Raw genomic sequence first — 49,851 nt, 5'->3', positions numbered from 1 at the left:
CGGGCTGTTCGAGGTGGCGGACCGGGGCACGCTCTTCCTGGACGAGATCGGCGACCTGGCGCCGGAGCTGCAGCCCAAGCTGCTGCGCGTGCTGGAAACCCGCACCTTCCGCCGCCTGGGCGGCACCCGCGAGATGACGGTGGACGTGCGCCTGCTCGCCGCCACCAACAAGGACCTGACCGCCGAGGTGCGCACCGGCAAGTTCCGCGAAGACCTGTTCTACCGCCTGTCCGTCTTCCCCCTCACCATCCCCCCGCTGCGCGACCGCAGCCGCGAAGACGTGCTGGAGCTGATGCACCGCTTTCTCCGCGAGCTGGGCGGCCGGCATCCCTCCTCTCCCGGGCAGCTGGCGCCCCGCGCCGCGACGGCGCTGGCCGAGTACGCCTGGCCGGGCAACGTCCGCGAGCTGCGCAACGTGCTGGAGCGCGCCCTGGTGCTGGCGTCGGGCGCCGAGCGCATCGACCTGGAGCACCTTCCCGAGCCGCTCCGTGCCCGGGGCGCCCCGCGCGCCAACCGCGAAGACGCCGAGATCCTGTCGCTGGCGCAGGTGGAGCAGCGGCACATCGAGCGCGCGCTGTACCTGCTGAACGGCAACCGCACCGCCGCCGCGGAAAAGCTGGGGATCTCGCGAAGCACCCTTCACGCGAAGATCGCGCAGTACGGGCTGGAGTCGGCGGGCCGGTAATCCAGCCAGGAAACGTCGCTCCAGTGCGGCTGTCCCCCTGCTGGTGAAGCCCCGCGCCCCTTGCGGGGCTTTTCGCTTTTGCCGCCGCGGCTTCCGCCGCTCCCGACCCGGATTGCTCGTCCCCGTCCAATCCCTCAGCCACCCAGCACGCGGAAGAGCGCCGCCACGGCCGCGGGGTGAAAGCGGTCTTCGGCGCCGTCGCGCAGCAGGGGCTCCCAGTAGCCGCGCGACATCGCCGGGCGGTAGGCGCGCGGGTGGTTCATGGCGTCCCACACGTCCACCACCCGCAGGATGCCGATCAGCAGGTACTCCGGCGCGTCGGGGGGCACGTGCGTGGCCAGGTCGGCGTGGTCGGTGCCCAGGTGCTCGATGACCGCGGCCAGGGGCTGCAGCGACGGCACCCCGCGCACGATCTCGGCGCCCACCTTGAAGTGCCCGCGAATGCGCTCCAGCTCGCCCGCGTCCAGCGGCTCGGTCTTGTGAAGCAGCTCCACCGGCACCGAGATCTTGCCCAGCTCGTGAAGCTGCGCGGCCGTGGAAAGCAGGTGGGTGCGCTCGTCGTTCAGGTTCAGCACCAGCGCCACCTTGCGGCACATGTCGCCCACGCGCTCGCAGTGGCCGTGCATGTACACGTCGCGCGCGCCGATCGTCCGGGCCAGCGCCTGCACCATCTCGCCGCGGGCGTCTTCCACCTCGCGCTTCAGCCGGTCCATCGACCGCCACATCTCTGCCCGCAGCGCGCGGAAGTCCTGCTCCACCCGGCGCAGGGCGTCTTCCAGCTGCGTGCTCACCCGGGCCGTGTCGAAGGGGCGGGGAAGCACGGCGAAGCGGTCGTTGACGGCCCGCCCCGGCCCGCTGAACGGCGCCCCCGGCTCGGTGACCACCAGGTGGCATCCCGCCCCGTTCAGCTCGCGGAAGCGGCGCACGTAGGCGATGTGGTCGTACGAACGCTCGCAGCCCAGGTCGCTGATCATCACGTCGGGCACCAGCCCGTCTTCCAGCGCATGCAGCGCTTCCTGGCCGTCGGGCACCACGCTGGCCAGGTGCTGGCCGGCGCGGATGATGGGCTCGAGCTCGGCGATCACGTCGCGGCGGTCGCTGACGATGAGAATGCGTCCGGTGAACATCATGGCGGGTTCCTGGGCGAGACGTGGAGGGCGGTTCGATGAAGGCGGGTGATCGATCGGGCTACAGCAGGGCGCCGGCGTACGCGGCCACCATGCAGGTGGTGAGCGCCGTGGCGGCCTGCATGGCCAGGCGCAGCGAGCGGGCGAAGCGGGCGCGGGCCTCGAGGCGTTCGTAGCGGGTCATGGAAGGTCTCCTGTCGTGGGGTTCGGTCCGCGGGTCCCTCGTTGGACCCTCGCGGCGGCTGGCCCAGGACAAGGCGAATGGCGTTCCGCGATGCCGGTTCGCTCTATGTTGTTTGTCGGGATGGAGTTACGGTTTTCTCAGGAGGACCGCGGAGAGGGTGGGAAACGTGCGGATTTCGGACGGGGCCGGGGAGGCGGGTGGCGAAAGTACCGCGTCGTTGCTGGGGATTCGGGGGATGTGTGCGGATTTCGAACGGTTGGCGCCGTGTTCCGGATGCGGACCGGGGAGGTCCGTGCGGGGGGCCGGGGCCCCCCGTGGGTCAGTGCGCGCCGATCAGCGCCTGGACGGCGCCGGCGAGCTGCTCGAAGGTGAAGGGCTTTTGCAGGAACGCGGTGCCGTGGCCGGCGATGCCATAGCGCACCACCTCGTTCTCGGGATGTCCGGAGATGCACAGGATGGGAACGCCGGGCCGCAGGTCGCGCAGGTGGTGCGACGCCTGGTTCCCCGTCATCCCGGGCATCAGCACGTCCACGACCATCAGGTCGATGGCCCCCTCGTGGCTCGCGGCCACGTCCAGGGCTTCGGGCCCCGTCGCGGCCTCCAGCACGTGGTAGCCGGAGCGCTCCAGCATGCGGCGCGAGATGCGCCGGACGCCGTCGTCGTCGTCCACCACCAGGATGGTGGCGCGCGGCTCGCGGGCGGATTCGGTGGGTTCCGTCACGTCGTTCCAGGGCAAGGCGGCCTGCAGGTGTCCGCTCCCCTCGCGCGCGATGCGGAGGTCGAGCGGCCGGGACAGGCCTGAATCTATCCCCCACCCGTGGGTGAGCGCCACTTTCGCGTCTTTTGCTGGGGGGGACGAAGTCGGCGTGGATGCGGGGATTGGGGGTGCGCCGCTGGACCCCCGCGATGCGATGATCGCGGGGCGGCGGGGTCCGCGGCCGGGCGGGTGCCCGGCCCGGGGCTTCACCAGCCCAGCGCGGCCGAGACCTGGCTGGCCAGCTCCATGGGGTCGAACGGCTTCGACAGCACGCCGGCCACGTCGAGCTCCGAGAAGCCGCGGCGGTCGCAGGAGCGCACCTTGGCGGTCAGCAGCAGCACGGGAATGCCGGCGGTGGAGGGGTCGGTCCGCAGCGCCCTGACGGTGTTGGGCCCGTCCATCCCCGGCATCATCACGTCCAGCAGGATGGCGTCCGGCCGCCACTGGCGCGCCATCGCCACGCCCTCCAGCCCGTCCTGCGCGGTGTGCACCTCCCACCCCGCCGTCATCTCGAGCGTGACCTGCGCGACCTCGCGGATGTCGTCCTCGTCGTCGACCAGCAGAATCGTGCGGTTCATCGTGTTCCTTTCCCGGCGCACGGCTGCGCGCCTTCCCAGGGTGGCGGCCCGTGTGGGGCCGCGAGTCTCACCGTCCGTGATCCGTCCGCCCGGACCGCTGCCCGAAATCCGGACGAATCCGTGTAACTCCCGTCCCCGCAACCGCCTGCATTGCGCCCCCCGCGCCGTCTCGTCCGGAATCCGAACGATTTCCTTCGTTGGCCGGGGCTGGCCGTCCGCAGGTCAAGTCGTGTCGTTGCAACAGGTTGTGGGAAACGGGGTGGAGTGTGAGCCCTCGGGTGTTAGGCAGCGTCCGCGCCATGCCGCAGGGCGCGAAGGCGGGTCTCGGTGGCCTCACGCCGAGGCCAAGAGGGACGCCGCCACCGGGAAGTTGCGGTCGTCGACTGCAGCCCAGCCCGTGCACCGCGCAGGACAGGATCAGCTACGGAAATCGTGTGTCGTTTTCGGACTTTTTGGTACAGAAGTCGCGAGTCGCGCGAGACTCCAGCGGGCCTTTTGAGACGAGAAACTCATGATTGCAATCTATTGTGCGGTTCGGGACCTGGAGCGGCGCCTGGAGCGGTCGGTACCCGAGGAGCGCGAACCGTTCACCGTCCGGGCGTGGGACGAGTTCGAATCCACCGCGCCGCGTGCCGACTGCTCGGTGGTTCTCATCACCTGGTTGCCGGGAGCCTCGGAGACAGAGAGCCTGGCGACCTTCAAGCGCCATCATCCACAACACCCGGTGGTGCTGGTGACGCGCGGCGACATGACCAATGCGCGTGCGCTGGCCGGAATGACGGTAGAGGACGTGGTGTGGCTGCAGGACGTGGAGCGCGACCTGCCGGCAGCGGTGGGCCGCACCTGCGTCCTGAGCCAGTCGCGAACGCTGGCCGACGCGCTGTCACAGGGGCGGCACCTTCCCCCGCGGCTGCGCCAGGCGCTGCTGCTGGCCATCAGCGCGCCACGGCCGGTTCGCACGGTCTCGGGGCTGGCCGCGGCGGTGGGGTGCGACCGGCGCACGCTGTGGCATCACTGGAACGCCGCCTGCCCCGGGCCGCTTCGGGTGCAGGATTTTCTGCACTGGGTGCTCTTGATGCGCGCCCTGGGCGGCAAGACCCGCGACCGGTCGTGGGCCAGCGTGGCGGAAGAGGTGGGCATGCATCCCGACAGCCTCGGGCGGCTGGCGCGCCAGCTTACCGGGTTGGGGCTGCGCGACCTCGACACCGGGCGGCAGGCCACGGTGGCCGACCTGTTCCGCACGCGGGTGCTTGGGCAGGTGCTTGCGGGCGAGCCCGACAAACTCATGTTTATTGGACAAAATGCGGTAGAGCGGGAGCGGGGGAACGGTAAGATTGGTGGGCGTTCACAACGGGTGCACGCACGGCAATCGGTAACCACGAAACCCGCAGGAAAATCCGATGACCTCGCTTCGTAAGCGCGCAGTCCACGGCGCTGTGCTCGCTTCGACCGTCCTGGGCTTCACCGCCTGCTCCGACGCCGGCGCACCGCTGGCCACCGAGACCACCCCGGCCGCCACGTCGACTGCGCCGACCACCCCCGCCAACGAGCGCCTTGCGCGCCTCGTGGCGCTGGCCGCCCGCGACGCCTCCGTGCGCGGCCTTCTGCACCGCTCCTTCGCCGCTTCGAACGAGCGCGAGGGCAAGCTGCTGCTGGACGCGTACCTTCGCGCCGAGGGTGCGCCGCTGCTCCGGGCCATGAGCCGCGCCACCGGCATGGGCCAGGACGAGATCCTGGCGCTGCTGGACGAGACCGGCCCTATGGAGATGTACCTGCCCGTCGAGGCGCACCGCGCCGCGTGGCGGGGCGGTGACGACCTGGTCGTGGCCACGCTCATGCTCGACCACACCGTGCCCGCCGGTTTCGATCTGGCCGGCCGCCCGGTGCAGCTTTCGAAGGACGCGGCGCCCTCGGTGCCGGCCATCTCCATCGTCCCCGCCGAGGGCTTCGACGAGGCCGGCGCTCCGAACCACACGCGCACCGGCCAGCCCCGCTCGTACGCCGGCGTGAGGTTCCACCACACCACCGTGGGCACGCCCTGGACGGGCCTGTGGGTGAACGAGGTGCACACCTCGAGCGACTTCGAGGGCTGGGCCTTGGGCAACGCCGAGTTCGAGCTGTACCTGCAGGACGCCAACACCCGCGAGATCCTGGTGTGCGCCGAAGCCGGCAGCATCGAGCCGTACCGCTGGGACCTGAACGGCGACAATTACTCCAGCCCGTTCCTGATCGCCGCCGAGGGCGAGGTGCCCGAGGGCGTGGTCCGCACCGTGGCGCTGTACGAGGACGACGACGGCCGTTGCGTGATCCGCGACGAAAAGGACTACTGGAAGCTCGCCGCCGACGGCCTGACCTCCACCTATAGCGCATACAAGGCCATCAAGGACCGCCAGTTCCAGAACGGCGAGTGGGTGATGCACCTGTCGAACGCCTACATGTCGTTCAAGTCCATCGCCAGCGGCAACGACGAGTTCGTCGGCGTCTCGGCCGGGGTGGACGATGTGGGCTCCACGGCCAGGACCATGTGGCTGAAGGACTCCAACGGCAACAACCAGGGCTCGCTGGTCCTGCAGTACAAGACCGACGTCGCCCACTGAAGCGGACAGTTCGCATTCGGTCTGGATGACACTGCGGGCCGCTCTCATGGGACGGCCCGCACCCTTGTATCTTGTTCCAAGGCAGACGGTTGCGTGTGTCTCCGCGGTTTTTTGCGGCGTAGCGGGTGCGTGATCGGGCTGCCGGAACGTGAGTGACCGGCGAGGGTATGCCGTGCCGGAACCCAGGAAGGAGATCCCTGATGAGAAACACCATGTCTGGACGGGCCGCGGCGTCGCTGCTGGCCCTGGCACTGCTGGCCGGCTGTGGCGACGCCCCGTTCGTCCCCACGGAAACCATCGAGGCCGGGAGCATGACTTTCGAATATTCGGGCGCCGTAGCGGGCAGCTTCGCGGCGGACGGCGCGCCGGAGGTCGATCAGAAGGCGCGTCCGCGGCCCGGCACCTGGGCGGTGGCCGGCGAATCGCACTTCTCCGCCGAGAAGGTGATCATCACCGGGTACAGCAGCAACGCGCAGGGACAGCCCGTGCTGATGGCCTTCTCGGTGCCGCGCGTCACCGGGCCTGCGACCATCGACATCGATACCAATTGCGTGACCCCGGAATGCTCGAGCCTGCTCCTGCTGGTAGGTTCCGACCCGCGCGACCCGCACGGGACCTCGGCGCTGACCTGCGACATGCAGCGCGGCACCCTGCAGGTTACGTCGGCGGGTGCCGACCGCATGGCGGGCACCTTCTCGGGCGAGGGCTTCTGCGTCGCGAACGTGCGCACCGATCCGTTCATTCGGTTCACCGTCCGCGACGGCACCTTCGACGTGGATGTGGTCGAGGGGCTGCGGATCGGCGTCAACGTCGAATAGCCGGTGACGGATGGGTTACGGCGCCATCGGCGTGAGGGGGAGGCCGGGCGGCGATCGGTTGACCGAAACGGCGGGTCCGCTTACCTTTTTAGCCGTTCGCCCTCGTAGCTCATCCGGATAGAGCGCAGGATTCCTAATCCTGAGGTAGTGGGTTCGAGTCCCGCCGGGGGCATGTGAAAAGAGGGTCGCACCGCAGCCGCGGTGCGACCCTCTTGTTTGTGCGTGACCCCAATAGAGCTCAGCCGCGCCACTCCCGTGCGCCGCCTTCTCCCACGCCCGGCTGTCTCGCGGGCGAAGCCGCGACCGGCTGATCCCGGTGCTGTCCAGATCCAAGTGCGCCACAATCTTCCCGAACGCCCCATTGAGTCCCTTGCCCGGGGATGTGTTCTGGGACGACATAATCCCGGACGATTTCCATTTAACCGTGCCGGACCAGCCACTCACGGACCTGCATCACTGCACCATTCCGAGTCGAAGTGCACCAGAATGGTGCACTACTTGCGTTGTTGTGGACATTGTGGTAAACCGTGCCAGTCAGAGCTACCGCCCGCAGGTTCAATGGCTTAAGAGAGAATGGCGCACAATGGACTGACGTTTGCCGCATTGCTTTGCCGCGCGACCCGCGTTGATGAAGGTTCCGCCAGTCGATTTTCAAACGTTTACCTTGGAGATGAAGATGAAGAATTTCGCACGGCTCCTCAGCGGAGCACTGTTCGGACTCGCGCTGCTCGTGTTCGGATTCGGGGCGACGCCCGCCGCCGCGAGCTCCGCCGGAGGCGGATTCTGCGACGAGACCGAGAACTACGTCTGCTGCTGCTCCACCAATCCGGATGGCTCGATCATCGGCTGCTCCTGCATGCCCAAGCCGTAGACCCGAGCGGCACTCGCGATGGGGAGAGGGTCGCGCCTCGGCTCCCCGGCGGGTTGCCGGCCGAAGTTTCAGACAGGTCCCGCAGTTCAGGTAAAACTTCCCTTCAGCGCGGAGAACGTCCCTGTGAACCGAATCGGCAGATTTGCAAGCGGTGCCTGCGTGGGCGTGGCACTCTTCTCGGTCGGAGCCGCCGTCGCACCGGCCGCTGCAAGCAGCACCAGCGGCGGGTTCTGTGACGAGACGGCGACCTACGTGTGTTGCTGCACGACCTTCCCCGATGGCTCGATCCAGTCGTGCCAGTGCCAGCCCAAGCAGGTGGTGGGCAACTGAGTGAAGGATGATCGTGCCCGGGCGAGTTGCGAGCCTGGCCCTCGGCCGGCTCGTGGCTGCCCGCCCGGGCGCCGATCCGCGGATCGCCACCCGACGCCGCAGCGCGGATTCCGTTCCCTTTATCGTGGAGGACGTTCCTTGAAGAAGCTCATCCCTCGGTTTCCGATCGACCCGTACTTCCTGGCGGGCATCGTGGCCATCCTTGCCGCGGGCCTGTTCTACCGGGCTCAGCTCGGGGCCACGACTCCACGCGCGCCAGCCCTGGCGTCGCTGCCCGCCGGCTTCACCCAGGCGCTCGACACGCTGGGCGCCGGGCGTTCGGAAGGACGGCCGGGCGCTCCGGTTCATGTCGTGGAACTCTTCGACTATCAATGTCCGGCCTGCGCGGCTGCACACGAAAAGACGGCGGCCGCCATCTCCCGGCTCGTCGAGGCGGGAAGCATCCGCTACACCTCGTACGACCTGCCTCTGCCCAACCACGCGAATGCAATCCCCGCATCGGTGGTCGCCAACTGCGTGGCCGACGAGGCACCCGCGAAGCTCGCGGCTGTCCGGCGCCGGCTGTTCGCGTCGCAGGCAGCCTGGGAGCAGGCCTATCCAGCGGAGCCTGCCCTCCTCGGGGTCATCGGCGCCACCGGGGTAGACACGGCCGCGGTGCGGGGCTGCGTGGCCCGGACGGGGCCGCATCGCGCCGCCCTGTACCGGAAAACCTGGGCAGCCTCGCGTGCCGCCGGGGTGACGTTTACGCCGGCATGGTCGGTCAACGGCAAAGTGGTTCCCTGGCCGGCTCTCGAAGAGGCCATCCAGGCCACACTCCAGTCCAGCAGGTGAGAGCACTCCTCGTCACCCGGCATCCAGACCGCTGGGGCGAATGCCAACTCCATCCATCATCAGCCTATGCACCGCATCAATCGTCTGGTCTATGGTGCCCTGGTCCTCGCGGCTGCGTGCGGCCGGGCTTCGGCGGAGGGCACCGGGAACACCGGTCCTGAGTGGACCCTCTCGGCGGAGCCCACCTTCTCGGTCGGGGTGGCCGACGGGGACCCGAACTACCAGCTCTTCAACGTTGCCGGCGCGACGCGCATGCCGGACGGGCGTGTTCTCGTCCTGAACAGCGGGAACAGCTCGGTCGCCGCGTACGACCAGGGAGGCCGGTTTCTCTTCTCGGCCGGGCGGAAGGGCCAGGGCCCGGGCGAGTTCGAAGCACCCACCTGGCTCGGGCGGACGCAGGGGGACACCGTCGCCGTGTGGGACGAGCGGCTGAAGCGTCTCTCCTTCTTCACCGCGGCGGGAGCGTTCAGCCGGTCCGTGCAGGCCGCGAACGCGGACGGGATGTTCCCGAAAGCCGTCGGGCTGTTCCGCAACCAGACGCTGGCGCTGGATCCCGGGCCGAACATCATGGCGATGATGCAGGGTGAGCGTGGCATCCGCCGCGATTCGGTCACGCTGCACCGGGTTCGCCCCGACGGATCACGGGGGGGCTCCCTCGCCAGGTACGCGGGAAACGAAGTGCACGTGGCTGACCGGGCCACCGGGTTCGCCTGGAACGATCCCCCGTTCGCGCGCCAGTCGTTCGCGGTGGTCGCGGGCGATCGGTTGTACGTGGGCGACAGCGGATCGGGAGAGATCACGCTCTACTCGCGCGAAGGGGCCCGCGAGACCGTCGTCCGCAGTCCGCACGTCGCGTGGCGCGTGCGGCCGGAGGATGTCGAGAAGTACAAGGCGGACCAGCTGGCGATCATCGAGGAGCCGGAACGGAAGCGCGAGATGGAGACCACGCTCGAGGAATCTCCGGTGCCCGAGTTCGCGCCTGCGTTCGGCGCGCTCCTCGTGGACCCGGACCAGAACATCTGGGTCCAGGCGTATCCCCGGCCGTCGGAGGAACGTGTGCGGTGGGCGGTGGTCGGCCACGACGGGGTCACCCGTGCTTCGGTGCAGATCCCGCGGGCCGTGCGGGTCCTGGAGATCGGTCGAGACTACGTGCTCGGCCTCCGGCGCGACGATCTCGGAGTCGAGAAGATCGAGATGTACGCGCTTCACCGGGAGAGCGGGAGGCAATGATGCCGCATCGCAGCGGATGGGTCCTGCTCGCGGCAGCTGCAGCTGCCCTGGCTGCCTCTACCCCCGGCAGCGCTCAACTGGAGCCTCGCCGCCTGCGTGTGTTGGGCGGGGGGGCCGATGCGTCGCTCTACCGCGTTCAGGCGGCCACGTTCAGTGGAAGCGATCTCCTGGTCCTGAGTGGCGCGGCCCCGGCCGTTCATCTCTTCGAGGGGAACCGGCAACGCTCCTGGGGCCGGCGCGGACGGGGCCCCGCCGAGCTGACCCGCCCCCAGAACATCGTCTGGTCCGGAACCCGGGTCCTGGTGCGTGATTCCGAGTTGCGGAAGATCGCGTCCTACGACCGGGCGGGAAACTTCCTGGGTACGCGCCCGCTTTCGGGGGGGATGGTGGTGCGCCTGGAGATGGCCGGCCGCGACACCCTGGTCGAGTTCTTCGGCCAGCAGACACAGACGGTCGTCCGGCTGCGCGGAGCCCGGCAGGACACGCTTTTCCGCTACGGGCATTCCGGGGAGGTCATCCGGCTATCCGCTCCTGGCGCGCCGTCGCTTACCATGCCGCCGCCCTTTGCTCCGCGCGCCGCGTGGGCACCGTTGCCGGACGGCCGCATCGCATTCTGGGATGGCCAGGAGAACGCGGTGAGGCTCCTGGACGGCAACGGACGTGTCGTGGCCCGGTTGCCGCTTCCCGCGGACCGGCATCCCGTGACGGGGCCGGACCGGGAGGCGTGGTTCGCGACGGCGATTCCGTCGGAGATCCGGGGGCAGAACGTTTTCGCGCCGCTTCGGCGCGAAGCCCGCAGCCAGGTGCGGTTTCCGGCGCGGTTCCCACCGGTTCTCTCGCTCCGCGGCGACCCGTCCGGCGCCGTGTGGGTGCAACAGACCCCCTCTGCCACCGGTCAGCGCTGGGTGATTCTCAAGCAGGGCCAGCCTCCCGTCCACGTCCGGCTGCCTTCGCGCCAGACGCTCCTGGCGATTGGCGGAAGCGAGCTCGCGACGCTCGCCAAGGATGCGGACGAGGTAGAGTCGATCCACGTGTACGCGCACCCACAGCGGACTGGCGCGCGCCGCTAGGAAGTCCTGGCCCTTTCAGTCGCTCACCTCCGGACCCGCCTTGCCGGTGATCCGAAACGCGGGATCGATTACGCGCCGCAGTCGCGCTGTGCCGTGCAGCTACCATGCTGATCGACAAGGACCAGGAGCACTGCCATGGATCGCAAGAGCGCCGACGAGTTGCAGGAGCACATGCTCGGCACGTATTTCGGTCTTCGTGTCGGGCTCGTGGTGATCGGAGTCGCACTGCCCCTGGTCGTGCTGTTCGCGGGGGGCGTCCTGCACCACGTGTGGCTCGAGCCGTCGATCAGCGACTACTACCACGCCGGACCCCGGGCGCTTCCCTTCTTCACCACGAGGGACTTCTTCGTCGGTGGTCTCTTTGCCGCTGCCGCCTGTCTGTACCTGTACAAGGGCTACAGCAGCAAGGAGAACATCGCGCTCAACCTGGCGGCGGTCTTCGCGTGCTTCGTTGCCCTTCTTCCCACTGCGTCCGGAGACCACGACGAGGGCCTGATCTCCGCGTTGCACGGGACGTCGGCGGTGCTCTTCTTCCTGTGCATCGCGTACGTGAGCCTCTTCCACTCGCGCGACACGCTGCGTCTCCTGACGCCCGCGAGGCGTGCGCATTTCGCGCAGCAGTACCTCTGGACCGGCCTGGCGCTGGTCGTATCCCCCCTCATGGCTGTCCTGATTTCCGTCACCCTCGAGGGCCGGTTCCGCGCGATCATCTTCTGGTTGGAGTCGTGCGGGGTGTGGGCGTTCGCGTATTACTGGTTCGTAAAAACACGGGAGATGCGCGAATCGAGAGCGGAGAGGCGCGCGCTGGACGCGGAGCTCCGCCGGGAGGTCGTACCACTCACGCCGCCGGCCGAGGCCGCCGCGACGGGTCCGGGCGGGATGTCCGGGGCGATGCTCCGAAAGCTCTCCCCTGGATCCGGCAACGTGGAAAGGATTGTTCCGGCTGGCTCGACCCCCGCGGCAGCGGAACCCTCGTCCATCGGTCACGCACCCGGGCCGCCTCGATGAAGTGAAGCCGGCAGACGCTGCTTGGCTGCGCGGTGTGCAGCCGGTGGGTTCGGGGACGCCGAGGAGGAGGACGAGCCCACGAACCGGGTTTCGCAGTTCCTTTAGCTCGGGCCTCTACGGCGTGAGCGGACTCCGATGGTATCCTGAGGTAGTGGGTTCAAGTCCCACCGGGGGCATGTCAAAAAGAGGCAATAGGCCTGGGCTGCTGCCCGGGCCTATCGTGTTGTGGCGGCAGAGATGTCCGCTCGGCGGCATTTGTCGTTTCTGCCGCCCGCCGCTGCCGGTGGTCGTAAGCTTGCATGACCGTTTACGTTGCGGGCACCCACCACTGGCACTGGACGGACACGCTGTCGGACCTGCTGGACCTTTCCGAGCTCTTCGGCGACTTTCGCGACGAGGGCCGCGCCCAGCTGGCGCGGCTCGATGCCGTGCTGGCCGGGCTGGACGCCGGACAGGCGCCCGACGAGGCCCAGCGCGCCGAACTGCTGCGCGCGCTGCACACCATCAAGGGAAACGCCGCCATGCTGGGGCTGCGGCCCCTGCAGGAGCTGGTGCACGGCGTGGAAGACGCGTTCAAGCGCGCTCCCGTGCCGGCGGTGCAGGGCGTGCTGCCGCTGGAGACGCTGCACCGCGCCGCCGCTGCCCTTCGTCGCGCGCTGGAGGACGCAGGCGGGCCGGAGCAGGAGCAGGCGTTCGCGCCCCTGGCCCCCCTTCGCGCGGAGCTCGCGGACGCGCTCGCCGCCCCCGCGCCGTCCGCGGAAGTCGCGGATGACGAGTCGGCCGCTGGGGCCGCGGAGACCCTGAACGACGCGTCGGCCGCGGTGCCGTCCGCACCCGCCGCGCGCGATGCGGAAACGGAAGCCTCGGCATCCACGGAAGCCGCGCCGGTTCCGCCGTCCATCCCGCCGCGCGTTCCCATCCCGGACGAAAGCGCCGTGCCGCCGGCCGCGGCGCCCGCACTCGCCGCGCGGACACCGTCGCCGGGGGACGCGCCGGTGCCGGAGCGGCGGAGCGAGGCGGGGGCGCGGGAAGAATCGCTGCGCATTCCGTTCGCCCGGCTGGACCCGCTGCTGGGCCAGGTAGACGACCTGGTGCGCGCCGTGGAGGGGCTGCGCGCGTGGATGGCGGAGAACGCGCAGGCGCTGCAGGCGGCGGGGCTGCGCCGCGGGGCCGCCGAGCGGCTGGAGGAGCTGGAGGCGTCGGCTTCGGCGGTGCGCCGCGGCGCCACGTCGCTGCGGCTGGTGGCGGTGGAGCGCGTGTTCTCGCGCTTTCCCCCGCTGGCCGCCGAGCTTGCCCGCGAGCGCGGCAAGCGCGTGCGCGTGGAGCTGCACGGCGAGGGGACGGAGCTGGACAAGGCCACCTCCGACGCCCTGCTGGACCCGCTCCTGCACCTGGTGCGCAACGCCGTCGACCACGGGGTGGAGCCGCCGGACGAGCGCCGCGCGGCCGGCAAGCCGGAAACGGCCACCGTCCGCCTCTCCGCCGCGCAGGAGGGCGACCGTGTGCGCATCGAGGTAGAAGACGACGGGCGCGGGCTGGACCGCGCCGCCATCGAGAGCCGCGCCCGCCAGCTGGGGCTGGTGGCCGAGGGCGAGGCGCTGGACGAGGACGAGATCGACGACCTGCTCTTTCGCCCCGGCTTCAGCACGCGGACGGAGGCGGACGAGGTTTCGGGGCGCGGCGTGGGGCTGGACGTGGTGCGCGAGGCCGTGTCGCGGCTGCGCGGCCAGGTGCGGGTGGAGGACGGCGACGAGGGGGGCACCCGCTTCGTCCTGCTCGTGCCGCTGACGGTGGCGCTGGTGCCCGTCCTCTTCTTTCAGGCCGCGGGCGAAACCTTCGCCATCCCGGCGCTGGACGTGGAAGAAACCCTTCGCGCCGGCGCGCCCGGCCGCACGGGCCCGGCCGAGACCGTGGCCGTGCGCGACGAGGCCGTGCCGCTGGTGCGCCTGGACCGGGTGTTCGGCTGGGAGCCGGCGCCGGACCCGCGCTTCGTGCTGGTGCTGCGGCGCGGGGCGCGGGCGGCGGCGCTGGGCGCCGACCGGCTGCTGGCGCAGGACGCCGCCGCCGTGCGCGCGCTCCCGTCGGCGCTGGGCGGGCCGCGCGGCGTGTCGGGGGCGGTGGTGGACGCGCGCGGACGGGTGGTTCTGCTGCTGGATCCGGGGGAGATGCTGGAGATGAACGTGGACCTGTACCGGGGAGGCGCGGGTGGGGGATGAACGGCGACGCCGGCTGCTGGTGGTGGAAGACAGCCCCATGATGGTGCGCATGTACCGCATGGTCCTGGGCCCGCACTACGAGCTGGCCTTTGCCGCCGACGGGGCCGAGGGGCTGGACGCCGCCGCGCGCGACCCGGAGGTGCACGGCATGGTGGTGGACATCAACATGCCGGGGATGGACGGCCTGGAGTTCGTCCGCCGGCTGCGGGGGGAGCTGGGGATGACGGCCGTTCCCGTTCTCGTCTGCTCCACCGAGGCGTCCGAGGCGGACCAGGCGGCCGCGCGGCAGGCGGGGGCGAACGGGTTCCTTCCCAAGCCCTGGCAGCCCGCCCAGCTGCTGGCCGCGCTCGCCGCGCGGCTGGACGGGGCGGCGTGAGCACGCTTTCGGTGAGCGTGGGCGGCGCCGAGTTCGGCATTCCCGCCGAGCGGGTGCGCGAGGTGCTGCGCCCCCCGCCGGTCACCCGGGTGCCGTTCGCGCTGGACGGCGTGCTCGGAATCGCCCAGGTGCGCGGGACGGTGCTGGCCGTCGTGGACCTCGGCGAGCGGCTGGGACTTGCGCCGGTGGGGGGGGCTGGGCGCCTGGTGGTGGTGTGGGGGGGCGGACGCGAGGCGGTGGGGCTGCTGGTGGACCGCGTGGTGGGGCTGCTGGAGGAGGACGGGGACGAAGAGGACGCCCCCGACGAGGCAGCGGCGGCGCTGCCGCCCGGATGGCTGGCCGGCATCGCCGTGCCGCGCTCCGGGCGCCGCGTGGCGCTGCTGCACCTGGAACGTGTCCTGGGCGAAGAGGCAAGATGAGCGTGTCGGAATGGTTCGGCGACATGCGGGTGCGCAACAAGATCCTGCTGGGCTTCGTGCCCGTGCTGGCGCTGATGGGGATCATCGCCTTCACCGTGGCCGTGCAGGGGCGGCGGCTCACCCGGCTGGATGCCGAGTCGCGGCGGGTAGAGGACGTGCAGCGCGCGGCGGTGCAGCTGGAGGTGGCGCTGGCGGACCGCACCCTGGCGTATCGCGACTTCCTGCTCAGCGGGCAGGACACGGCGCTCACCATGTACGCCGAGGCCGACCGGCGCGTGGAGCGTTTCCACGCCGACGCCAAAGGGCTGGTGAGCGACCCCGTGCAGGAGGCCCGCCTGGACAGCGTCGTCGCCCTTGCCGGTGACTGGGTGAGCACCGTCGCCACGCCGGGGATCGCGCTGCGCCGGGCCACCCTGCAGGCCGGCGGGCCGCCGCTGGACTCCGTCGTCCGTTTCGTCCAGTCCGGTGTGGGGCGGCGGGGGGCCAACCGCGCCCGCGACGTGCTGTCCCGTTTCCACGAGCAGGAAACCAGGCTGTCCACGGCGCGCCGCAACGACGTGCGCGCCGCCACCGGCCGCGCGCGCGACACCGCCGTCTGGCTCACCGTGCTGGCGCTCGCCGTCGCCGTGGGTACCGCGTGGTTCCTGGCCACCCGCATCAGCAAGCCGCTGCAGGACGCCGTCCGCTTTGCCGCCGGCGTGGCGGAGGGCGACCTGACGGGGCAGGCGAAGGCGGGGAGCCGCGACGAGCTGGGGCAGCTCACCGACACCCTGAACCGCATGTCGCGCGACCTGCGGGGCGCCGTGGGGGGGGTGAACACCGCCGCCGTGCAGACCGCCGCCGCGGCCGAGCAGATCTCGGCCACCTCGCAGCGCATGGCCGCCACGGTCGACGAACAGGTGGCCGCGACGGAGGAGACGTCCACGTCCATGGAGGAGATCGCCGCCCAGATCACCCGCGTGGCCTCCAGCGCGGAATCCCTCGCGGCCTCGGTGGAGCAGACCAGCAGCTCCATCGCCCAGATGGGGCAGTCCATCGAGCACACCGCCGGCAGCGCCGACACGCTGGGGACGGCGGTGGAGGAAACGTCCGCCACCATCGAGGAGATGGCGGCCAGCATCCAGCAGGTGGGCCGCCACGTGGACGAAACGCGCCGCATTGCCCTGGACGCCAAGTCCGCGGCCAGCACCGGCGGCGACACGGTGGACCAGACGGTGGCGGGGATGCGCCGCATCCACGACGAGGTCAACCGGCTCACGGAGCGCATGCGCGTGCTGACCGCGCAGGGCGAGTCGGTGGGGCAGATCTCCGAAACCATCGAGGACATCGCCGACCAGACCAACCTCCTGGCCCTGAACGCGGCCATCGAGGCCGCGCGCGCGGGCGAGCACGGGCGCGGCTTCGCGGTGGTGGCGCAGGAGATCCGCCGGCTCGCCGAGCGCTCGGTGGAGTCGGCGCGCGAGATCGGCCACACCATCAAGGCGGTGCGGGGCGGCGTGGATTCGGCGATGGAAAGCAGCGGCGCGCTGGGCGAGCGGACGGAGCAGGGAATCACCCTGGCCGAGGCGGCGGCCACCGCGCTGGAGCGCATCGTGGCCGCGGCGGCGCGGACGGCGGAGCTGATGCAGGAGGTGTCGCTGGCCACGGAGCAGCAGGTGCTGGCCGCCCGGCAGGCGCAGCAGGCCACGCAGCACATCCAGCACGTTTCCGAAGAGGTGCGCATCGCCACCCGCGAGCAGGCGCTGGCCAGCCGGCAGATCGTGCAAACCACGGAGAGCATGAACCAGCAGACCCAGGAGGTCTTCGCGGCCACGGCCGAGCAGAAGCGGGGTGGGGAAATGATTCTGCGCGCCACGGAAAACATCGCGCAGGGCGCCCGCGCCGCGCAGGCTTCCGTGCGCGAGGCGCGCAGCGCGGCCGACGACGTGGCCGCGCAGGCCGCGCGCCTCACCGAGCTGGTGAGCCGCTTCCGTGTCTGACCCGGCACTGGCGGAGGAGCTGGCCGGGCTGCTGGAAGCCGGGCGGGGCGGCGAAGCGGCGGCGCGCGCCCTGGCCGGCGCGGCGGACGAGCGCACGTGGGTGCGCGACCGCGCCCTGGCCGCGCTCCCCCGGCTGCCTCACGCGCGCCTCCTGCTTCCCGCGCTGGAGGCGGCCCTGCGCGACGGGGGCGACGCCGGCCGCCGCAACGCCGCGCGCTCCATCCTGGCCGCGCTCGCCGCGCCGGGCGCGCTGGCCGGGGCGCAGCGCGCGCTGGACCGCCTGGTGCGCCACGACGCGGACCCCGACGTGCGCCTGCTGGCCGCGTCGGCGCTGGGCGAATCCGCCAACCCCGCCGCGCGTGCCGGGCTGGAGGCAGCCCTGGGCGACGTGGACGCCAACGTGGCCGCCGCCGCCGCGGACGCGCTGGGCTCCCTGCGCGATCCCCGCTCGGTGGAGGCGCTGGCCGCCGTGGCGGGGGGCGGCGATCCCTGGCGCGCGCTGGCGGCCGTCTTCGCGCTCGGCCGCATCGGCGCGGCGCGGGCGCTGCCGGCGCTCGCGGCCGCCACCGCCGACCCCCTGCTCGCCGGCGCGGCGGTGGAAGCCATCGGCGAGCTGGGGGAGCCGGCGGGGCTGGACGCACTGCGCGGTCCGGCCTTCTCGGACGACGCGGAGCTGCGCCGTGCGGCGCTGGCCGCGGCGGCGGGGCTCCTTCCCGGCGCGACGCCGCCGCCGCCGGAGTGGCTGCGCGAAGCGGCGCGGGCGGACGCGGACGCCCTCGCCGCGCGCTTCGCCGGCGGGGCGCCGGCGGACGACCGGGCGGCGGTCCTGCTGGGCGCGGCGGGAACGGAGGCGGCGGCGGCGCTGCTGGCCGACGCGCTGGGAGACCCGGAGCGCGGGCCGGCCGCCGCGGGCGCGCTGGGGCTGCTTCCCTCCGATGTCGCCCTGGCCGTTCTCCTTCCCCGCATCGAGGCCGCGGACGCGGGGGCGCGCGAGGAGCTGCTCGCCGCGCTTCCCCCGCTGCCGGACCGCGCCGCCGCCGCACGCGTCGCCGCGCTGCTGGACGACGCGGACCCCGAGGTGCGCGCCACCGTGGCCGAGGCGCTGGGGCGCGCGGCGCCGGCGGCGGAGGTGCGCGCGCTGCTGGCGGAGGCGCTGGCGGAGCCCGCCCGGCGCGCCGGGGCCGCGCTTGCGCTGGGCCGCCTTTCCGGCGGCGACTGCCAGCTGCTGGTGCCCCTGCTGGAAGACCCGTCCGCCGAAACGCGGCGCGCGGCGGCGGAGGGCATCGCCCGCTGCCCGGGAGACGCCGTGGCCGCCGCCGTGGCCGCCGCGCTGGCGCGGGAAACGGACCCGGCCGCCATCCGCGCGCTCGCCGCCGCGCTTGCCGTCACCGCCGGGGCCGGGGCGGTGGCGCCCCTCGCCCTCCTGGCGCGCGGGCCGGACGCGGGCGCGCGCTTCGCCGCGGTGCGGGCGCTGGGGCGCACGGGCGCGGCGGAGGCGCTGGAGGTGCTGCTGCAGGTGCTGGGGAACGCGGACGACCCGGGGCTGGAGGCGGCGGCCCTGCACGCGCTGGGCGAGCTGGGCGACCCGCGCGCGGCCGAGGCCGTGGCGGCGCGGATCGACGGGGACCACCGCGACCTGCGCCGGGTGGCCGCCATCGCGCTGCGCAAGATCGCGCCGGCGGGGGCCGAGGAGCGGCTGGTGCGCGCCCTGGCCGACGCGGACTGGCGCCTGCGCCTGTCGGCCGCCCGCACGCTGGAGCGGGTGCATGCGCCCGGCGCGGAGCGCGCGCTGCGCGCCGCCGCCGAGCACGACGCCGACCCGCTCGTCCGCCGGGCCGCCGCGCGCGCCCTCGCCGCGTCCCACACGGCCGCCGGCTGATGGCGGTTCCGTTCAACGACGAGGAGTTCCGCCTGTGGGCGGAGTGGCTGGCCGAGGAGCTGGGCCACCGCTGGGGCCCCGAGCGGCGCGAGATCCTGCGCACCCGGCTGGAGCCGCGGCGCGCGGCGCTGGGGCTGGAGTCGTTCGACGCCCTCCTCTTCCACCTTCGCTTCCACCCCGAGCGCGAAGCGGAGCGGGTGCGGCTGGTGCCGCACCTGACCAACAACGAGAGCTACTTCTGCCGCGAGCAGGGGTCGCTCGACGTGATCGGCGGCGAAGTGCTGCCGGAGCTGGCGGCGCGGCTGGGCCTCGGCGGACAGGCGCGGCTGCTGAGCGCGGCCTGCTCCACGGGCGAAGAGGCGTACACGCTTTCCATCCTGGCCCGGGAGCGCGGGCTGTTCGCCGCGCCCGGCGCGCTGCGGGTGACGGGGGTGGACGTGGATCCCCGGGCCCTGGAGCGGGCGGAGGCGGGCGTCTACAGCGGCCACGCCTTTCGCGCCACGGATGACTCCTGGCGCGCCCGCTGGTTCGAGCCGCGCGGCGAGGACGTATGGACGGTCAAGCCCGCGGTGCGCGCGTCCGTGCGCTTCGCATCCGCAAACCTGGTCCAGGACGGCTGGTGGACGGCGCTCGGCCCCCAGCACCTGGTCCTTTGCCGCAACGTGATGATCTACTTCGACGAGGGCGCCGTGCTGCGCGCGGCGCGGGGGCTGTGGGAGGCGCTGGCCCCCGGCGGGTACCTGTTCCTGGGGCACGCCGAGAGCCTGCGCCACGTTCCCCTCCCCTTCGAGCTGCACCGCCGCCCGGGCGCGCTCTTCTACCGGCGCCCCCTGGAGGCCGCGTGACGGAAGAGCCCGCGCGCGTGCTGCTGGTGGACGACAGCGCCTTCGTGCGCCGGGCCACGGAGCGCATGCTGGGCCCGCTCCCCGGCGTGACCGTGGTGGGCGTTGCGCGCGACGGCGAGGAGGCGCTGGCCCAGGTGCGCGCGCTGCGCCCCGACCTGGTGATCATGGACGTGGAGATGCCGGGGATGGACGGGATGGCCGCGCTGGAAAGCATCATGCGCGAGTGCCCCACCCCCGTTCTCCTCCTTTCCTCCCACACCCAGGCGGGGGCGGAGATCACCCTGCGCGCGCTGGAGGCGGGGGCGGTGGACTTCATGGACAAGGGCGCCGGCACGGGGATGGACATCCACGCCCTGGCGCCGCTGCTGCGCGAAAAGGTGGCCGCCGCGCTGCGCGCCCGCACCGCGCCGCGGGCCGCGCCCCCGCATCCCCCGCGCCCGTCGCCGTCGTCGTCAAAGGCGGGCGCCACGGCGGCCGCCGCGCGGCAGGGGCGCTACGAAGTGGTGGCCATCGGCTCGTCCACCGGCGGGCCGCGGGCGCTGGCGGAGCTGGTTCCCGCGCTCCCCGCCGGCTTCGCGGCGGCCGTGGTCATCGCCCAGCACATGCCGCCCGGCTTTACCGAAACGCTGGCGGAGCGGCTGCACCGGCGCAGCCCGCTGTACGTGGCGGAGGCCCGCGACGGCGACCCGGTGGTGCCGGGGACGGTGCTGATTGCGCCGGGGGGGCGGCAGATGGCGGTGAAGCGCGCGGCGGACGGCACCCTCTCCATCCGCCTGTGGGACGATCCATCGAGCCTGCACAAGCCCTGCGTCGACACGCTCTTCGATTCCGTGGCGCGGGCGGTGGGGGGCGCGGCCGTGGGGGTGGTGCTCACGGGGATGGGGAACGACGGGGCCGAGGGGCTGGCCCGCATCCGCGCCGCCGGAGGCCGCGGCCTGGTGGAGAGCGCGCGGACGGCGGTGATCGACGGGATGCCGTCCGCGGCCCGTGGATCGGCGGAGCGCGACGTGGACCTGGAAGAGATGGCCGGCGTGCTCGCCTCCATCGTGGGAGTGGGGTGATGGCGCGCGTTCTCGTGGTGGACGACCAGAAGGTTTCGCGGGCCACCGTGGCCGCCATCCTCAACGCCGCCGGGCACACGGTGGAGAGCGCCTCGTCGGGCCCCGAGGGGATCGAGCGCGCCCAGGCCGAGTGCCCCGACGTCATCGTCCTCGACGTGCAGATGCCGGGGATGGACGGCTTCGAGGTGGTGGAGCGCCTCAAGCAGGACGCATCCACCGCCCCCATCCCCATCCTGCTGCTCACGGCGCAGGCCCCCACCGAGGAGCTGCTGGTGCGCGGGCTGGACCTGGGCGCCTACGACTTCCTGAACAAGGGGTGCAGCCGCGCCGAGCTGCTGGCGCGCGTGGGGGTGATGGCGCGCATCAAGCGCGGCTACGACGAGCTGGCGTCGGTGGCGCGGGTGTCGGGGCTGGCGCTGGAGGCGGTGGACCTGCAGGCGCTGGCCGACGGCGTGGCCGGGCAGGTGGCGCGCACCTTTCGCGCGGAGGTGGTGCTGCTCGCCATGCCCGGCGCCGCGTCCGTGCCCGAGGTGCGCGCCGGCTTCGGCATCGGCCCCGACGAGCCGCGCTGGTTCGTGATGGTGGACCTGGTGCTGGAGCGGCTGTCGTGCGTTCCCGGCGCGCCCGCCGCGCGGTTCATGGCCGAAGACGACGGGGAGTGGCCGTACGCCCTGGGCGCGGGGGCCGGGGTGTGCGTGGCGCGCTCGTCCGGCGGCCCGGCGATGCTCGCCGCCTTTCGCGCGGACGCGGTGCCCTTCGGCGACGAGGACCTGGCCCTGCTGGGGCTGCTGGGGCGGCAGGCCACGCTGGCGCTGGACAACGCCGTGCTGCACGCGCAGACGCGGCAGCAGGCGCGCGCGCTCGAGGAGCAGGCGTCGGTGCTGGAGCAGGCCATGACGGAGCGCTCGCGCTTCTTTGCCAGCATGAGCCACGAGCTGCGCACGCCGCTCAACGCCATCCTGGGCTACGGCGAGTTGCTGCAGGAGGGGGTGTACGGCGACCTGACGCCCACCCAGGGCGGCACGCTGGAGCGGGTGGTGCGCAGCGCCCGCCACCTGCTGGAGCTGGTGAACGACGTGCTCGACATCTCCAAGATGGAGGCCGGCAAGCTGGAGATGTTCCCCGAGCCGACGGAGCTGGCGCTGCTGCTGCGCGACGTGGCCGGCACGGTGGAGCTGCAGGCGCGCCAAAAGAAGCTGGAGCTGGAGATCCGCCCGGGCGAGCCCGTGCACGTGGTCACCGACCCCGGCCGGGTGCGCCAGATCGTGCTGAACCTGCTTTCCAACGCGGTCAAGTTCACGGACGCGGGCTCCGTGCGGGTGACAGTCTCGTCGGCCGGCCGCTGGGCCGAGGTGCGGGTGGAGGATACGGGGCCCGGCATCAGCCCCGAGGACCACGAGCGCGTGTTCCAGGAGTTCGAGCAGACGGGCGGGAGCGCCGGCCGCGGCGGCACGGGGCTGGGGCTTCCCATCTCGCGCCGGCTGGCCGGGCTGCTGGGCGGCAGCCTGAGCCTGGAGAGCACCCCCGGCCAGGGCTCGGCCTTTACCCTGCGCCTTCCCCTGGCCGCGACTCCTCCCCCGCCGCGCCCCGGCGGCACGCGCGCGCCGTAGCCGGCGACCGGGGGTGCCGCGGTGGCGGTGGTGTCCCCCGGCCAGAATGGCTCCCCGCATGCCCCCGTTCGTTCCCCTTCCGAAACCGCCGGTCGCACTCCCGCCTGACCGATCCCGGCGAGCGGCCCCAGCAGCCCCTCACGCCCGTGGATCTGACGACGAGCGGTGAGGGATTCAGATCCTTTTCCGACGTCACGATGGATCGTTTCGGCGGTTCTCGCCGCGCATTCCGAGCGCATCCATCACCCCATCGAGCGGCGTTCCCGGGTGGGAACAAAGATGTCATGCAGATGCCGACGGAATGCGCGAAACGGGCGCTGCCGTTGCGCTTTGGGAACCGAGACGGGGGTTGTTGAGGGGGGCGGCCGCCCCGACATTTCGTGCACGCGATCTTCGCCGAATTGCCCCTCTTTCGGACACCCCCGCGCCCCCGCAGGAATGCCCATGCAGGCCACGCTTCCCGTCACGGAAACGCTGTTCGCGCGCGCACCCGTTCCGCTGTGGGTGGTGGACGCCGGGACGGGCGAGGTGCTCGACGTGAACGACGCGGCGTGCCGCGCGTTCGGCTACACGCGCTGCCAGTTCCTGGACCTGGGGCCGGGGGAGATCGGGCCGCTGCCGCCGCCAAACGGCCATGGGGCCGCGCGGCGGCTGCGGCGGGGCGACGGCTCCGAGATCCACGCCGAGCTCGCGGCGGAGTGGGTGGAGGTGGAGGGCCGGCCAGCGTGGCTGGTGAGCGCGCACGACGTTACCACGCGCGTCGATGCCGAGCGCGAGCGGCTGCAGGCGGAGCGCGCCCGGTTCGACGCGCTCTTTCGCGATGCGCCGGCCATGGTCGCCGCGGTCGAGGGGCCGGACCACGTGTTCACCGTGGCGAACGAGCCCTACCAGCGGCTGGTGGGGCGCAGCGACCTGCTCGGCAAGCCCGTGCGCGAGGCGCTGCCGGACCTGGAGGGGCAGGGTTTCTTCGAGCTGCTGGACCGGGTGTACCAGACCGGCGAGCCGTTCGTGGCCACCGCCGTGCCCATTCGCATGCAGCACCGCCGCGGCGTGCCGGTGGAGGAGCGGTTCGTGAGCTTCGTCTACCAGCCGGTCCGCGGCGCCCGGGGCCAGGTGACCGGCATCTTCGCCCACGTGGTGGATGTCACCGAAGAAGTGCGCATGGAGGCGGCCCTGCGCCGCAGCGAGGCGCGCTTCGAGCGGATCGCCTCGAAGGTGCCGGGGATGGTGTACCAGTTCGCGCTGCACCCCGACGGGTCCACGTCGTGGCCGTACGTAAGCGAGGGTGCCAGCAGCCTGTGCGAGGTGGACCGCGCCTACGTGGAGCAGAACCCGTCGTTCATGCTGGAGCTGGTGCTCCCCGAGGACCGGCCGGCGCTGCACGCCGCCATCGCGGCGTCGGCGGCCACGCTGCAGGATTTTCGCTGGGACGGCCGCATCCGCACGCCCAGCGGCGACGTACGGACGGTGTACGCCACCTCCCGCCCCGAGCGCCACCCCGACGGCACCGTCGTGTGGGACGGCCTGATGCTCGACGCCACGGACCGCGTGCGGGCCGCCGAAGAGCTGCGGCAGTCGGAGGAGCGCTTCCGCATCGCGGCGCGGGCCACCAACGACGTCGTGTGGGACTGGGACCTGGTGCTGGGGCGCCTGGTGTGGAACGAGGCGCTGGAAACCGTCCTCGGCCACCGTAAGTCGGGTGCCCAGGGGGCGGCCGACTGGTGGATCCAGCAGCTGCACCCCGACGACCAGGAACGCGTGGTCGCCGGCCTGTACGAGGTGGTGGACGGGAACGGGGCGTCGTGGCACGACGAGTACCGCATCCGCCGGGGCGACGGAGGGTGGGCCACGGTGCTGGATCGCGGCTACGTGCTGCGCGACCCCGACGGCACCGCCGTGCGGATGATCGGGGCCATGGAAGACATCACCCGGCGCAAGCAGCTGGAGGCGCAGCTGGTGGACGCCAAGCGGCTGGAGTCCGTCGGGCGGCTGGCGGGGGGCGTGGCGCACGACTTCAACAACCTGCTCACGGCCATCACCGGCTACACCGAGATGCTCCTGTCGGACGTGGAGCCGGGGGGCGAGATGCACGCGGACCTGATGGAGATCCGCAACGCCGCCGCGCGCGCCACGGGGCTCACCCGCCAGCTCCTGGCCTTCAGCCGCCGGCAGGTGCTGCAGCCCCGCGTGCTCAACCTGAACGCCACCATCCGCGACCTGGAGCGCATGTTCCGCCGGCTGCTGCGCGAGGACGTGCGGCTGCAGGTGGAGCTGGACCCGGCGGCGGGGCAGGTGCGGGCCGATCCCGCGCAGGTGGAGCAGGTGCTGCTGAACCTGGCGGTGAACGCGCGCGACGCCATGCCTGCCGGCGGCACCCTGCGCATCGCCACCCGCGCGGCCGTGGTGGGCGCGGGCGACGGCCTGTGCGCCCCGCCCGTGAACCTGAAGCCGGGCCGTTACGTGGTCATCTCGGCGTCGGACACGGGCGAGGGCATCGCCCCCGAGGTGCTGCCGCAGATCTTCGAGCCGTTCTTCACCACCAAGCCGGCGGGGCTGGGCACCGGGCTGGGGCTGGCGACGGTGTACGGCATCATCAAGCAGAGCGGTGGCACCGTGTGGGCCGAGAGCGAGCCCGGCCGCGGCGCCACCTTCCACGTGTACCTTCCCGCGACGGACGAGCTTCCCGGCGCCGTGACCGCGCTGCCGGCGCGGACGCCCACGGCGGGTACTGGAACCGTGCTGCTGGTGGATGACGACGCCGCCGTGCGCACCTTCGTCCGCACCGTGCTCTCGGGCGCGGGGTACCGGGTGATGGACGCGGCGGATGGCGCCCAGGCCCTGCACGTGGCGGCCGAGTGCGACGGGGCGCTGGACCTGCTGCTGACGGACGTGGTGATGCCGCGGATGGGGGGGCGCGACCTGGCCGACGAGGTGGCGCGCCGCTGGCCCGGCCTGCCGACGCTGTTCATGTCGGGCTACACGGACGACGCGCTGGCGGACCACGGGGTGCTGGATCCGACGGTGATGCTGCTGGAAAAGCCCTTCTCGCGCGAGGCCCTGCTGGAGCACGTCCGCGAGGCGCTCACCCGCGGCGCCGTGGTTTCCGCCGGCTGAAAGCGGTTGTCCACAAAAATTGGCACCCCCGTCGTTCTCGGCCCTCGGCTGCCGCGCCTGCCTTCGCTTTGGCGCCGATCCCGGCACGGGCGACTGAAGTCGCTGCAACAACGACCCGAAGTCCGCCTGCGCGGACTGGCTTGCTTTGGTGTGTGGGCAGTCAGTGTGGCACGTCCCAGCTTCGCACGCAGGTTCGGCGTACGGGACGGACCGGTGCACGAAGGCAGGTGTGTGGCGGATCCCTCCGTCGCTGCTGTCTTCGGCGTGGGGGAAGGTTCACCGGGACCGCTCTGTCGGGATGACAGCGGTGCGCGTCGGCAGCTGGCGTGCGTGCAGGTGAAGCCCCGGGCGGGACGCGACAGCGGCCCGAGCCGGGGCTTTCCGCTGGTCCAGCCGCGGGTTCACCCGCCCTTGGGGTTCCCCCCCCGCATCGCTCCGCGCCTTCGTGTCTATGCCGGCCGTTACGGCGTGGCGGCGGGCACTTCCAGGATGCGCCTGCCGCCCGGGTCCGTCGCCGCGGGCGCGCGGCGCTTCAGGAAGCCGGCGTTCGCGGCGGGGTTCAGGCTGAAGACGTGAAGCCCCGTCTGGCTGAACCCGTTGTCGTGCTTGACGGTGGCGGCCACCACCAGCCGCTGCTCTCCCGGCCCGTTCACCACCAGCTCCACCTCCACCGACACCTCCTGGCCCGCGGCCGCCGCGCCCGTCCACGCCACCGGGCTCGCCAGCGCGATGCCGTTTTCCCCGCTCACGTCCAGCGTCAGCGAGGGTGCCGACACGCTGGGAAGCCCCACGATCCGCACGCGCCGCCGCCCCGGTCCGGGGTCCGGCAGCGGCACCAGCTCCACGGTCACGGGCGCGGTCACCTTGTCCGTCCCGCTCAGGCGGAGCACGCCCGACTGGGCGGATGCGGGGAGGGCGGCGAGCATGCAGGCGGTGAAAAGGACGAGCTTCATCATGGGATGGATTCCGGGAACCGGTTGGGCGTGCGCGCTCAGTACCGCGCGACGAGCGAAAAGGTGCCCTGGTGGGCGCTGCCGGCCGGCAGCGGCGAGCCGCCCCTGCTCCAGCTCCTCACCTCCACCCGGTAGTAGCCGGGCTGCAGCTGCTGCTGGATGCGTTCGCTGTCGCCCACGCCGTTCACCGCGTTCGATTCGGCGACCGACTCGCCCGTCTCGTCGAACAGGTACAGGTCCAGGTCGGCGTGGTCCTCGTCGCGCGCTTCCAGGATCTTCAGCGTGATCGTCACCTGCCGCGCCGCCGTCAGGGTGAACCCGTAGTGCGCCGACGAACGGTACAGGTTGCTGCGCCGCGTGCTGCGGCTGTCCACGGTTCCCGTCACCGAGGTTCCCGCCGCCAGCGGCTCGGGGAACGGTTCGCGCGGGCGGGGCTCCTGGCCCACGGCGTAGCGGATGCCGCGCGTCTGCAGCGTGGCCGCCAGCAGCCGCCCCAGCCGGGTCTGCGCGCCCAGCACGTCGGCGTAGCGCAGCAGGTAGGCGTCCGGCACCTTGGCCAGCCCGGTGAACGCCGCCCACAGGGGAGCGAACCCCAGCGCAACCGAGTCGCCCTCCTCGCCCGCCGCGTCGTACCAGTCCCACAGCGCCGAGCCCACGGAGTGCTCGCTCCAGATGCCGGGCGCGTCGTCCTTGGGCGCATCCACCTCCAGGTCCATGTTCAGCAGCACCGCCTGCTTGCCGTGGATCACCCCCGTGTCGATGTAGTTGGAGGCGCCCGTGGCCGCCGCGCCGAAGAAGTTGCCCCACCCCTCCGACCAGGCCAGCCGCGGGTCCAGGCGCTCGCCGAAGCCGTGGCCGCCGCCGGGGCTGGGGTCGCTGGAAAAGGCCGACATCAGGAAGTGGCCGTACTCGTGGGCGATCACGTGGTCGTCGTACTCGTCGCTGTCTTCGCCGCGCTTTCCGTTGACGAAGACCGCGTTCTGCGAGCGGCGGAAGAAGGTGCCTCCCACGTACGCCGTGTCCCAGCGGATCTCCACCTTCGGAAGCACCACGCCGGGCTGGGCAGAATGAACCAGCGCGTTCGCCCGCGCGATCGTGGTGGCGATGTTGAAGGCGCCCGCGATGCGGCTGGCGTCCGTCGCCAGCAGGTCGGTGGTGACCGCGCGCCCGGGGGTGGCGGTCGCGGTCGCCGCCACCATGGCGAACTCCATCCGGTCGTCCACGCGCACTACGCTGGCGTTCTCCGTTTGCGCCAGCGCCCGCACGAACACCGCCTGCCGGCCCCGGAGCGTCACGGGGATCGTGTAGGCACCCTTCGCGTCCGTGAACCCGCTCCCCATCACCCGCCGCGAGGGCGAGGCCACCACCTCCACCCGCACCCCCGCCGCCGGCGTGCGCACCGGCGCCTCCAGCCGCAGCCCCGTCGGGCCCGCCGGCACCTTCTCGTACACTACCTTGCCGCGGAACGTGGTGGACTGCGCGGCGGCCGGGCTCGCGGCGGCGATCGACGCGGCGGCGCAGAGGAGAAGCGCGGCGCTGCGGCGGAGGCGGAAAAGGCGTCCGGCGGGGAAGGGGGTCACGGGGCCATCGGCGCGGAGGATGGGGGACCGGCGCGGGAGAGAATCGGCCGGTCCGCACAATCTGCTGCCGTTCCCGGCCATGTCAACCTTCATCATCCACGCCCCCCGAACGCGGACGAATCCGATGCGCCGGCACCGCTCGTATCCTCTCAGAAAGCCTGTTGTCGGGAACCCGGATGCGAGGGGGGGCCGGTGGCCGTACTGGAGCACAAGGTGGAATGCGTGGCGGCGTGGACGTACATCCCCGAGGAAGGCGTGATCGCCTGCCGCGGGTGCAGCCAGGTGTATGAGTCCACCCCGGAGCGGCGCTTCGCCGCGGACTTCGAAGCCATCCTCACCCGCCACATGCGGGGGATGGCGGACGAGGGATTGTCCCTGATCTCGCGCGAGGCGCGGACCCGCCCGCGGTGGGCCGTGAGCGAGTGAACGAAGCGGACCCTGGGGCATCCCTTGCGCATTACCCGCCCCAAATCGCGGAAGTGACTGCCGGGCTTGCATTTGACCCCGCCGCGCCGATCCGTTAGACTGGAATTCCCGTCCAACTGACCGGCCCGCGCGAGGAAGTGCATCGTGCTCGTCTCATCGCAAAAACGCCGCTCCCCGGAGCGGCTTACTTCGTTCTCGGTGCCTCCGTACGCGGGGCCGCCGACGAACCCGCCCGCTCCTTCGACGGCCGGACGCCATGGCCGTTAGCCCCTGGACCACGCTGGCGCGCACGCTGCTCGCCGGCGGACCGTCGCGCGCCCGCGCCCACCTGGGCGGACTGGGCTTTCGCGACCGCATGGAGATGCTCCCCCGGCTGGCGCTGGCCGCCCTGGCCACCGTGCTGGCCGTGGGCGCTTTCGCCGTGCTGCTGAACCTGCTGCAGGGCGAGCGCATCGGGTCGCGGTACGTGCCCGCGGTGCAGCTGGGCCGCAACCTGGGCGAAAGCGTCGAGGCGGTGCAGCGCGGGCTGCAGGACGCCGTGGCCCTGCGCGACACCGCCAAGCTTTCCGACACCGACACCCTGCGGACGCGCTACCTTCGCGACGTGGACGCGCTGCGCGGGACCGGGGCGGTCGACGGGGCGGAGACGGAGGCGCTCCGGGACAGCTTCGAGGCGTGGTACACCCTCGCCCGGGGGACCACGGCGCGCTTCATCGGCGGCGAAAGCAGCCCGGAGATGATCCGCGACCTGCAGGGGATGACCCGCGGCCGCGCCGCCCTGCGCGCCCGCCTATCCACCCTGCGGAGCGAGCGCGAGGCCGACATCGGGCGCGTGTTCGCGGCCTCGCGGCGGGTGGGCATCGTGGCCCTGGTCCTCGTCCTGGCCGTGGCGGCGCTCGCCACCTGGCTGCTCTGGCAGATCTCGCGCGGCGTGCTGGATTCCGTCGCCACCCAGGTGGCCGAGGCGGTGCGCGTGGCGGAGCGGGTGAGCGCGGGCGACGTGGAGGAGGAGGCGGAAACCGCGGTGGCGGCGGATGACGAGCTGGGGCGCCTGCTGGCCGCCATGCGCGGGATGACGGCGTACCTGCGCGAGATGGCGCACGCGGCGGACCGCATCGCCGCCGGCGACCTGGACGTGCCCGTGCACCCCCGGTCGGAGCGCGACACCTTCGGCCACGCGTTCGTGGGGATGACGGCGTACCTGCGCGACATGGCCGCCGTGGCGGGCGAGATCGCCGAGGGCAACCTGACGCGCCGCGTGCAGCCGCGGTCGGCGGACGACCGGTTCGGCGGCGCCTTCGCCGACATGCAGCAGCGGCTGGGCACGGTGATCGACGAGATCCGCGGCGCCACGCAGACCATGTCGGCCAGCGCCGCCCAGGTGGCCGCCAGCGCGCAGGAGCTGTCGGCATCCGCCACCGAGCAGGCGCAGGCCGTCCGCGAAACGGCGCAGGCGCTGGACGAGGTGAATGCCTCCGCCGGGCAGAGCGCGCAGCGCACCCGCGACATGCGCGGCGTGGTCCTGCGCGGCGCGGGCGACGCGCAGCTGGGCGCCACCGCCGCGGCCGAGACGATGGATGCCATGAAGCGCATCACCGATCGCATCTCCGTGATCCACTACCTGGCCGAGCAGACCAACCTGCTGGCGCTGAACGCGGCCATCGAGGCGGCGCGGGCCGGCGAGCACGGCCGCGGGTTCGCCGTGGTGGCCGACGAGGTGCGCCGGCTGGCCGAGCGCAGCCAGGAGGCGGCGCAGGAGATCGGCGCCATCGCGGGGAGCAGCCGGGAGATCGCGGAGCGCTCCGCCTCGGTGATGGCGCAGCTGGAGCCCATGATCCGCGAGGCCGCCGGGCTGATGGAAGAGGTGGCCGGCGCCTCGGTTCACCAGACGGAGCAGATTTCCCTGGTCCACTCGCGCACCGGCGACGTCGAGGGGATCACGCAGAGCAACGTGGCCGCGTCCGAAGAGCTCGCGGCCACGGCCGAAAAGATGGCGGCGGAGGCCGACCAGCTGGAATCGCGCGTCGCCTACTTCAAACTCCCGGGTGCCCGTGACCGCTGAGCGACTTCGTCCCTTCCTGCTGGCGCTCGCCACGCTGTCGCTCGCCGGCTGCGGCGGGGGAGAGACGGCGGGGACCGCCGCGGGGGACTCCGTGTCCGTGGGGCTGGTGCTGAGCAGCGGCGGCCGGGGCGACCGCGGCTTCAACGACGCCGCGCTCACCGGCCTGGCCGCCGCCGCCAGCGAGCTGGGCGCCGACACCGCCGTTACCGAGGCGGTGGGCGGCGAAGGGAAGCCCGACGACCTTCGCAAGTACGCGGAGGCGAAGCGCGACCTGGTGGTGGGCGTGAGCTTCATGGCCAGCGCGCCCGCGTTCGAGTTGGCGAAGGAGTACCCGTCGGTGCACTTCGCCGTGCTCGACTACTCGCCCGTGGCCGACGCGCAGGGGCGCGCCCAGCCGCCCCCCGCCAACCTGGCCGGCATCACCTACCGCTCCGAGGAGGGCGCCTTTTTGGCCGGCGCCCTCGCCGGGCTGATGACCCGCTCGGGCCGCGTGGGCTTCGTGGGTGGGATGGACGCGCCGGTGATCCGCCAGTTCGAGGCGGGCTACACGGCCGGCGTGCTGCGCGTGTGCCCCGACTGCCGTGTGGACGTGGCATTCGCCGGCACCACGCCCGCCGCCTTCAACGATCCCGCGCGCGGGCACGCGCTGGCCGCCGGGCAGTACGCCGCGGGCGCGGACGTAATCTTTCACGCTTCCGGTGGCACGGGCGCGGGCGTCTTTCGGGCCGCCCGCGAGTCGGGCAGGTGGGTGATCGGCGTGGACGTCGACCAGTGGGACCAGGCGCCCGGCCGCGTGCTCACCTCCATCACCAAGAACCTCGGCGTTTCCGTCCGCGGATTGGTGGGGCAGGAGGCCCGGGGCGCATTTCAGGGCGGGGTGGTGTCGCAGGGGCTGGCGGAAGACGCGGTGGGATGGATCTACGACGAGCGCAACCGCCCGCTGATCCCCCCGGCCGTCTACGCGCGGGTCGAGACGCTGCGCCAGGCGGTGATCGCCGGGCTCATCCAGGTGCCGCGCGTTCCCGAAAGCGCCAGCAAGGGCCCGTAGGACGAGAGGCGGACGAGGGGCCGGATGGCGCAGCGCCTCCGGGAGAGATCTCCCGGTCCCACTCGAAGGACGGTGGGGACGCGGGGCCCCACCCCCGGGCGCTCGCGTGCCGCCAATGAGCGCAGGGCACGGCGGTTCCGGCCTACCACGTTTCACCGGTACGCAGGGTGTACGGGCCCCTGTCGGGGAGGATCTGCCGCGACGGCTGCTGGATGGCCTGGGGGAGCTTCGTCCACTGGGCGCCCGTGAGCACGCTGGCGACCAGGTCGCGCGAGGCGTCCAGGAGCAATTGGGCTTCGTCGGCGAGTTGCTGGATGTGGTGGCGAGCCTGGTCTGCCGCGGGGCCGCGGGTGCCGGACTCGGCGGCGCTGATGGTGCGCGCCAGCGTGTCCACCACCACGGCCAACCGCGCGCCGAGCGAATCCGCGCCCGCGCGCAGCCGCTCCCGCTGCTCATCGCTCAGCGCCAGGGCTAGGGTGTCGTCCAGCGCCAGCACCTGCGCGGGAAGGTTGGGGACGGTCAGCGCCAGCTGTTCGCGAAGCTGCGCCGCCGTGCGGCCCTGCGCCCGCACGGCGTTGAACATGGTGCGCAGCGGCTGGCGCACGGGGTCGGCGCCCAGCGCCCAGCGGCCCTGTACCACCACCGTGAACGGCCGCCCCGGCACGCGTTCCCGCCGCGCGCCCCCGAACCCGGGATTCACGTCGTAGCGAAAGGCCGAACGCTCCGGGTCGAAGCCGCGCACGTTCAGCAGCACGGGGTCGGGGATTGCGCCGCCCCCCCACCCGCGCACGCCGTCGCGGCCGTGCACCAGGCGGTCCACCCCGCCCAGCACGTTGGTTGCCGTCAGGCTCAGGGTAAGGCGGCGGGCGCGGAAGGCCTGGGCGGGCCACAGGTTGGCCTGCACGTCCAGCTCGGCCGCCCACTGCGTCCGGCAGCTGTTGCGTCCCGCCACCCGTCCCAGCTGGCGCCGCAGGCAGCCGCGGGTGAAGGCGGGCGCGGAGGTAAGCAGCGCCTGCATGGCCGCGGCCTCTCGCGGCTCGGCCCACGCCGCGGGATCGATCACGAACGCGGGGTCGTTGGCGGCGCCGTCGCCATTGACGTCGCCCCCGGCCAGCGGAGTGTACGGCGCGCCCGACGTCGCGCGGCCGGCCAGCCCCAGTTCCGCCCAGCGCGCCACGGGGCGCGTGTACCGGAACTGCACCAGGTGCCGCCGGTCGAGGTCACTGGGTCCCCGAAGCAGGGTCGCCGGAGTGGCCGCGGCCACCGGACGCGACGCGCCGCCCGGCGCCTCCAGCGCTCCCACCTCGTCCCAGCCGCGGTTCCACGTGTAGTAGAGCGTCGCCACGTCCAGCCGGCGCCCGAGCAGGGTGGCGCCGCCGGAAAGCTGCACCACCCCCGAGCGCCCGCGGCCCGACACCTCGCGCACGGCACCGGCCTCGGTGAAGGGGCGCGCCCCGTCTACCACCAAGCCGCCGGTGGAAGGATCGATGAAGGCCGGCGGCACCCATACCGGTCGTCCGCCCTCCGCCCCGAGCACAAGCCCCGGTGCCGACGGAAGGTTGCGGTCCCACGCCACGGGATTGGAAAGGCCCCGCACCCAACTCGCCTCGAGCGCCAGCACCGCCATCCCCCGCCCGCCCATCCGCCCGCTCCAGTCCCAGGCGGCGGACGCGCGCCAGGTGCGCGGCGGAGCGAAGTCCCGGGCATAGACCGTCGTCCGGGGTGCGCGGCTGGCCAGGTGCGCCGAGCCGTCGGCACAGCGGTCGGGGACGGCGCCGGGATCGTCGGCGTACGCCACCCAGTTCGCGAGGGGCGCGGCGGGCCCCACGCACAGCAGCTGCGCCGGACCCCGGCCCGACTCCGCCAGGCTTCCCGGGGCGATCCGGCCCCGGAACTCGCCGATGCCGCCGCGAACGCTCCATGCGCGCGACGGCGCCTGCCAGGTGAAGCCCACCCGCGGACTGGCGCCCCGGTGTGAGGGAACCGCGGCCGACAGCCCCGGGGGCAGCGGCTCGGCCGCGGAGCCGCCGGTCTGGTACCGCCGCGCCTCGACTCGCACGCCGTACAGCACCGCCAGGTTTCCGTGGGGATGCCACAGGTGGGCGGCGAAACCGGCGACGTGTTCCGCCGTGGCACCGCTGGAGCGCGCCCCCAGACTGCGGGTGAACAGCGAGGCCCGCCCCGCCTGGAGCTCCGCGAGGCTGCTGTAGGTGAACGTGCCGAACGGATCCCCCGCACTGGTGGCGGCCGTCTCTTCGCGGCTGGCGAGAATTCCAAGCTTCACGCGCCCCTCGCCGGACCCCGCGCGAAGGAGAAGCTCGTCCGATACCTCCCACAGCTCGGTGCGGGACCGCGAAGCGGCCAGGGCGCTGCCTCCGAAACCCAGCAGCGCCGACGAGCCGGCACCTTCCCCGTCCGCGGCCGCATCGGCCACCCACACCCGCGCCGCGGGCCCGGCGCGGGCGGGCCGCACGCGGCGCAGGCCCCGGCCGTGGTACACGCGTAACTCGTTGCGCCGTCCCAGCCGGTACGACGTCCACTGTGCCAGCGCGCCCCCCGCCTCGTCGCTCACGTCCGCGCCGCTGCCCGGCAGCACCAGCGGCGACTCGCCCAGACCGGCCAGGCGCAGCCGTCGGCCGTCCAGGCGCAGCATCAGCACGTCGCTATTCCCCGCGGCGTAGTCCAGCCGAAGCAGCCCCGACCCCGTCCGCGACCCGCCCTGGCCCGCGGGTTCCCCGGCAGGCGGCACCAGCCCCGCCGCGATGTCGCGCAGCCGGCGGGCCGAGTCGGAGTTGACCCCCAGGCCGGCGAGCAGGCGGGGTCCCGCGTTCCGCAGGGTCACCAGCGGCGTGCGCAGGTCGGTCCCTTGAGCGGCCGCGTACCAGAACAGCCGGTCGCGGACCAGGGCGCCGCCGGCCCCGCCGCTCGCCTGCGCGAGCCGCGACTGGGGGTGGCCGGGGGCCTGCAGCGCCGGATGGCCCAGGCGCAGACGCGCCACGCCCCCGAACACGTTGGTTCCGTTGAGGGTGGTCGCCGCCACCTGACCGCCGGAGAACTGCCCCCGTGAAGGATCGTACGTGCTGGTGACCACGGCTGTGCTGCGCAGCGCCTCGGGCGGCAGCATCGTGGCCCCGAAGCTGGCGCCGTCCAACGTCACCGACGTTTGCGAAGCGGGCTGTCCCGCGATGGAAACGCCGCCGCCCTCGCCCAGCGCGAGCACGCCCCGCTCCAGCCCGGCGAGCGCGGCCAGGTCGCCGGGAACCAGGGGCATGTCCAGGTCGTACGCGGCCATCCCCGCCTCTTCTCGCCCGCCGGGCGCTGGGGCCGCCGGCGGCCGGCTTACCGCGGCGGGTGAGCGCACCTCCACCACGTCCAGCAGGGTGCTGCGCGAGGTCAGCTGAAGGTCGCGCGTGAGGCTCGTCTGCCCGGCCCCGGGGAGCAGGGTGGCCGTGAACTCGTAGTAGCCCACCCGTCCGGCGGAGAGCTCGTAGCTCTCCCCCACCGGCAGCGAAAGGGAATACGCCCCCCGAGCGTCCGTGCGCGTGGCGCGTTGCGCCCCGCCGGGTTGCGACGCGGCCCGCACCGTCGCCTCAGGTACGGGCCCGCCCCGCGCGTCCAGCACCCGGCCGCTGATCCGCGCCTCGGTCTGTGCCCTCGCGGGAACGCCCGCGGCCAGGAGCACCACGGCCAGCAGACAGGGCAAGCGGCGCCAGCGGGGGGGGCGGGCCGGTCCAGGGGTACGGATCAGGGGGCTCGGCATGGGCGACTCGGCTCAGGCGTCACGGGCGTTTTCCGGCGGGTCACTGCCCGTAGCACGGGTTGGGAGGTGCGCCGACAAGCAGGAACCATAAGAACATGGCTCAAAACTAAGGCACACTTGACGCCAAAGATAGGGGCAGCTATTGTGTGTCAACCCGAAACGCGCCGTCCGGGTCGGGCCCTCTCCCCTTTTCTCCCTTCGCTGTAAGGTTACCCCATGAGCAAGTTCCGCTTCGTCCTGTCGGCCGTGTCCGCCTTCACCGTTCTGGCCGGCGGCGCCGTACTCTCCACCCCGGCGAGCGCCACCGCCCCCTACTTCGCCTGCTCGGAAAACCAGATCGACTACGTGATCGACGAGATCTACGACGTGTGCGGCTCCGGCGGCGGTTCCGCCACCGTCGTCTGCGACGGCTCGAACGTCCGGTTCCGTTCCATCACCTGCAACTGATGGTGCCCGGCCGGAGCCCTGGCGACCCCCCCAGGTCGTCAGGCGCTCCGGCGGCGGCTGCGGGGGCGGCGGACGCGCGCCGTTCCCCAGCTTTCGCTCCACTCTTTTCAGCCGGGCAGTAATGAAAAAAGAATGGCTGCAGCACATTGCCACCGGCGTGCTGGTCTTTTGCGCGCTGGTGGTAACGGGGCTGGTGGTACGCCGTGAGCTGTTTTCGGGCGAGGTCATGACGATGGTGGCGCCGCCGAACGCTCCACGGGTGGACGACTGGGCGGCATATGCCTCGTCCGGGCACCGCGTGGGCCCCGCCGATGCCCCGGTGACGGTCGTGGAGTTCTCGGACTTCCAGTGCCCCGCCTGCCGTGTGCTCGCTTCGTCGCTCGACACCCTGCGGGCGCGGTACGGCGACAAGGTGCGGGTGGTGTACCGGCATTTTCCGCTGAAGTCGCACGACCACGCCGTGGCGGCGGCCCGCGCCAGCGAATGCGCCGCGGCGCAGGGGCGTTTCAAGCCCTTTCACGATGCGGTGTTTGCGCGGCAGGACTCGGTGGGCCGGGTACCCTGGACGCGGTTCGCCCGTGACGCAGCCATACCGGAGCTTGCCGCGTTCGAGGCCTGCACGCAGCAGACGGGCCCCCTGGCCGCACTGGACCGCGACACCGCCGCGGGCAACCGTTTGGGCGTCTCCAGCACGCCCACGCTCCTGATCAACGGCCGGCGGGTGGTAGGGGCGCCCCCGCTGTCCACGCTCGACGCGTTCGTGCAGCAGGAACTGCGCGGCACCCCGCGCTGAAGCCGCACCCCCGCCGCTCCGCCCTGTGCCGGACCGTTCCGGCGCCGCACGGACGGCCACTTCGACGACTACCCGGAAGGGAACCACCATGTCTCGCTATCTCCGCATCTTCCTTCTCGCGCTGGCTGCCGCCTTTGCTGTCCAGGCCGGCCCGCTTTCGGCTCAGGACGCCGTGCGGGCCACGGGCCCCGGCGCCGGCCTGGGGTTCAGCTGGGGATGGGACGGAGGCCTTACGCGAGGCCCCAACGGGCGCACGGTGATGCAGAACCCCCCAGTGGTCCGTACGGTGGCGGCCCATTCGGCCGCGGCTCGCGCCGGGCTTCGCGTCGGTGACATCATCGTTTCGGCGAACGGCCGTGACGGACGCACGCCGCGCCTGTTCGAGGGCATCCGCCCCGGCACCCGGCTGGTGCTGCGCATCCGGCGGGTCAACGCCGAGCGCGAGGTCACCTTCCGGATGCCCGCTCCGCCCACGCAGAGCTGACCGGCTTCTCGCCAACTGCTCGAAGCGCCTCCGGACCCATTGGTCCGGAGGCGCTTCGTGCGGCGGTCCGACGGCTGTCGCCGCTGCCTACTTCTCGCCCATGAACGGGTACTCGAACGAGTGCGCCGGGGCGAAGGTTTCCTTGATGGTCCGCGGCGAGATCCAGCGGAGCATGTTCAGGATGCTCCCCGCCTTGTCGTTGGTGCCGCTGGCCCGCGCGCCGCCGAACGGCTGCTGGCCCACCACCGCGCCCGTGGGCTTGTCGTTCACGTAGTAGTTGCCCGCCGCGTTCCGCAACTCGCGGTCGGCCTGCAGCAGCGCCGCGCGGTCGGTGGCGAACACGGCGCCGGTCAGCGCGTACGGCGTGCTCTTGTCCACGATGCGCAGCGTATCTTCCCACTGCGCATCCGGATAGACGTAGAGCGACACCACCGGGCCGAACACCTCTTCGCACATCAGCTGGTACGCGCTGTTCTGCACCTGCACCAGCGTGGGCTGAATGAAGTAGCCCGTGCTGTCGTCGTACGTGCCGCCCGCGATCACCTCCACGTCGTCCGCCTCGTGGGCGTGCTTGATGTAGCCGGTGATCTTGTCGTACGCCTTCCGGTCGATCACCGCGCCCATGAAGTTGCGGAAGTCCGCCGGGTCGCCCACGCGCACCTTGTCCAGCATCCCCAGCGTCTGTTCGCGGACGGTGGGCCACAGGCTCTCGGGGATGTACAGCCGCGACGCCGCGCTGCACTTCTGCCCCTGGTACTCGAAGCCGCCGCGCACGATGGCCGTCGAGAGCGCCAGCGGATCGGCCGAGGCGTGCGCGACGATGAAGTCCTTGCCCCCCGTCTCTCCCACCAGCCGCGGATAGCTGCGGTAGCTGCCGATCTTTTCGCCCACCGTCCGCCAGATGGTCTGGAAGACCGCCGTGCTGCCGGTGAAGTGGATGCCGGCCAGGTTGCGGTCGTTCAGAATGACGTCGGTCATCGGGATGGGGTCGCCGGGGATGAAGTTGATGACCCCGGGCGGAAGCCCCGCCTCTTCCAGCAGCTTCATGATGTAGTAGCCGCTGTACACCGCCGTCTGCGCGGGCTTCCACACGGCCACGTTGCCCAGCATGGCGGGCGCCGATGGCAGGTTGCCGGCGATGGCCGTGAAGTTGAACGGCGTGACGGCGTACACGAAGCCTTCCAGCGGGCGGTGGTCCAGCCGGTTCCACATTCCCGGGCCGCTGAACGGCTGCTCGCGGTAGATCTGCTGCGCGAAGTTGGTGTTCCAGCGCAGGAAGTCGATGAACTCGCAGGCAGAGTCGATCTCGGCCTGGTACGCGTTCTTGCCCTGGCCCAGCATGGTGGCCGCGTTCAGGATGGGGCGCCAGCGGGTGGCCAGCAGGTCGGCGGCGCGCTGGAACACGGCCAGGCGGTCTTCCCAGGGCCAGCGGCTCCACTCCTTCCACGCCTCCATGGCCGCGTCGATGGCCTGCCGCACCTCGTTGGGCCCGGCCTTGTGGTAGCGCGCCAGCACGTGCCCGTGGTTGTGGGGCATCGTCTGCGCTTCCATGTTGCCCGTCCGCACCTCGCGCCCGCCGATGATCAGCGGGATCTCGATCTCCTCGCCCGACATCCGCGCGAGCGCTTCCTTGAGCAGCGCGCGCTCGGGCGAGCCCGGCGCATACGACAGCACGGGCTCGTTCACGGTCTGCGGCACGATCGGAATGCTATTCATCCACCCTCTCCTCGTCGGCTGTGGTTCAGGGCCGGGAAGTTAGGGCGGCGCGCGGTGGGCCGCTAGTTGGCCCGCACTGGAGTATCGCTGCTATGTAATCAGAATCTCATTCGCGTAGCGAACTTGGCGATAGACTGCCTCGAACCCTTGTGATTCAATCACCTTCTTCAGTTCGGCATCGTTGCTATGCCTCGCCAAGTGGAGAAGCGCAACTGCTTCGTTCAGTGCCTGGATTTTCTCATCAACACTCCCCCCGGTGGCCGACCAGGCGATTTCGTCAGCATGCCTCGCCAATAGGAGCAGGTAGTCGCCCCAGTTCAGAGACTCTACAAGCGCCCGTACCCCTGCTCCGACCCCGATTTCACGCAGTTGCTCGCGATTCTTAGGTCGGTTCTTGGCATCTTTGGGAATATTCGCCACGATCGCGTCCACCGCCTCCGCAACAGTTCGTCCCGCCGTGAGGTCATTGATGAGTCGAATTCGAATAGTCGCTTCGAGCGAGTCTGCGATCTCCCGCAACTGCATCTTCTGCTCCGGGAACACTTGGGCGATCGGCTCGATCAATGCGGCTCGAACAAGTTCGATGCTAATGCGCGGAACTTCGTCATCGAAAAGAAGGAGCCCGTATGCTTCCAAGTGTGCTGCGAAAGTTTCCCTAAAGCTCTCATCCTTCCACTCAGCCCAATATCGCTCCTCGCCCCCTTGGGCGATATCTTTTAGGAGCTTGAATTCCTCGGGTGCAACGTCCTTTAGATGGTTCAATATCCAATCGACATGGCTAAAGAACGTACGACGAGTCCGCTGAAAGATGCGGTTTACCTCCGCTTCTCCGACGTTCTTCACCGCCGCACGGGTCTGATCTGCACGATGAATCTTCGATCCAAGCTTCCGCAACAGCCACGGATGTCCTCCAGTGATCTCGTAAGCCCTGTCCAATGCACTCTCGTCGAACATAAGCCCGCTTCGTGCCCCGAGTCCGGAGAGTAGCTCTTCTGCCTCGTTGTTTGGCAGTGGGGGAAGGAACAACGTACTGAGTTCGAATAACGGATTGGGACGCCCGCTAAAGGATCCAGCCTCGGTGCCGACAGGATTGACCCCTCCAAGGATGTAGACAAGTTCGCCTGGGTTATCTAGGCCACGCTTCATGGATTGAAGGGTATCCCACAGTGAGAAATAGTCGGACTTCCAATGGCCTGCATCCTGACGGATTGGATACAGCTGATCAGCCTCATCGAAGAACGCGACAAGGCGCGTAGTGGTCCCCATTGTACCCGAAACCGAACGCGCGGCCCGAAGGATTTTGTCGACATCTTTCTCGAATGCTTCCGCAACCGCAGCATCGGTCGGAACAGGTTTTCCGGACGCGAGCAAACTCGGAAGCTTCAGGCCGCGTACCTCGGTTTTAAGCGCGGCAGCACTCGCGGCTTCGTTAACTGCCCGCGACCACTGTTCTAGAAGGTCCACCAGAGCGGCGGTCCATCGTCCGCTCTTTATGCGCGCTGCATTGCACAGGAGGAGTGCGGAAATTGTGAGGGTGCTTGGATCACCAACTAAGAGATCACGTACTCGCCTAATTAACGAGCTTTTTCCGATTTTACGTAGTCCAAAGATAGCACAGGGCTGCCCGAGAAGTATCTTCTCAACGATTTCATTCGTGACTAACTCGCGGCCGAAAAACTCTGCCGGATTCGTGACGGGCTCAGGATCATCGAATACGTCACGTCGCCATAGGGTCGCCGCGAGGGTCGAGTAGAGCAATTTTTCCGGATCTGTGACACCTTGAAGCCTGCCTACCTCGATCGGGACAACAGCTAATTTGCGCTGAACCGCCCAAGCAGCGCAGGAGGGCTTTAGCAGCGGCGATGGGGATGCTACGAACCGCAGTCGTGAGTCAACCCGATATGCTTCCTTTGCAGGCGGCTCTGCGAGGAGCGTTCGCTGGTGGAAGTCACCGGGAAATCCGTGTCCTACGAGGAAGTATTCGAGTGTTAGCCCGAACTGATTGCTTATTGCCTCATTCGGCTTGATAAGTGCGGTCCAGATGCGTGGTTTTTGTTCTCTGAAGCTCGTGATGCTGAACCCGTGAGACAGGAACTCAAGGACGGGAAGTGCGTCGCTCTGTGTCTGTGGCGACGCTTCTTCGAAGAACTCACGTGCATCTCCCTCGAACCGAGCAGCGGGCATGGGTGCAACACCTGGTATGGGTGAACACGGCGATAGAGTATAGCTGTCGCCCTGTCGAACGTCTATGTCATCGAACGTGCTCATTATATCGGCCTCCAAGAAAATTTTCGTCAGTCGATTTCTCGCGCCTGAAGCGTTGTCACCGCCCCGAGCGGCTTCCGCTCCGTTCATTCACTTCAAGCGATCTGCCCGCCCAAGTGCTCTTGCCAGCTCTAGGAAATGCTGTCCCTGCGTAAAAGCAAGTTCCGCGACTGTGTTTTCCCAGTCGCGAGGCGGAGATCGGTAATCTTTGCTATCCGGATTGAGGCGCGCCCGATCTATGGAGTTCGGGTGGGCTCCACAAGCTTCTGCAATGTCGGCTAGTGTCACGCGCACTGTGAGCCGGTCTGTGGCCTCCTTGAAGTTCACTACCGCCTCTTGTCTAGAATATTCTTGACACACACTCTCGCTGTCGGCTAGATTACTGACAGCAGGGACAAAGAACAAGGCTGGCCGCTCTCCCGCTAAGAAGCACGACCAGCCTTGATCCGCGAACCGACCCGAAGGCCGCCCGCTCGCCAAGGATAGCCCTGCCGCGCGCCGAGGGTCAAGAGAGATGGAGGTGCACGATGGCGAAGAAGACGATCGTACCCATCCAACTGCCCGGCGGCTTCGTCGTGAAGAAGCAGTACGGGAGCCGCTTCTGGATGGTGATCGATCCCGTGGGCGAGCTGGTGTGCCTCACCGTGCATAAGAAGGGCGCGATGGAGGTTGTGCGGCGGCTGGCGGGTTGAACTGGAGCGCCGCCGCGGGGTCTGCCCTGCGGCGCCCTCCCTTCGGCGAGGCTTGACGTTCGGCCGGTGGGCTGGCATATACAAGGATGTGAGCCTTCGGATTCGCGCCTGCATGCAGGTTCCCCGGAGGACATCGGAAGTCGGAGAGCGGGCTGGGTGATATCACCCAGCCCGCTCTATTTGTATTCAGAGTGAACACCCGCCCAAGCATAATCTTCCGTCCAACTTCGCGCCAGTTCCGTCGTCGAACCTTAGGGAGCACGTTGCGTGTGCGTCGAGGGCTTTGCTCCAGTCGCGAGGCCGAGGAGCTTCACGACGTAGCGATCATCTGCTACGGCAACGACGGCCGGCAGGCGACCGCACTGGCGGGGCAGTGGGGCGCTATGGCCCGCATCGACAGCACGAAAAGCGGGACGGACGCGCCGGTGCGGCGGTGGGCGTGCTGCCGACGTCGACGGCCGGATCAGGCGATCCGATCCGCCGATCACCTGGTGAGCACGGTGGCGTGGCCTTCGGGGCAGATGCCGCGCAGCGTCCCGGGCCAGGGATCATCGTTCTCGGCAATCGCCCAGCACTGGTCGCAGTAGACGAGGGCGCACGAGGTGCAGAAGAACGGCGTCCACTCCGGGTTCAGAAGGTGCAGCGAGATCGCGTCCGCGGTGCGCAGCGCATCCTGCACTCCCTCGGCGACGCGATCGCCGGCCGTTGCGTCGTCGGTGGGGACGCGCACGCTGTGCCAGCTACGGCCGACGTAGCTGTCGATGGTCAGTTCCGAAGTGCCCGAAACGCGACGGAGGAACTTCACGGAGCCGGCTTCCGTCCCGTGCCGCGCGCACACAAAGCTCGCCCGACTGGTCGCCATCTCACGCAGCTGTTCGGTGAGCTCCTCCACCGATGCGGCGGCCGGCGGTGCTTCACCCGGTGGCTCGGGCGCCGGGGGCGTGGCAAGATCGGGCCGCAACAGGTTGCGCAGCATGGCGATCACGCTTCTTCGAGCCATCGGCTGGGTCTTCGTGCGGGCCGGGGGTGCGGGGCGGCGAGAGGCAGCGGTACGCCCAATCTGCGGCATCCAATGCCGTGACGCAGCAGGTAGAGCACCGCGAGGCGGCGGCGGCGTACTACCCCTGGTTGCTCGATGGACCGCGGGCAGCGGCGAAGCAGGCCATCGTCCACGGCTTCGCGACGCTGCCCCGATCTGCCGGGAGTCCGGCGCTACCGGGCTTCCCAGTACGACTCGACGGCGTCGCCCAGCAGGTGCAGGAAGTTGTAGCCCGTCTTGCTTTCGATGGCATCGACGGTGGTACGGTAGCTTTCCCACGAGGCGGTGGAGATTCCCGTGACGTTGGGCATGTCGACCGCGATCACCTGGATGCTGCCTGTGCTGGTCGCCTGCGCCAGTCCCTGCCCGTACGGCATCAGCAGCGCGATCTTGTAGTTCCGGCGCGCGATGGCCACCTTGCCCGCGTTCAGCAGCGTGCCGCTGTACGAGTATCCGCCGGCCATCACGTAGACCTCCTTGTTGTTCGTCTGCGCCTGCGTCTGCAGGTACTGCTCGAACTTGTACCACGGCCCGCCGTTCAGGTCCTGGTACTGCGGGAGGATGTTGGTCATCAGGAACGTCTGCTTGTTGTGCTCCGACGACCAGGTGCGCTCCTCGCTGCGCACCATGTGGCCGCGGCTGAACCCCGAGTTCGTGTAGTCCGAAGTCGTAACCCGATAGCAGCCGCTGGGAAGCGCGCCGTCGGAGTAGAAGCTGGTGGAGCGCGCCGCGTCGCCGAAGTGCGTCTTGTTCAGGTTCCACGAAACCCAGTTGGGCCCACCGCGCGAGCAGTTGTACGAGATGTAGTGGGTGTTCTTGGAAAGCCGCACGTCGCTGGTGGACGAGCCCGCCGGGGCGCCGAACTCCACGTGGTTGCGGTAGATGGCGCTGGGGTAGGTGTAGAAGCTGGGGCCTTCGGGGTTGGTCGTGACTTCGGTCGGTCCGTCGGTGGTGCAGGCGGCCAGGGCCAGCATGGCGGCAAGGCCCAGCACCGCGCGCGCGGTGATGCGAGGGAAAGGCATCAGCGTCCATTCCTTGGGGTGATCGGAGACTCCCGGGGATGACCATCTTTTTGCAACGTCGGTGCCCCGCCACGCCAAGGCCGCTGGACCTCCCCGCGTCTTTGGACCGCCGGGCGCCACCGTCAAAGGGAGGCGCATGAGGACCGAGCGCGTAAAGAGTTTGGCCGGCGAGCGTTACGATGCGATGGACGCCGGGCTGGCCGCCGGCCGCGAACGCGCACGCGGCCCGTGCCAGGCGCTCGACGCCACGCGCGGATGCCAGGCAGGGAGGGCGCCGGCGGATGGTGAACGACCTGTTCTGGGCCAGCGGGGACACCGTTTTGGTGCAGCCGCCCGTGTGGGCAGGCGGGGACGGCGCCGCGGGAACCGTATCCCGCGGCGCCGTCCGGCTTACCGCTCGCGAAGGCTTTCGCGCTGGTACTCCATCAGCGGGCCCAGGAAGTACTCGATCACCCGCCGCCGGCCGATCTTGATCTCCACCGTCACCGCCATGCCGGGCGTAAGGTTCACCCGCCGTTCGCCCACCCGCATCCACGAGCGGTCCATCTGCACCCGGGCGGAGTAGACGAGCCCGCGACGCTCGTCCTCGATGGCGTCGTTGGAAACGTGCAGCACGCGCGCGTTCAGCGTACCGTACTTGGTGTAGGGAAAGGTCTGCACCTTTACCTCGGCGTTCTGCCCCCCGGCGACGAAGCCCACGTCCTTGTTCTCCACGAAGGCCTCCACCTGCACCGAGTTGTCGTCGGGGACGACGACCAGCAAGGGCTGCGCGGGGGTCACCACCCCGCCCAGGGTGTGCACGGCCAGCTGCTGGACGGAGCCGTCCACCGGGGCCCTCAGCTTCATCAGCCGCCCGCGCTGGCGGGCCTTGGCCAGCTCCTGGCCCTGCGCCGAGATCTGCTGCTGCGCCTCGCGCAGCCGGTCCAGCGCCGACCGCTGCGCCTCGGCGGCCAGCCCCGCCCGCAGCTTGCCCGCCTCGGCCAGCGCCGCCGCCAGCTCCTGCTCGCGCTCGCGCTGCGTGGCCAGCTCGCCCTCCTGCTCCAGCCGCGCCTGCTCGTGCGCCATGTAGGCGTGGCGCGACTCCAGCTCCTGGTCGGCCAGCCTGCGGATGTCCTCGGCCCGCTGCCGCGCGAGGGGCACCGTGTGCTCCAGCTTCCTCACCATCTCGCGAACGCCGCGAAGTTCGGCCTGGCGCCTCACCATCTCCGCCTCGGCCCGCTCCAGCCGGGCGCGGTGCTCCATCCATTCGCTGTCCAGCAGCCGCTGCTCCTGGGCAACGCGCGCCTCGGGGATGCCGGCGCCGGCGCGCAGGGCCCCCGCCTCGCCGCGGAGGCGCGCCACGAAGGCCTCGGCGCGGGCGGCCTGCAGGCGCGCCCCCAGCAGGTCGCTTTCCACGCGGGCCGAGTCGGCGGCGGCCACGGTGGCGTCGAGCTCGATCAGCAGGTCGCCCGCCTTTACCCGCTGTCCGTCGCGGACGTGGATGGCCTTTACGGTGGCCGTCTCCACCGGCTGCACCACCTTGCTCCCCTGGTTGGGGATGATCTTTCCCTCGGCGGTGGTCACCACGTCGATGCGCCCCAGCACCGCCCATCCCAGGGCGGTCCCGGCGAACGCGATGAGCAGCCAGATGGCCACGCGCGGCGCAGGCGACACCGGGGATTCCTGCAGGGCCAGGGCCGCGGGAAGGAACTGCGCCTCGTGGGGCAGCCGGGCCGGCGGGTCGGTTTCGCGGCGGTGGCGCCAGGCGTGGCGGAAGGCGGCCGCGTACCGGCCCAGCAGGTCGCGCACGGCCTGCACGTGAATCCGGAAGCTGTTCATGGTGCTCATCCCTGCTGAAGGCCGTGCAGCCGCGCGTAGTGCCCTTCGGCCATGCGCAGGAGCTCGCGGTGGGTGCCGCTTTCCACGATTTCGCCGCGCTCCATGACGATGATGCGGTCGGCGTCGCGGACGGCGGAAAGGCGGTGGGCGATGATCAGTACCGTGCGCCCGCGGCAGATGGTCTTCATGTTGTCCTGGATCACCCGTTCCGACTCGTAGTCCAGCGCGCTGGTGGCCTCGTCGAAGATGAGGATGCGCGGGTTGGCCATCAGCGCCCGCGCGATGGCGATGCGCTGGCGCTGCCCGCCGGAAAGGGTGGCGCCGTGCTCACCCACCATGGTGTCGTAGCCCTCGGGCAGCTCCAGGATGAACTCGTGGGCCCCGGCCATCCCCGCCGCCTCGATGACGCGCTCGATGGGCGCGCCGGGATCGGCCAGGGCGATGTTCTCGCGGATGGTGCGGTTGAAGAGCACGTTCTCCTGCAGCACCACGCCGATCTGCCGGCGCAGCGACGACACGTCGGCCAGCGTCAGGTCGGTGCCGTCGATCATCACCTGCCCCCGCTCGGGCACGTACAGGCGCTGCACCAGCCGGGTGAGGGTGCTCTTTCCGCTTCCGGATCGCCCCACGATGCCGATCACCTCGCCCGGCGCCACCTCCAGGTCCACCCCCTTGAGGATCTCCGGCCCGTCCGGCCGGTAGCGAAAGACGATGTTGTCGAAGCGGATGTGCCCCTGCACGGGGGGAAGGGTGCTTTTTTGCCCCGCGGCCTCGGTGCGCGTGTTCAGGATGTCGCCCAGCCGCTGCACCGACACGCCGGTCTGCTGGAAGTCCGTCCACAGCTGGGCCATCCTCATCACCGGCTGCGACACGTGCCCCGCCAGCATGTTGAAGGCGATCAGCTGCCCCACGCTCAGGTTTCCGTCGATCACCAGCCGCGCGCCGAGCCACATGGTACCCACCGACACCAGCTTGCTGATGAGCGTGGCGCCGCCGCTGGCCAGCGTGCCGACGCTCACGGTGCGGAAGCTGGAGGCCACGTACGCCGCCAGCTGGTTGTCCCACCGGCGGGTGAACTGGGGCTCCACGGCCATCGCCTTGACGGTGCCGATGCCCGACACCGTCTCTACCAGAAAGGCCTGGTTCTCGGCGCCCCGGCTGAACTTTTCGTTCAGGCGGCTGCGCAGCACGGGGGTGAACAGGACCGAAAGCAGCACGTAGCAGGGAAGCGAGGCAACCACCACGAGCGTCAGCCACACCGAGTAGTGAAGCATCACCGCGATGAAGACCACCGAGAACACCAGGTCCAGCACCACCGTGATGGCGTTGCCGGTCAGGAACGAGCGCACGCTTTCCAGCTCGCGCACGCGCGCCACCGAGTCGCCCACGCGCCGGGCCTGGAAGTACGACATGGGAAGGTTCAGGAGGTGGCGGAACAGCTTGGCGCCCAGCTCCACGTCGATGCGGCTGGTGGTGTGGGCGAACACGTAGGTGCGCAGCGAGCTGAGCGACACCTCGAACAGCACCACCGCCAGCAGCCCCACGGCCACCACGTCCAGGGTGGCGAAGCCGCGGTGCACCAGCACCTTGTCCATGATCACCTGGAAGAACATCGGGGTGACCAGCGCGAAGAGCTGCAGCACCAGGCTGACCAGCAGCACCTCGGCCAGCAGCCGCCGGTACTTCACCACCGCGGGGATGAACCAGGTGAAGTCGAACTTGCTCATTTCGCCCGCCAGCGCGGCGCGCGAGGTGAACAGGACCAGCTCGCCCGTCCAGCGGCCGGAAAGCTCGTCCAGGCGCACCGCCTCGGGCCGCCCGGCCAGGGGGTCGTGCACCAGAGCCTGCTCGCCGTCCACCCTCGCGAGCACGAAGAATCCCCCGTCGGCCCCCACGCCGATGGCGGGCAGCGGCGTCTTGTGGAGCCGCCCGGGGTGCGCGGTCACCACCTTCACGTGAAGCTCCAGCTGGCGGGCCGCCAGCAGGATCTCGGTCTTGCCGAACGGGCGCGTGCCGGGCCCGTGCTCGTGCGCGAGCTGGTCGGGGTCGGCGGCCACCCCGTGCAGCCGCGCCAGGATCACCAGGCACGCCAGCCCGCTGTCGAGGGGGGGCGGTGGAGGCGGGGGGGGCGGCGCCGCGCCGCGTGCGATCTGGACGGGGGTGTCGAGCAGCATCCTGCGATTTTCCTTGAACGAAGGGAACGGCTACGGAGATGGATGCCCCCGCGCCCTTTCACGGGCGCGGGGGGAAACGTCGTCGGGTGGACGGAGCGCCCCGGCGCACGGCCGAGGCACTCCGTCCGGTGGAACGAGGCTACTTGAGGCTGGCGGCCACCATGCCGTGCAGCGACTCGAAGTAGCTTTGCGGAAGCGCGGTTTCCGCCGCCGCGGTGGGGGCGAACGCCGCCATGGCGCTCACCAGGCTGGCCAGCTGCGTGTCTACCGGGTGCGCCGCGCCGGCCTGGGAGCCGGTGGCCGCGCCCTGCAGCGCGCCGAGCAGGGTGTCGGCCTGGCCGGAGAGCGTTCCGCTCGCCACCGCCGTGCCGGTCAGCGCTCCCGCCAGGGTGTCGGCGGGGCGCGCGGGGCTCGCGGCCGTTCCCGGCGCGGGCGACTGCAGCCCGCGAAGCCCGGCCAGGACTCCGGCCGACCCGCTGTCGCGCGTGGTGCTGGCGCCCGCCAGGCGGGCGACCTCGGCGCGAAGGTCGTTGCCGGCCGTCGCCCCCCCGGCCAGCGTGGACCCGATCCCGCCGGCCGCGGTCCGGGTCACGGCCGGCGTTCCGCCCAGGGAGCCCACGGCGGTCGCAAGGCTGTCTCCCTGCTGCCCCGCCGGTCCTTCGAGAGCGACGCCCACGGGGGGCGTCCGCGGCGGCGTCGCCGGCGCAGCGGTCCCGCCGCCGTGCGGGTGCCCGGGATGCCCCGCCAGCCGCTCGGGCGCGGCAACGGCGATGTTGGGCCCGGAACTGAGAAACGTGGTGCCGCTGGTGGTGCTGGTCGTCGTGGTGCCCCCGGCGGCGACCTTGGCTTTCACCGCCGCGACGTCCCAGGCCGTGCCATCCGCGAAGCGAAGGCTTTCCACCGCGTAGGGCGAGGCCCCGTTGGAGCTGAAGTAGTACTGGATCCGCAGCGAGTCGGTGGTGCCGTTGATCGTGGCGACCAGGTCGTCACCGGTACGAGTGAGCGTGACGTCCGACGAGCTGACGTCGGCCGCGAACTGCACCGCGTCGGCGTTCACTCCCACGGCGTCGGAGTCGTGGTTGTAGACGGTCTCGGTGCCGTAGCCGCGGCCGAACCGGTACGTGTCGGCCCCGTTGCCGCCCGACAGGTAGTCGTTGCCGGCGCCGCCGTCGAACACGTCGTTTCCGGCGTCGCCGTACAGGTAGTCGTTGCCGGCCTCGCCCCGCAGGTCGTCGGCGCCATTGCCGCCGCTCAGGCCGTCGCCGCCGATGCCGCCCAGCAGCAGGTCGTTGCCGTCCTGGCCCTGGAGATTGTCGTCACCCGCGCCGCCCTCCAGCGTGTCCGCGCCCGCCGCGGCGTAGATCGTGTCGTTCCCCTCCAGGCCGGTGAGCACGTCGTCGGTCGCGTAGCCGTACAGGGTGTCGTTGCCCGCCGTGGGTACCGTCACCATCGACTTCACCGCGGCCACGTTCCACACGGTGCCATCGGCGAACTGGATGTTCTCCACCGCGTACTGCGACGCGCCGTCCTGGCTGAAGTACGACTGCACCCGCAGTGAGTCGGTGGTGCCCGCGATGGAGAGGACCAGGTCCTCACCCGAGCGCCGCACGGTGACGTCCGCGGGGAGCACGTCCGCCGCGAACGAGACGGTATCCGCGTTCACGCCGACGGCGTCGCCGTCGTGGTTGTACACGGTTTCCGCGCCGTACCCCCGGCCGAAGCGGTACAGATCCGCCCCGCTGCCGCCGGACAGGTAGTCGTTGCCGGCGCCGCCGTCGAAGACGTCGTTGCCGGCGTCGCCGTACAGGTAGTCGTTGCCGGCCTCGCCCTGCAGGTCGTCGGCGCCGTTGCCGCCGCTCAGCGAGTCGTTGCCGATTCCGGCCTTGAGCAGGTCGTTGCCGTCCTGGCCCTGCAGGTTGTCGTCACCCGCGCCGCCCTCCAGCGTGTCCGCGCCCGCCGCGGCGTAGATGGTGTCGTTCCCCTCCAG

Annotated in this window: 39 protein-coding genes, 1 tRNA gene and 1 pseudogene; 27 read left to right on the top strand and 14 right to left on the bottom strand. The window is 71.1% G+C overall.

Features of this window, described 5'->3' with window-relative positions; all coding sequences use genetic code 11:
• Positions 1-685 (top strand): sigma 54-interacting transcriptional regulator (locus VGB24_RS01615; RefSeq protein ID WP_331071204.1); only part of this gene is annotated, 685 nt, incomplete at its 5' end.
• A 134-nt stretch (positions 686-819) separates the two neighbouring features.
• On the opposite strand, the gene VGB24_RS01610 is transcribed toward VGB24_RS01615, so the two are convergent.
• The 4 genes from VGB24_RS01610 to VGB24_RS01595 form a co-directional block, all read right to left on the bottom strand.
• The gene (locus VGB24_RS01610; protein ID WP_331071203.1) at positions 820-1,815 is read right to left on the bottom strand and encodes an HD domain-containing phosphohydrolase; all 996 of its coding nucleotides are present in this window, start codon (positions 1,813-1,815) and stop codon (positions 820-822) included.
• A gap of 58 nt (positions 1,816-1,873) precedes the next feature.
• On the bottom strand, positions 1,874-1,996 hold the full coding sequence (locus VGB24_RS01605; protein ID WP_331022844.1) for a hypothetical protein: 123 nt from the start codon (positions 1,994-1,996) through the stop codon (positions 1,874-1,876).
• A 319-nt stretch (positions 1,997-2,315) separates the two neighbouring features.
• Positions 2,316-2,717 carry a response regulator gene (locus tag VGB24_RS01600; protein ID WP_331071202.1) on the bottom strand — a complete coding sequence of 134 codons (402 nt, stop codon included), beginning with the start codon at positions 2,715-2,717 and terminating at the stop codon, positions 2,316-2,318.
• Between the two features lie 242 nt (positions 2,718-2,959).
• Entirely contained in the window at positions 2,960-3,331 is a 372-nt protein-coding gene (locus VGB24_RS01595) for a response regulator (protein ID WP_331022842.1), read from the bottom strand.
• 511 nt (positions 3,332-3,842) lie between these two features.
• Here VGB24_RS01595 and VGB24_RS01590 point away from each other — a divergent pair.
• From VGB24_RS01590 to VGB24_RS01505, 18 genes are all read left to right on the top strand, one after another.
• Positions 3,843-4,748 carry a hypothetical protein gene (locus VGB24_RS01590; protein ID WP_331071201.1) on the top strand — a complete coding sequence of 302 codons (906 nt, stop codon included), beginning with the start codon at positions 3,843-3,845 and terminating at the stop codon, positions 4,746-4,748.
• A complete protein-coding gene (locus tag VGB24_RS01585) occupies positions 4,732-5,928 on the top strand; it encodes a hypothetical protein (RefSeq protein WP_331071200.1) in 1,197 nt (398 codons plus the stop codon). The genes VGB24_RS01590 and VGB24_RS01585 overlap by 17 nt, the downstream gene beginning before the upstream one ends.
• A 200-nt stretch (positions 5,929-6,128) precedes the next feature.
• The gene (locus VGB24_RS01580) at positions 6,129-6,746 is read left to right on the top strand and encodes a hypothetical protein (RefSeq protein ID WP_331071199.1); all 618 of its coding nucleotides are present in this window, start codon (positions 6,129-6,131) and stop codon (positions 6,744-6,746) included.
• Between the two features lie 98 nt (positions 6,747-6,844).
• Positions 6,845-6,918: transfer RNA gene (locus VGB24_RS01575), tRNA-Arg, on the top strand.
• Between the two features lie 504 nt (positions 6,919-7,422).
• Positions 7,423-7,617 carry a hypothetical protein gene (locus VGB24_RS01570; protein WP_331071198.1) on the top strand — a complete coding sequence of 65 codons (195 nt, stop codon included), beginning with the start codon at positions 7,423-7,425 and terminating at the stop codon, positions 7,615-7,617.
• Between the two features lie 468 nt (positions 7,618-8,085).
• Positions 8,086-8,778: a thioredoxin domain-containing protein gene (locus VGB24_RS01565; protein ID WP_331071197.1), complete on the top strand. Its 693-nt coding sequence runs from the start codon at positions 8,086-8,088 to the stop codon at positions 8,776-8,778.
• Positions 8,779-8,844: 66 nt separating this feature from the next.
• Positions 8,845-10,008: a hypothetical protein gene (locus tag VGB24_RS01560; RefSeq protein ID WP_331071196.1), complete on the top strand. Its 1,164-nt coding sequence runs from the start codon at positions 8,845-8,847 to the stop codon at positions 10,006-10,008.
• Positions 10,005-11,078 carry a hypothetical protein gene (locus VGB24_RS01555; protein WP_331071195.1) on the top strand — a complete coding sequence of 358 codons (1,074 nt, stop codon included), beginning with the start codon at positions 10,005-10,007 and terminating at the stop codon, positions 11,076-11,078. Before VGB24_RS01560 ends, VGB24_RS01555 begins: the two co-directional genes overlap by 4 nt.
• A 135-nt stretch (positions 11,079-11,213) precedes the next feature.
• The gene (locus tag VGB24_RS01550) at positions 11,214-12,086 is read left to right on the top strand and encodes a hypothetical protein (RefSeq protein WP_331071194.1); all 873 of its coding nucleotides are present in this window, start codon (positions 11,214-11,216) and stop codon (positions 12,084-12,086) included.
• A gap of 299 nt (positions 12,087-12,385) precedes the next feature.
• The gene (locus VGB24_RS01545) at positions 12,386-14,302 is read left to right on the top strand and encodes a chemotaxis protein CheA (protein ID WP_331071193.1); all 1,917 of its coding nucleotides are present in this window, start codon (positions 12,386-12,388) and stop codon (positions 14,300-14,302) included.
• Positions 14,292-14,678: a response regulator gene (locus VGB24_RS01540; protein WP_331071192.1), complete on the top strand. Its 387-nt coding sequence runs from the start codon at positions 14,292-14,294 to the stop codon at positions 14,676-14,678. The genes VGB24_RS01545 and VGB24_RS01540 overlap by 11 nt, the downstream gene beginning before the upstream one ends.
• Entirely contained in the window at positions 14,675-15,097 is a 423-nt protein-coding gene (locus tag VGB24_RS01535; RefSeq protein ID WP_331071191.1) for a chemotaxis protein CheW, read from the top strand. The genes VGB24_RS01540 and VGB24_RS01535 overlap by 4 nt, the downstream gene beginning before the upstream one ends.
• Complete coding sequence (locus tag VGB24_RS01530; RefSeq protein WP_331071190.1) at positions 15,094-17,076, top strand: methyl-accepting chemotaxis protein; 1,983 nt, start codon at positions 15,094-15,096, stop codon at positions 17,074-17,076. Before VGB24_RS01535 ends, VGB24_RS01530 begins: the two co-directional genes overlap by 4 nt.
• Positions 17,069-18,955 (top strand): HEAT repeat domain-containing protein, encoded by a 1,887-nt coding sequence (locus tag VGB24_RS01525; protein ID WP_331071189.1) that lies wholly within the window; start codon positions 17,069-17,071, stop codon positions 18,953-18,955. Before VGB24_RS01530 ends, VGB24_RS01525 begins: the two co-directional genes overlap by 8 nt.
• On the top strand, positions 18,955-19,800 hold the full coding sequence (locus VGB24_RS01520; RefSeq protein ID WP_331071188.1) for a protein-glutamate O-methyltransferase CheR: 846 nt from the start codon (positions 18,955-18,957) through the stop codon (positions 19,798-19,800). The genes VGB24_RS01525 and VGB24_RS01520 overlap by 1 nt, the downstream gene beginning before the upstream one ends.
• A complete protein-coding gene (gene cheB / locus VGB24_RS01515; RefSeq protein WP_331071187.1) occupies positions 19,797-20,861 on the top strand; it encodes a chemotaxis-specific protein-glutamate methyltransferase CheB in 1,065 nt (354 codons plus the stop codon). Before VGB24_RS01520 ends, cheB begins: the two co-directional genes overlap by 4 nt.
• Positions 20,861-22,471: an ATP-binding protein gene (locus VGB24_RS01510; RefSeq protein WP_331071186.1), complete on the top strand. Its 1,611-nt coding sequence runs from the start codon at positions 20,861-20,863 to the stop codon at positions 22,469-22,471. Before cheB ends, VGB24_RS01510 begins: the two co-directional genes overlap by 1 nt.
• A 444-nt stretch (positions 22,472-22,915) precedes the next feature.
• Positions 22,916-25,585: a PAS domain S-box protein gene (locus VGB24_RS01505; protein WP_331071185.1), complete on the top strand. Its 2,670-nt coding sequence runs from the start codon at positions 22,916-22,918 to the stop codon at positions 25,583-25,585.
• 461 nt (positions 25,586-26,046) lie between these two features.
• Here the strand turns inward: VGB24_RS01505 and VGB24_RS01500 are convergent, their stop codons facing one another.
• Positions 26,047-26,541: a hypothetical protein gene (locus tag VGB24_RS01500; RefSeq protein WP_331071184.1), complete on the bottom strand. Its 495-nt coding sequence runs from the start codon at positions 26,539-26,541 to the stop codon at positions 26,047-26,049.
• 35 nt (positions 26,542-26,576) lie between these two features.
• The gene (locus VGB24_RS01495; RefSeq protein ID WP_331071183.1) at positions 26,577-28,118 is read right to left on the bottom strand and encodes a pre-peptidase C-terminal domain-containing protein; all 1,542 of its coding nucleotides are present in this window, start codon (positions 28,116-28,118) and stop codon (positions 26,577-26,579) included.
• A gap of 192 nt (positions 28,119-28,310) precedes the next feature.
• On the opposite strand from VGB24_RS01495, the gene VGB24_RS01490 reads away from it, so the two are divergent.
• The 3 genes from VGB24_RS01490 to VGB24_RS01480 all read left to right on the top strand — a co-directional run bounded on the left by VGB24_RS01490 (position 28,311) and on the right by VGB24_RS01480 (position 31,654).
• Positions 28,311-28,544, top strand: a complete 234-nt coding sequence (locus tag VGB24_RS01490; protein ID WP_331071182.1) for a hypothetical protein — start codon at positions 28,311-28,313, stop codon at positions 28,542-28,544.
• Between the two features lie 256 nt (positions 28,545-28,800).
• Positions 28,801-30,606, top strand: coding sequence for a methyl-accepting chemotaxis protein (locus VGB24_RS01485; RefSeq protein ID WP_331071181.1), 1,806 nt, complete (start codon positions 28,801-28,803; stop codon positions 30,604-30,606).
• The gene (locus tag VGB24_RS01480) at positions 30,596-31,654 is read left to right on the top strand and encodes a BMP family ABC transporter substrate-binding protein (protein WP_331071180.1); all 1,059 of its coding nucleotides are present in this window, start codon (positions 30,596-30,598) and stop codon (positions 31,652-31,654) included. The genes VGB24_RS01485 and VGB24_RS01480 overlap by 11 nt, the downstream gene beginning before the upstream one ends.
• Positions 31,655-31,796: 142 nt before the next feature.
• Here the strand turns inward: VGB24_RS01480 and VGB24_RS01475 are convergent, their stop codons facing one another.
• Positions 31,797-35,357, bottom strand: a complete 3,561-nt coding sequence (locus VGB24_RS01475) for a carboxypeptidase-like regulatory domain-containing protein (protein ID WP_331071179.1) — start codon at positions 35,355-35,357, stop codon at positions 31,797-31,799.
• A gap of 273 nt (positions 35,358-35,630) precedes the next feature.
• Between VGB24_RS01475 and VGB24_RS01470 the strand changes: the two genes are divergently transcribed.
• The 3 genes from VGB24_RS01470 (at position 35,631) to VGB24_RS01460 (ending at position 37,138) form a co-directional block, all read left to right on the top strand.
• On the top strand, positions 35,631-35,861 hold the full coding sequence (locus VGB24_RS01470; RefSeq protein ID WP_331071178.1) for a hypothetical protein: 231 nt from the start codon (positions 35,631-35,633) through the stop codon (positions 35,859-35,861).
• Positions 35,862-35,982: 121 nt separating this feature from the next.
• Complete coding sequence (locus VGB24_RS01465) at positions 35,983-36,654, top strand: DsbA family protein (protein ID WP_331071177.1); 672 nt, start codon at positions 35,983-35,985, stop codon at positions 36,652-36,654.
• 88 nt (positions 36,655-36,742) lie between these two features.
• A complete protein-coding gene (locus tag VGB24_RS01460; RefSeq protein WP_331071176.1) occupies positions 36,743-37,138 on the top strand; it encodes a PDZ domain-containing protein in 396 nt (131 codons plus the stop codon).
• A gap of 87 nt (positions 37,139-37,225) precedes the next feature.
• Here VGB24_RS01460 and pruA read toward each other — a convergent pair whose 3' ends face one another.
• Together pruA and VGB24_RS01450 are read right to left on the bottom strand one after the other, a co-directional pair.
• Positions 37,226-38,854, bottom strand: a complete 1,629-nt coding sequence (pruA, locus tag VGB24_RS01455; protein ID WP_331071175.1) for an L-glutamate gamma-semialdehyde dehydrogenase — start codon at positions 38,852-38,854, stop codon at positions 37,226-37,228.
• A 90-nt stretch (positions 38,855-38,944) separates the two neighbouring features.
• On the bottom strand, positions 38,945-41,122 hold the full coding sequence (locus VGB24_RS01450; RefSeq protein WP_331071174.1) for a hypothetical protein: 2,178 nt from the start codon (positions 41,120-41,122) through the stop codon (positions 38,945-38,947).
• A 524-nt stretch (positions 41,123-41,646) separates the two neighbouring features.
• On the opposite strand from VGB24_RS01450, the gene VGB24_RS01445 reads away from it, so the two are divergent.
• On the top strand, positions 41,647-41,811 hold the full coding sequence (locus VGB24_RS01445) for a hypothetical protein (protein WP_331071173.1): 165 nt from the start codon (positions 41,647-41,649) through the stop codon (positions 41,809-41,811).
• Positions 41,812-42,295: 484 nt separating this feature from the next.
• Here the strand turns inward: VGB24_RS01445 and VGB24_RS01440 are convergent, their stop codons facing one another.
• Together VGB24_RS01440 and VGB24_RS01435 are read right to left on the bottom strand one after the other, a co-directional pair.
• Complete coding sequence (locus VGB24_RS01440) at positions 42,296-42,796, bottom strand: hypothetical protein (RefSeq protein ID WP_331071172.1); 501 nt, start codon at positions 42,794-42,796, stop codon at positions 42,296-42,298.
• A gap of 227 nt (positions 42,797-43,023) precedes the next feature.
• Positions 43,024-43,872, bottom strand: coding sequence for a DNA/RNA non-specific endonuclease (locus VGB24_RS01435; protein WP_331071171.1), 849 nt, complete (start codon positions 43,870-43,872; stop codon positions 43,024-43,026).
• Positions 43,873-44,008: 136 nt separating this feature from the next.
• Here VGB24_RS01435 and VGB24_RS25400 point away from each other — a divergent pair.
• Positions 44,009-44,110: pseudogene (locus VGB24_RS25400) on the top strand (maltose acetyltransferase domain-containing protein); the annotation flags it as partial.
• A 152-nt stretch (positions 44,111-44,262) separates the two neighbouring features.
• Here VGB24_RS25400 and VGB24_RS01430 read toward each other — a convergent pair.
• From VGB24_RS01430 to VGB24_RS01420, 3 genes are all read right to left on the bottom strand, one after another.
• Positions 44,263-45,690 (bottom strand): HlyD family type I secretion periplasmic adaptor subunit, encoded by a 1,428-nt coding sequence (locus tag VGB24_RS01430; RefSeq protein WP_331071170.1) that lies wholly within the window; start codon positions 45,688-45,690, stop codon positions 44,263-44,265.
• A 5-nt stretch (positions 45,691-45,695) separates the two neighbouring features.
• Positions 45,696-47,864: a type I secretion system permease/ATPase gene (locus tag VGB24_RS01425; protein ID WP_331071169.1), complete on the bottom strand. Its 2,169-nt coding sequence runs from the start codon at positions 47,862-47,864 to the stop codon at positions 45,696-45,698.
• A gap of 139 nt (positions 47,865-48,003) precedes the next feature.
• On the bottom strand, positions 48,004-49,851 hold a 1,848-nt coding region (locus VGB24_RS01420; RefSeq protein ID WP_331071168.1), incomplete at its 5' end, for a calcium-binding protein.

Source organism: Longimicrobium sp. (genome assembly GCF_036399935.1).
Classification (GTDB): Bacteria; Gemmatimonadota; Gemmatimonadetes; order Longimicrobiales; family Longimicrobiaceae; genus Longimicrobium.
This window is presented reverse-complemented; position numbering and strand designations above follow the sequence as displayed.

Excerpts from the sequence above, each read along its gene's own strand:
- VGB24_RS01610 (WP_331071203.1), bottom strand. The coding sequence starts at position 1,815 with ATGATGTTCACCGGACGCATTCTCATCGTCAGCGACCGCCGCGACGTG.
- VGB24_RS01605 (WP_331022844.1), bottom strand. The coding sequence starts at position 1,996 with ATGACCCGCTACGAACGCCTCGAGGCCCGCGCCCGCTTCGCCCGCTCG.
- VGB24_RS01595 (WP_331022842.1), bottom strand. The coding sequence starts at position 3,331 with ATGAACCGCACGATTCTGCTGGTCGACGACGAGGACGACATCCGCGAG.
- VGB24_RS01590 (WP_331071201.1), top strand. The coding sequence starts at position 3,843 with ATGATTGCAATCTATTGTGCGGTTCGGGACCTGGAGCGGCGCCTGGAG.
- VGB24_RS01585 (WP_331071200.1), top strand. The coding sequence starts at position 4,732 with ATGACCTCGCTTCGTAAGCGCGCAGTCCACGGCGCTGTGCTCGCTTCG.
- VGB24_RS01580 (WP_331071199.1), top strand. The coding sequence starts at position 6,129 with ATGAGAAACACCATGTCTGGACGGGCCGCGGCGTCGCTGCTGGCCCTG.
- VGB24_RS01570 (WP_331071198.1), top strand. The coding sequence starts at position 7,423 with ATGAAGAATTTCGCACGGCTCCTCAGCGGAGCACTGTTCGGACTCGCG.
- VGB24_RS01560 (WP_331071196.1), top strand. The coding sequence starts at position 8,845 with ATGCACCGCATCAATCGTCTGGTCTATGGTGCCCTGGTCCTCGCGGCT.
- VGB24_RS01555 (WP_331071195.1), top strand. The coding sequence starts at position 10,005 with ATGATGCCGCATCGCAGCGGATGGGTCCTGCTCGCGGCAGCTGCAGCT.
- VGB24_RS01550 (WP_331071194.1), top strand. The coding sequence starts at position 11,214 with ATGGATCGCAAGAGCGCCGACGAGTTGCAGGAGCACATGCTCGGCACG.
- VGB24_RS01545 (WP_331071193.1), top strand. The coding sequence starts at position 12,386 with ATGACCGTTTACGTTGCGGGCACCCACCACTGGCACTGGACGGACACG.
- VGB24_RS01530 (WP_331071190.1), top strand. The coding sequence starts at position 15,094 with ATGAGCGTGTCGGAATGGTTCGGCGACATGCGGGTGCGCAACAAGATC.
- VGB24_RS01520 (WP_331071188.1), top strand. The coding sequence starts at position 18,955 with ATGGCGGTTCCGTTCAACGACGAGGAGTTCCGCCTGTGGGCGGAGTGG.
- VGB24_RS01510 (WP_331071186.1), top strand. The coding sequence starts at position 20,861 with ATGGCGCGCGTTCTCGTGGTGGACGACCAGAAGGTTTCGCGGGCCACC.
- VGB24_RS01505 (WP_331071185.1), top strand. The coding sequence starts at position 22,916 with ATGCAGGCCACGCTTCCCGTCACGGAAACGCTGTTCGCGCGCGCACCC.
- VGB24_RS01500 (WP_331071184.1), bottom strand. The coding sequence starts at position 26,541 with ATGATGAAGCTCGTCCTTTTCACCGCCTGCATGCTCGCCGCCCTCCCC.
- VGB24_RS01485 (WP_331071181.1), top strand. The coding sequence starts at position 28,801 with ATGGCCGTTAGCCCCTGGACCACGCTGGCGCGCACGCTGCTCGCCGGC.
- VGB24_RS01470 (WP_331071178.1), top strand. The coding sequence starts at position 35,631 with ATGAGCAAGTTCCGCTTCGTCCTGTCGGCCGTGTCCGCCTTCACCGTT.
- VGB24_RS01465 (WP_331071177.1), top strand. The coding sequence starts at position 35,983 with ATGAAAAAAGAATGGCTGCAGCACATTGCCACCGGCGTGCTGGTCTTT.
- VGB24_RS01460 (WP_331071176.1), top strand. The coding sequence starts at position 36,743 with ATGTCTCGCTATCTCCGCATCTTCCTTCTCGCGCTGGCTGCCGCCTTT.
- pruA (WP_331071175.1), bottom strand. The coding sequence starts at position 38,854 with ATGAATAGCATTCCGATCGTGCCGCAGACCGTGAACGAGCCCGTGCTG.
- VGB24_RS01450 (WP_331071174.1), bottom strand. The coding sequence starts at position 41,122 with ATGAGCACGTTCGATGACATAGACGTTCGACAGGGCGACAGCTATACT.
- VGB24_RS01445 (WP_331071173.1), top strand. The coding sequence starts at position 41,647 with ATGGCGAAGAAGACGATCGTACCCATCCAACTGCCCGGCGGCTTCGTC.
- VGB24_RS01435 (WP_331071171.1), bottom strand. The coding sequence starts at position 43,872 with ATGCCTTTCCCTCGCATCACCGCGCGCGCGGTGCTGGGCCTTGCCGCC.
- VGB24_RS01430 (WP_331071170.1), bottom strand. The coding sequence starts at position 45,690 with ATGAACAGCTTCCGGATTCACGTGCAGGCCGTGCGCGACCTGCTGGGC.
- VGB24_RS01425 (WP_331071169.1), bottom strand. The coding sequence starts at position 47,864 with ATGCTGCTCGACACCCCCGTCCAGATCGCACGCGGCGCGGCGCCGCCC.